The 54,649-nt window shown below is 65.4% G+C and carries 59 protein-coding genes and 2 pseudogenes; 34 read left to right on the forward strand and 27 right to left on the reverse strand.

Annotation, left to right across the window (positions count from 1 at the left end; all coding sequences use genetic code 11):
• The 10 genes and pseudogenes from J8I34_RS05550 to J8I34_RS05595 all read left to right on the forward strand — a co-directional run.
• Positions 1-360: pseudogene (locus J8I34_RS05550) on the forward strand (N-acetyl-gamma-glutamyl-phosphate reductase); the annotation flags it as partial.
• Positions 361-600: 240 nt separating this feature from the next.
• Positions 601-1,530, forward strand: a complete 930-nt coding sequence (locus J8I34_RS05555) for a LysR family transcriptional regulator (protein ID WP_209805530.1) — start codon at positions 601-603, stop codon at positions 1,528-1,530.
• Positions 1,531-1,713: 183 nt separating this feature from the next.
• Positions 1,714-2,067 (forward strand): Zn-ribbon domain-containing OB-fold protein, encoded by a 354-nt coding sequence (locus J8I34_RS05560; protein WP_209805531.1) that lies wholly within the window; start codon positions 1,714-1,716, stop codon positions 2,065-2,067.
• A 36-nt stretch (positions 2,068-2,103) separates the two neighbouring features.
• Entirely contained in the window at positions 2,104-3,249 is a 1,146-nt protein-coding gene (locus tag J8I34_RS05565; protein WP_209805532.1) for a thiolase family protein, read from the forward strand.
• A 1-nt stretch (position 3,250) separates the two neighbouring features.
• Positions 3,251-4,015 (forward strand): SDR family oxidoreductase, encoded by a 765-nt coding sequence (locus J8I34_RS05570; RefSeq protein WP_209805533.1) that lies wholly within the window; start codon positions 3,251-3,253, stop codon positions 4,013-4,015.
• A 9-nt stretch (positions 4,016-4,024) separates the two neighbouring features.
• Positions 4,025-4,828, forward strand: coding sequence for an enoyl-CoA hydratase/isomerase family protein (locus J8I34_RS05575; protein ID WP_029044910.1), 804 nt, complete (start codon positions 4,025-4,027; stop codon positions 4,826-4,828).
• 32 nt (positions 4,829-4,860) lie between these two features.
• The gene (locus J8I34_RS05580; RefSeq protein WP_029044909.1) at positions 4,861-5,844 is read left to right on the forward strand and encodes a tripartite tricarboxylate transporter substrate binding protein; all 984 of its coding nucleotides are present in this window, start codon (positions 4,861-4,863) and stop codon (positions 5,842-5,844) included.
• Positions 5,841-6,293 (forward strand): PaaI family thioesterase, encoded by a 453-nt coding sequence (locus tag J8I34_RS05585; RefSeq protein WP_371748044.1) that lies wholly within the window; start codon positions 5,841-5,843, stop codon positions 6,291-6,293. The genes J8I34_RS05580 and J8I34_RS05585 overlap by 4 nt, the downstream gene beginning before the upstream one ends.
• 1 nt (position 6,294) lies before the next feature.
• Positions 6,295-7,527: a CaiB/BaiF CoA transferase family protein gene (locus J8I34_RS05590; protein ID WP_209805534.1), complete on the forward strand. Its 1,233-nt coding sequence runs from the start codon at positions 6,295-6,297 to the stop codon at positions 7,525-7,527.
• Entirely contained in the window at positions 7,524-8,204 is a 681-nt protein-coding gene (locus J8I34_RS05595; protein ID WP_209805535.1) for a nitroreductase, read from the forward strand. Before J8I34_RS05590 ends, J8I34_RS05595 begins: the two co-directional genes overlap by 4 nt.
• A 6-nt stretch (positions 8,205-8,210) precedes the next feature.
• Here the strand turns inward: J8I34_RS05595 and gcvA are convergent, their stop codons facing one another.
• Entirely contained in the window at positions 8,211-9,107 is an 897-nt protein-coding gene (gene gcvA / locus J8I34_RS05600) for a transcriptional regulator GcvA (protein ID WP_029044905.1), read from the reverse strand.
• A 191-nt stretch (positions 9,108-9,298) separates the two neighbouring features.
• Here gcvA and J8I34_RS05605 point away from each other — a divergent pair, with 191 nt between their 5' ends.
• Both J8I34_RS05605 and fusA read left to right on the forward strand, forming a co-directional pair.
• Positions 9,299-10,204 carry an oxidoreductase gene (locus tag J8I34_RS05605; RefSeq protein WP_209805536.1) on the forward strand — a complete coding sequence of 302 codons (906 nt, stop codon included), beginning with the start codon at positions 9,299-9,301 and terminating at the stop codon, positions 10,202-10,204.
• Positions 10,205-10,408: 204 nt separating this feature from the next.
• Entirely contained in the window at positions 10,409-12,472 is a 2,064-nt protein-coding gene (gene fusA / locus J8I34_RS05610) for an elongation factor G (RefSeq protein WP_209774913.1), read from the forward strand.
• 24 nt (positions 12,473-12,496) lie between these two features.
• On the opposite strand, the gene J8I34_RS05615 is transcribed toward fusA, so the two are convergent.
• The 9 genes from J8I34_RS05615 to paaA form a co-directional block, all read right to left on the reverse strand.
• Positions 12,497-14,161, reverse strand: a complete 1,665-nt coding sequence (locus J8I34_RS05615; protein WP_209805537.1) for a cation acetate symporter — start codon at positions 14,159-14,161, stop codon at positions 12,497-12,499.
• On the reverse strand, positions 14,158-14,466 hold the full coding sequence (locus tag J8I34_RS05620; protein WP_029044901.1) for a DUF485 domain-containing protein: 309 nt from the start codon (positions 14,464-14,466) through the stop codon (positions 14,158-14,160). Before J8I34_RS05620 ends, J8I34_RS05615 begins: the two co-directional genes overlap by 4 nt.
• Before the next feature lie 156 nt (positions 14,467-14,622).
• Entirely contained in the window at positions 14,623-15,972 is a 1,350-nt protein-coding gene (gene paaK / locus J8I34_RS05625; protein WP_029044900.1) for a phenylacetate--CoA ligase PaaK, read from the reverse strand.
• 78 nt (positions 15,973-16,050) lie between these two features.
• A complete protein-coding gene (gene paaN / locus J8I34_RS05630; RefSeq protein WP_209805538.1) occupies positions 16,051-17,715 on the reverse strand; it encodes a phenylacetic acid degradation protein PaaN in 1,665 nt (554 codons plus the stop codon).
• Between the two features lie 56 nt (positions 17,716-17,771).
• Positions 17,772-18,848, reverse strand: a complete 1,077-nt coding sequence (paaE, locus tag J8I34_RS05635; RefSeq protein WP_209805539.1) for a 1,2-phenylacetyl-CoA epoxidase subunit PaaE — start codon at positions 18,846-18,848, stop codon at positions 17,772-17,774.
• Positions 18,849-18,865: 17 nt separating this feature from the next.
• Positions 18,866-19,390, reverse strand: a complete 525-nt coding sequence (paaD, locus tag J8I34_RS05640; protein ID WP_209805540.1) for a 1,2-phenylacetyl-CoA epoxidase subunit PaaD — start codon at positions 19,388-19,390, stop codon at positions 18,866-18,868.
• Between the two features lie 5 nt (positions 19,391-19,395).
• Positions 19,396-20,160 (reverse strand): 1,2-phenylacetyl-CoA epoxidase subunit PaaC, encoded by a 765-nt coding sequence (gene paaC / locus J8I34_RS05645; RefSeq protein WP_209774905.1) that lies wholly within the window; start codon positions 20,158-20,160, stop codon positions 19,396-19,398.
• A 13-nt stretch (positions 20,161-20,173) separates the two neighbouring features.
• Positions 20,174-20,455, reverse strand: a complete 282-nt coding sequence (paaB, locus tag J8I34_RS05650; RefSeq protein ID WP_029044895.1) for a 1,2-phenylacetyl-CoA epoxidase subunit PaaB — start codon at positions 20,453-20,455, stop codon at positions 20,174-20,176.
• A 57-nt stretch (positions 20,456-20,512) separates the two neighbouring features.
• Positions 20,513-21,508: a 1,2-phenylacetyl-CoA epoxidase subunit PaaA gene (gene paaA, locus J8I34_RS05655; protein WP_209774903.1), complete on the reverse strand. Its 996-nt coding sequence runs from the start codon at positions 21,506-21,508 to the stop codon at positions 20,513-20,515.
• 127 nt (positions 21,509-21,635) lie between these two features.
• Between paaA and paaX the strand changes: the two genes are divergently transcribed.
• Complete coding sequence (gene paaX, locus J8I34_RS05660) at positions 21,636-22,559, forward strand: phenylacetic acid degradation operon negative regulatory protein PaaX (RefSeq protein ID WP_209805541.1); 924 nt, start codon at positions 21,636-21,638, stop codon at positions 22,557-22,559.
• A gap of 95 nt (positions 22,560-22,654) precedes the next feature.
• Here the strand turns inward: paaX and boxA are convergent, their stop codons facing one another.
• From boxA to J8I34_RS05680, 4 genes are all read right to left on the reverse strand, one after another.
• Positions 22,655-23,935: a benzoyl-CoA 2,3-epoxidase subunit BoxA gene (gene boxA, locus J8I34_RS05665; RefSeq protein ID WP_029044892.1), complete on the reverse strand. Its 1,281-nt coding sequence runs from the start codon at positions 23,933-23,935 to the stop codon at positions 22,655-22,657.
• A 143-nt stretch (positions 23,936-24,078) separates the two neighbouring features.
• A complete protein-coding gene (boxB, locus tag J8I34_RS05670; RefSeq protein WP_209805542.1) occupies positions 24,079-25,506 on the reverse strand; it encodes a benzoyl-CoA 2,3-epoxidase subunit BoxB in 1,428 nt (475 codons plus the stop codon).
• A 51-nt stretch (positions 25,507-25,557) separates the two neighbouring features.
• Entirely contained in the window at positions 25,558-27,216 is a 1,659-nt protein-coding gene (boxC, locus tag J8I34_RS05675; RefSeq protein ID WP_209805543.1) for a 2,3-epoxybenzoyl-CoA dihydrolase, read from the reverse strand.
• A gap of 226 nt (positions 27,217-27,442) precedes the next feature.
• On the reverse strand, positions 27,443-28,405 hold the full coding sequence (locus tag J8I34_RS05680; RefSeq protein ID WP_209774888.1) for a helix-turn-helix transcriptional regulator: 963 nt from the start codon (positions 28,403-28,405) through the stop codon (positions 27,443-27,445).
• A gap of 99 nt (positions 28,406-28,504) precedes the next feature.
• Between J8I34_RS05680 and J8I34_RS05685 the strand changes: the two genes are divergently transcribed.
• The 4 genes from J8I34_RS05685 to J8I34_RS05700 all read left to right on the forward strand — a co-directional run bounded on the left by J8I34_RS05685 (position 28,505) and on the right by J8I34_RS05700 (position 33,671).
• Positions 28,505-28,969 carry a DUF4863 family protein gene (locus tag J8I34_RS05685; protein WP_209805644.1) on the forward strand — a complete coding sequence of 155 codons (465 nt, stop codon included), beginning with the start codon at positions 28,505-28,507 and terminating at the stop codon, positions 28,967-28,969.
• A 10-nt stretch (positions 28,970-28,979) separates the two neighbouring features.
• The gene (locus J8I34_RS05690) at positions 28,980-30,527 is read left to right on the forward strand and encodes a 3,4-dehydroadipyl-CoA semialdehyde dehydrogenase (protein WP_209805544.1); all 1,548 of its coding nucleotides are present in this window, start codon (positions 28,980-28,982) and stop codon (positions 30,525-30,527) included.
• 136 nt (positions 30,528-30,663) lie between these two features.
• The gene (locus tag J8I34_RS05695) at positions 30,664-32,268 is read left to right on the forward strand and encodes a benzoate-CoA ligase family protein (protein WP_209805545.1); all 1,605 of its coding nucleotides are present in this window, start codon (positions 30,664-30,666) and stop codon (positions 32,266-32,268) included.
• Positions 32,269-32,300: 32 nt separating this feature from the next.
• Entirely contained in the window at positions 32,301-33,671 is a 1,371-nt protein-coding gene (locus J8I34_RS05700) for an MFS transporter (RefSeq protein ID WP_209805546.1), read from the forward strand.
• 122 nt (positions 33,672-33,793) lie between these two features.
• Here the strand turns inward: J8I34_RS05700 and ycaC are convergent, their stop codons facing one another.
• Together ycaC and J8I34_RS05710 are read right to left on the reverse strand one after the other, a co-directional pair.
• Positions 33,794-34,420, reverse strand: coding sequence for an isochorismate family cysteine hydrolase YcaC (gene ycaC / locus J8I34_RS05705; protein WP_209805547.1), 627 nt, complete (start codon positions 34,418-34,420; stop codon positions 33,794-33,796).
• Positions 34,421-34,505: 85 nt separating this feature from the next.
• On the reverse strand, positions 34,506-35,183 hold the full coding sequence (locus tag J8I34_RS05710) for an isochorismatase family protein (RefSeq protein WP_029044883.1): 678 nt from the start codon (positions 35,181-35,183) through the stop codon (positions 34,506-34,508).
• 157 nt (positions 35,184-35,340) lie between these two features.
• On the opposite strand from J8I34_RS05710, the gene J8I34_RS05715 reads away from it, so the two are divergent.
• The 4 genes from J8I34_RS05715 to J8I34_RS05730 all read left to right on the forward strand — a co-directional run bounded on the left by J8I34_RS05715 (position 35,341) and on the right by J8I34_RS05730 (position 37,559).
• Complete coding sequence (locus tag J8I34_RS05715) at positions 35,341-36,249, forward strand: LysR family transcriptional regulator (RefSeq protein WP_209805548.1); 909 nt, start codon at positions 35,341-35,343, stop codon at positions 36,247-36,249.
• 268 nt (positions 36,250-36,517) lie between these two features.
• Positions 36,518-36,928: a hypothetical protein gene (locus J8I34_RS35460; RefSeq protein ID WP_371748045.1), complete on the forward strand. Its 411-nt coding sequence runs from the start codon at positions 36,518-36,520 to the stop codon at positions 36,926-36,928.
• A 72-nt stretch (positions 36,929-37,000) separates the two neighbouring features.
• Complete coding sequence (gene infA, locus J8I34_RS05725; protein ID WP_008646230.1) at positions 37,001-37,222, forward strand: translation initiation factor IF-1; 222 nt, start codon at positions 37,001-37,003, stop codon at positions 37,220-37,222.
• Positions 37,223-37,304: 82 nt separating this feature from the next.
• On the forward strand, positions 37,305-37,559 hold the full coding sequence (locus J8I34_RS05730; protein WP_029044880.1) for a hypothetical protein: 255 nt from the start codon (positions 37,305-37,307) through the stop codon (positions 37,557-37,559).
• A 47-nt stretch (positions 37,560-37,606) separates the two neighbouring features.
• On the opposite strand, the gene J8I34_RS05735 is transcribed toward J8I34_RS05730, so the two are convergent.
• The 3 genes and pseudogenes from J8I34_RS05735 to J8I34_RS05745 form a co-directional block, all read right to left on the reverse strand.
• The gene (locus tag J8I34_RS05735) at positions 37,607-37,981 is read right to left on the reverse strand and encodes a hypothetical protein (RefSeq protein WP_029044879.1); all 375 of its coding nucleotides are present in this window, start codon (positions 37,979-37,981) and stop codon (positions 37,607-37,609) included.
• An 85-nt stretch (positions 37,982-38,066) separates the two neighbouring features.
• Positions 38,067-38,354 (reverse strand): hypothetical protein, encoded by a 288-nt coding sequence (locus tag J8I34_RS05740; RefSeq protein ID WP_029044878.1) that lies wholly within the window; start codon positions 38,352-38,354, stop codon positions 38,067-38,069.
• Positions 38,355-38,720: 366 nt separating this feature from the next.
• Positions 38,721-39,149 (reverse strand): annotated as a pseudogene (locus J8I34_RS05745) (tripartite tricarboxylate transporter substrate-binding protein); the annotation flags it as partial.
• 242 nt (positions 39,150-39,391) lie between these two features.
• Here J8I34_RS05745 and J8I34_RS05750 point away from each other — a divergent pair.
• A complete protein-coding gene (locus J8I34_RS05750) occupies positions 39,392-40,429 on the forward strand; it encodes a tyrosine-type recombinase/integrase (RefSeq protein ID WP_209805549.1) in 1,038 nt (345 codons plus the stop codon).
• Between the two features lie 424 nt (positions 40,430-40,853).
• Entirely contained in the window at positions 40,854-42,671 is a 1,818-nt protein-coding gene (locus tag J8I34_RS05755; protein ID WP_209805550.1) for a DUF7380 domain-containing protein, read from the forward strand.
• A 391-nt stretch (positions 42,672-43,062) separates the two neighbouring features.
• On the opposite strand, the gene J8I34_RS05760 is transcribed toward J8I34_RS05755, so the two are convergent.
• From J8I34_RS05760 to J8I34_RS05795, 8 genes are all read right to left on the reverse strand, one after another.
• Entirely contained in the window at positions 43,063-44,097 is a 1,035-nt protein-coding gene (locus tag J8I34_RS05760; protein ID WP_209805551.1) for a DUF3800 domain-containing protein, read from the reverse strand.
• A gap of 222 nt (positions 44,098-44,319) precedes the next feature.
• Positions 44,320-44,778, reverse strand: coding sequence for a hypothetical protein (locus J8I34_RS05765; RefSeq protein WP_209805552.1), 459 nt, complete (start codon positions 44,776-44,778; stop codon positions 44,320-44,322).
• A gap of 123 nt (positions 44,779-44,901) precedes the next feature.
• Positions 44,902-45,426 (reverse strand): hypothetical protein, encoded by a 525-nt coding sequence (locus J8I34_RS05770; RefSeq protein ID WP_209805553.1) that lies wholly within the window; start codon positions 45,424-45,426, stop codon positions 44,902-44,904.
• Complete coding sequence (locus tag J8I34_RS05775) at positions 45,416-45,607, reverse strand: hypothetical protein (protein ID WP_209805554.1); 192 nt, start codon at positions 45,605-45,607, stop codon at positions 45,416-45,418. Before J8I34_RS05775 ends, J8I34_RS05770 begins: the two co-directional genes overlap by 11 nt.
• A 53-nt stretch (positions 45,608-45,660) precedes the next feature.
• Positions 45,661-46,179, reverse strand: a complete 519-nt coding sequence (locus tag J8I34_RS05780) for a hypothetical protein (RefSeq protein WP_209805555.1) — start codon at positions 46,177-46,179, stop codon at positions 45,661-45,663.
• A gap of 109 nt (positions 46,180-46,288) precedes the next feature.
• Positions 46,289-46,516 (reverse strand): hypothetical protein, encoded by a 228-nt coding sequence (locus tag J8I34_RS05785; protein ID WP_209805556.1) that lies wholly within the window; start codon positions 46,514-46,516, stop codon positions 46,289-46,291.
• 126 nt (positions 46,517-46,642) lie between these two features.
• Positions 46,643-47,821, reverse strand: a complete 1,179-nt coding sequence (locus J8I34_RS05790) for a recombinase RecT (protein ID WP_209805557.1) — start codon at positions 47,819-47,821, stop codon at positions 46,643-46,645.
• The gene (locus J8I34_RS05795; protein WP_209805558.1) at positions 47,818-48,090 is read right to left on the reverse strand and encodes a hypothetical protein; all 273 of its coding nucleotides are present in this window, start codon (positions 48,088-48,090) and stop codon (positions 47,818-47,820) included. Before J8I34_RS05795 ends, J8I34_RS05790 begins: the two co-directional genes overlap by 4 nt.
• Positions 48,091-48,889: 799 nt before the next feature.
• On the opposite strand from J8I34_RS05795, the gene J8I34_RS05800 reads away from it, so the two are divergent.
• The 11 genes from J8I34_RS05800 (at position 48,890) to J8I34_RS05850 (ending at position 53,875) form a co-directional block, all read left to right on the forward strand.
• Positions 48,890-49,858, forward strand: a complete 969-nt coding sequence (locus tag J8I34_RS05800; RefSeq protein WP_209805559.1) for a phage replication initiator YdaU family protein — start codon at positions 48,890-48,892, stop codon at positions 49,856-49,858.
• On the forward strand, positions 49,855-50,346 hold the full coding sequence (locus tag J8I34_RS05805) for a hypothetical protein (protein WP_209805560.1): 492 nt from the start codon (positions 49,855-49,857) through the stop codon (positions 50,344-50,346). The genes J8I34_RS05800 and J8I34_RS05805 overlap by 4 nt, the downstream gene beginning before the upstream one ends.
• Positions 50,347-50,557: 211 nt before the next feature.
• On the forward strand, positions 50,558-50,797 hold the full coding sequence (locus tag J8I34_RS05810; RefSeq protein WP_209805561.1) for a DUF7736 domain-containing protein: 240 nt from the start codon (positions 50,558-50,560) through the stop codon (positions 50,795-50,797).
• A gap of 2 nt (positions 50,798-50,799) precedes the next feature.
• On the forward strand, positions 50,800-51,270 hold the full coding sequence (locus J8I34_RS05815) for a RusA family crossover junction endodeoxyribonuclease (protein WP_209805562.1): 471 nt from the start codon (positions 50,800-50,802) through the stop codon (positions 51,268-51,270).
• Entirely contained in the window at positions 51,267-51,590 is a 324-nt protein-coding gene (locus J8I34_RS05820) for a hypothetical protein (RefSeq protein ID WP_209805563.1), read from the forward strand. The genes J8I34_RS05815 and J8I34_RS05820 overlap by 4 nt, the downstream gene beginning before the upstream one ends.
• Before the next feature lie 2 nt (positions 51,591-51,592).
• Positions 51,593-52,210: a hypothetical protein gene (locus J8I34_RS05825; protein ID WP_209805564.1), complete on the forward strand. Its 618-nt coding sequence runs from the start codon at positions 51,593-51,595 to the stop codon at positions 52,208-52,210.
• 1 nt (position 52,211) lies between these two features.
• Entirely contained in the window at positions 52,212-52,385 is a 174-nt protein-coding gene (locus J8I34_RS05830) for a hypothetical protein (RefSeq protein WP_209805565.1), read from the forward strand.
• A gap of 113 nt (positions 52,386-52,498) precedes the next feature.
• Positions 52,499-52,801 carry a hypothetical protein gene (locus J8I34_RS05835; protein WP_209805566.1) on the forward strand — a complete coding sequence of 101 codons (303 nt, stop codon included), beginning with the start codon at positions 52,499-52,501 and terminating at the stop codon, positions 52,799-52,801.
• A gap of 36 nt (positions 52,802-52,837) precedes the next feature.
• Positions 52,838-53,266, forward strand: coding sequence for an HNH endonuclease signature motif containing protein (locus tag J8I34_RS05840; RefSeq protein WP_245175791.1), 429 nt, complete (start codon positions 52,838-52,840; stop codon positions 53,264-53,266).
• Between the two features lie 4 nt (positions 53,267-53,270).
• Positions 53,271-53,558: a hypothetical protein gene (locus J8I34_RS05845; protein ID WP_209805567.1), complete on the forward strand. Its 288-nt coding sequence runs from the start codon at positions 53,271-53,273 to the stop codon at positions 53,556-53,558.
• On the forward strand, positions 53,555-53,875 hold the full coding sequence (locus J8I34_RS05850) for a hypothetical protein (protein WP_209805568.1): 321 nt from the start codon (positions 53,555-53,557) through the stop codon (positions 53,873-53,875). The genes J8I34_RS05845 and J8I34_RS05850 overlap by 4 nt, the downstream gene beginning before the upstream one ends.
• Positions 53,876-54,649: the final 774 nt, after the last annotated feature.

Below are 54,649 nucleotides of genomic sequence, written 5' to 3' on the forward strand. Positions count from 1 at the left end.
GGGCTCGCGCAGCGTCCCATCTTCGTTCCCGCGTATGGTGCGTTCCGCCAGGGCATCGTGCTGACGGTGCCCCTCGCGTTGCGGCTGCTGGCCCCCGACGTGGATGGCGCCACGCTCCACGAATGCCTCGCCCGCCACTATGCCGGGACGGCCCATGTGCATGTCCTACCGTTGCACGAATCGCGCGATTTAAAGCACCTGGATCCGCAAGTGCTGAACGGTACGAACGACATGCACTTAAGCGTATTTCCTAACATGGAACACGGGCACGTCCTGCTGTCCGCGGTTTTCGACAATCTTGGCAAAGGCGCATCCGGCGCCGCGGTTCAGAACCTGAACCTGATGCTCACGCAGCAATAGTGGCCGATGGCGTGAGCTAAAGGTCGGCCGCACCCATATGCCGACGATTGCTGCCAACTGGTCGTGGCCGTCGAATGTCTCACGCTGGCCGAATTCGGCCGTCTGCTCACAGTCGTCCCCGGAATTCGGCAAGGAACCAATAGCATGCGTTAACGACGGATAGTGGGAAGGGGAGGCACGCGCATAGGTTTGCCGGATCCGCACTATGATGGCGACATCCCCAACCGTCAGTTGCCAATCATGGACAAGGCCCGCGTCCTCACCCTCTTCATCGGCGTGGTGCGCGCCGGCAGTTTCCAACGCGCCGCAGTGGAAGCCGGCGTGACACCGCAGGCCGTCAGCAAAGCGGTGCGCACGCTGGAAGACGACCTCGGCGTGCGCCTGCTGCACCGGACCACGCGCAAGCTCAGCCTCACCACTGAAGGCGCGCGCCTGTTCGAACTGGCCGCGCCGGGCATGCGCCAGCTCGATGAAGCGCTGGACCAGGTGCGCAGCAGCAAGAGCGACGACGACGGCCTGATCCGCCTGACCGCGCCGCCGTCGGTCGGCAGCCGCGTGCTGGTGCCGCTGGTGCGCGCATTCCGCGAGTTGCATCCGGGCATCACCTTCGACGTGGTGCTGAGCGACCTCTTCACCGACCTGGTCGAGTCCCGCATCGATATCGGCTTCCGCGCCGGCACCAGCCCCGGCCAGAACCTGGTGGCGCGCCGGCTGTGCGACCTGCCGCTGGTCATCTGCGCCGCGCCCGATTACCTCGCGCGGCACGGTGAGCCGGCCACGCTGGACGAGCTGCTGCGGCACCAGTGCACTGGCTTCCGCCGCCCCGCGACCGGGCGCATGGTGCCGTGGGAGCTGCAGGTCGACGGCGCGCTGGTCTACCAGGAGGTGCCCGCCGTTGCCAGCTTCAACGACGTGGAGACCGAGGTCGAGGCCGTGCGCGCCGGCATGGGCATCGGCCAGCTGTCCGCCTACATGATCCACGCCGACCTCGTCAGCGGCCGGCTCAAGGCAATCCTGACGGAATTCAGCAGCAGCAATGTCGGCCTGTACATGTACTACCCGCATCGCAACCAGATGCCGGTGCGGGTCCGCCGCTTCATCGACTTCGTGGTGGAAGCGGGCCGCGGCGCGGAGCAATCGCTGTCGCGGCTGGTCGGCCTGGTGGCCTGACCCTTCAGCACGCGCCGGCCACCCCGAGCCCCACGCCGGCTTCCCGTCAACACGCTTCTCCTGACGCCCTGCTCCGGCCATTCGTTTGATTTTTTCTCAAGCGAAGGCGCCGGAAATGTCGTTTGTCGCGCGCGCCGCCAGCGACAACCATTACGCCAAGGCCCACCAACACAGGAGACTGCCGTGTCAGACCAAGCCTATCCGCTCTGGAGTGCGGACCCCCTCCCCCACCTGATCGCCTCGCGCCACCGCGCCACCGGCGAATGGATCTTCCCGGCCGTGCCGGACGATTCGCCGCTCGCCGCCGAGCATGACCCCGTCGCCATCCGCGGCGCCGGCGTGGTCTACAGCTTCACCGTGATCCATCCCGCGCCCAAGACCGGGCAGCCACCGTACGCGCTCGGCTATGTCGACTTCGTCGGCCCGGTGCGGATCTTCGGGCGCCTGCAGGGCAAGGCGCGCCCGGTGATCGGCGACCGCTATGAAGCGCGCCCGGATGCCGAGTTCGGCTATGTCTTCGAGGCCGTCACGGCCTGACCGATCGATGGAACGCAGAAGGAAAGGGAAAGCAACATGCAGGACATCTACATCCATGGCGGCGCGATGACGCCGTTCGGCCGCCACCCCGGCGTGCTGGCGCCGGAACTGGCGCAACAGGCCATCCTCAAGGCGCTGGCCGACGCCGACGTGCCGGCCAGCCGCATCCAGGCGGTGTATTGCGCCAATGTGCTGGGCGGCATGATCCTGGGCCAGCTGATCGTGCGCGACCTGGGGCTGAAGGGCATTCCGGTCTACAACATCGAGAACGCCTGCGCCAGCGGTGCCACCGGCGTGCACCTGGCGCGGCACGCGCTGCTCGCCGGGCAATATGACACCGTGCTGGTGTTCGGCATCGAGCAGCTTACCGCGCTGGGTGGCGGCACCATCCCGCTGCAGCGCAACGACCACAAGACGGACCTCTACGCCAAGGCCGGCATGGTGCTGCCCGCGGTGTATGCGATGCGCGGCACTCGCTTCCTGCACGAGCGCGACGCGTCGCCCGCCGACCTGGCGGAAGTGGCGGTCAAGAACCGCTACAACGGCTCGCTCAACCCGTATGCGCAGCAGCGCAAGGCCACCACCGTGGAAGAAGTGCTCGGCTCGCGCATGATCGCCGACCCGCTGACGCTGCTGCAGTGCTGCCCGTCGCAGGTCGATGGCGCCGCCGCGGTGGTGCTGAGCACGCGCCGTCCGGCGCAGGCGCGTCCGGTCAGGGTGCTGTCGTCGGTGGTGGTGTCCGGCCTGCGCGAAGAGGCCGACGACGACATCCTCGACGCCGAGATCACCGCGCGTGCCGCGCGCCAGGCCTATGAACAGGCCGGACTGGGGCCGCAGGACGTCGACGTGGTCGAGCTGCACGACGCCTTCACCATCGCCGAACTGCTTTACTACGAAGCGCTGGGCCTGGCCGAACCGGGCGAAGCGGTGTCGCTGCTGAAGTCCGGCGCGACCCGGCTGGGCGGCCGCGTGCCGGTCAACCCCAGCGGCGGCCTGCTGGCCAAGGGGCACCCGCTCGGCGCCACCGGCGTGGCGCAGATGGTGGAGATCCTGTGGCACCTGCAAGGGCGCGCCGGCGAGCGCCAGGTCGACAACGCCCGCGTCGGCCTGACGCAATGCACCGGCGGCGGCATCGCGGGCGTGGACCACGCCGCGTCTTCCGTCCACCTGCTGGGAGTCTGAGATGAGTACGCAACGATTCGATCCCACGCATGTGGCCGTGGTCACGGGCGCCGCGCGCGGCATCGGCCTGGGTATCGCCACCCAACTGGCGCGGCAAGGACTGACCGTGGCGCTGCTGGACCGCGATGGCGGTGCGCTGGACGAGGCCGTCGGCACGCTCGCCGCCGCGGGGCTGAATGCCTTCGGCGCCACCGCCGACCTGACCGATTCCGCCGCGGTCAATGACGCCTTTGCGCAAGTCGCGGCACGCGCCGGCCGCGTCGACTACCTGGTCAACAACGCGGGGGCCGTGCGCGACATGCGCTTCCTGAAGATGACCGACGACGACTGGGACCTGGTCATCGATACCAACCTGCGCTCGCAGTTCCTGTGCTGCCGCGCGGCGCTGCCCGGCATGGTCGAGCGCGGCTACGGGCGCGTGGTCAATATCTCGTCGCGGGCCTGGCTGGGTGGCTTCGGACAGGCCAACTACTCGGCGGCCAAGGGTGGCGTGGTCAGCCTGACGCGCTCGCTGGCGATCGAGTTCGCAAGCAAGGGCATCACCGTCAACGCGGTCGCACCCGGCATCGTCGATACGCCGCTGTTCCGCGGCTTTGCGCCGGAGGTGCAGGCGCGGCTGCAGAAGTCGGTGCCGGTGCAGCGTATCGGCACCGCCGACGATATCGCCAATGCGGTCAGCTTCTTCCTCGACCCGCAGTCGTCGTACGTGACCGGCCAGACGCTCTACGTCTGCGGCGGGCGCAGCCTGTCGTCGCCCAGCGTGTAAGGAGGCGCCATGACCATCCAACGCCACATCGAAGGCGCAGTCGCGGTGCTGACCATCGACCGGCCTGACGCGCTCAATGCGCTCGACGTGACCACGCTGCGCGAACTGCGCGCGCACCTGGCCGAGGTGCGCGACCGCGACGACCTGCGCGTCGCGGTGCTGACCGGCGCCGGCACGCGCGCCTTCTGCGCCGGGGCGGACCTGAAGGGCACGCGCACCTCCGCCGCCACCTACCCCGAGGCGCTGTTCCGCGCGCCGGAGCAGGCCGCAGACCTGGGGCTCTATATCCGGCTGATGGACCTGAGCGACCTCGGCCTCGGCAAGCCGCTGGTCGCGGCGGTCAACGGACACTGCCTCGGCGCGGGGCTGGAGATCGCGCTGCAGTGCGACTTGCGGATTGCGTCGACGCAGGCGACATTCGGCCTGCCCGAAGTCGCGGTCGGCTCGATCCCGGCGGTGTCCGGCCTGCACCGGCTGCTCAAGGCCGTGCCCGCGGCGCATGCGATGCAGATGGTGCTGACCGGCGAACGGATCGATGCCGCGCACGCCGCGCGCATCGGCCTGGTCACCGAAACGATGGCGCCCGATGCCTTGCTCGACCGCGCGCTGGCGCTGGCCGCGCGCATCGCCGCCAACGCGCCGCTGGCGGTACAGGCGGTCAAGAAGCTGTCGCGGCAGACCAGCCACCTCAGCGAAGCCGACGCGCAGCAGCTCACCGAACTCTACTGGGGCGTGCTGCGCGACACCGCCGACCGCGTTGAAGGCCGCCAGGCCTTCGCCGAAAAGCGGCAACCCCACTACACGGGCCGCTGACCGGCCCGACAAGAACCACACAGGAGACAACCATGGCAGGAATCCTCCGAATCATGCGCGCGGCAATGGCCGGCGTGCTGTCGGTCACGGCGCTGAGTGCGGCGGCACAGGCGCCCTACCCCACGCAGAAGCCGATCACGCTGGTCGTGCCGTTCGCCCCGGGCGGCGGCAACGACATCCTGGCACGCGCCATCGCTCCCAAGATGGGCCAGTTGCTGGGCCAGACCATCGTGATCGAGAACAAGCCCGGCGCCGGCGGCAACCTGGGCGCCGACTACGTCGCGCATGCCGCGCCGGACGGCTACACGCTGGTGATCGCGTCGAGCCAGATCACGATGAACCCGTTCCTCGGCATGAAGATCCCGTTCCAGGTCGAGCGCGACTTCGAGCCGGTCGGGCGCATCGCGTCGGTGCCGATCATGCTGGTTGCCAATCCCGACCAGCCTTTCCGCACGCTGCAGGAGTTCATCCAGTACACCCGCGCCAACCCGGGCAAGCTCAGCTACAGCAGCCCGGGGCCCGGCACGCCGCAGCACCTGGCGGGCGAGGTCTTCGCCAAACTGAACAAGACCGAGCTGCTGCACGTGCCTTACCGCGGCACCGGCCCGTCGATCACCGACCTGATGGGCGGCCAGGTGCAGATCTCGTTCGCCACCTTTGCTTCGTCGATCCAGTTCGTGCGCGCCGGCAAGCTGCGCGCGCTCGGCATCGCCGGCAAGAAGCGCAGCGCGCTGATGCCCGACCTGCCCACCTTTGCCGAAGCCGGCATCGTCGGCTACGACGCGGAACTCTGGTACAGCCTGCTGGCGCCGGCACGCACGCCCAAGGCCGTGGTCGACAAGGTCAACGCCGCGCTGGTGGCTGCACTGAAGTCGCCCGACGTTGCCGGGCAACTGGCAAAGCAGGGCTTCGAGCCGCAGGCCTCCACGCCGGACGAACTGAAGGCGTATATCGGCAAGGAAATGTCGCGCTGGCAGCGCGTGATCCAGGACAACAATATCAAGGTGGCGCTGTGAACGCGCCCGCTGCTCCCGTCGATCTCGTCGATCTCGTCGATCGCGCCATGCCGCCGCCCGCCGACAACCCGCTGCTGGACTACCTTGGCATCCGCCTGGCCAGCGTCGGCGACGGCCGCTGCGCCTTCGAGCTCGACATCGAGCCGCGCCACCTGAACCGGCAGGGCAGCGTGCAGGGCGGCGTGATCGCCACGCTGCTCGACGCCGCGTGCGGCTACGCCGGCCTGCCGACCGGCCCCGACGGCGCCCTCGGCCACGCGGTGACGGTGATGCTGGCCATCAGCTACCTCAGCAAGGCGAGCGCGGGCCGGCTGCGCGCCACCGCCACGGTGAGCCGCGCCGGCAAGAGCCTGTACTTTGCCTCGGCCGAACTGGCCACCGATGCCGGCGTGCTGGTCGCCACCGCGCAGGGCACCTTCAAACGATCCCGCATCCTTCCGGAGAGCTGACATGCTGCGCGACGCACTGGACGGCCTGACCGTCATCGACTTCACCCAGATCGGCGCCGGGCCTACCTGCACCATGCTGCTGGCCGACATGGGCGCCAGGGTCATCAAGGTAGAGCCGCCTGGCGGCGAACTGGGGCGCGGGCTCGGCCCCGGCTGGCTGGGCGACGACAGCGCGCTGTTCCACGGCTTCAACCGCAACAAGCTGGGCGTGGCACTGGACCTGAAATCCCCCGAGGGACTCGCGGTGGCGCGCCGGCTGGTCTCGGAAGCCGACATCGTGGTGGAAAGCATGCGCCCCGGCGTGATGGAGCGCCTCGGGCTGGGCCATGCCGGGCTGTCGGCGCTGAACCCGTCGCTGGTCTACTGCTCGATCTCCGCCTATGGCCAGGACGGCCCGTATGCCGGCCGTGCCGGCGTCGACGGCATTATCCAGGCCGATTCGGGGCTGATGAGCCTGATCGGCCTGCCCGACGGCGAGCCGTGCAAGGTGCAGGCGCCAGTGGTCGACGTGATGACCGGCTATGTCGCCTGCGTCGGCATCCTCGGCAAGCTGGCGCAACGGGCGCGCGACGGCCAGGGCGGGCATCTCGACGTCAGCCTGCTCAACGCCGCGCTGGCGCTGCAGCAATCGTCGCTCACCAGCTATTGCGCCGACGGGCAGCTGCCGGAACGCGCGGGCAGCGCCGCCCCCTACTCGGCGCCCAACCAGGCCTTCCGCACCGCGGACGGATGGATCATGGTCGCCGCCTACATGCCTGAACGCTGGCGCCGGCTGTGCGACGTGCTGGGCCTGCCGGCGCTCGCCGACGATCCGCGCTTCGCCACTTCGCCGCTGCGCGTGGCCAACCGCGGGGCAATGGTCGAGGCACTGACCAGCGTGTTCGTGACCCGCTCCACCGACGCGTGGCTGGCGGTGCTGCAGGACGCCGACATCCTGTGCGCACGCGTCGCCACCTATGAAGACCTGATGGCGCACCCGCAGGTGGCGGCCAACCGCATGGTGCAGCGCATCCCGCACGAAACGCTGGGGGAGGTCCGCATGCCCGGCTTTCCGATCAACAGCGCGCAGGAAAACGCGCTGCCGGCGCGGCCCGCGCCGGCGTGCGGGCAGCACACGCAGGCGGTGCTCGCGGAGCTTGGCTTCAGCGCGGCACAGATCGCCGCCTTGCAGGCGCGCGGCGCGGTCCATTGTGCCGACGCCGTCGAGGCACCGCTCACGGCAGCCGCATCATGAACCGCGCCGACATCATCGCCGCGCTCCACGCCCGCCGCAGCGCGCGCGGCTTTCTCGATACGCCGGTGCCGCGCGAGACGGTGGCGGCAATCCTGGCCGACGCGGCGCGCAGCCCGAGCGCGTCGAACACGCAGCCATGGCGTGTCCATGCCTGCGCCGGCGCCGTGCGCGACCGGCTCAGCGATGCCCTGCTGGCGCTGCACGACAGCGGCGGCGGCGGCCATTGCGAGGAATACGTCTACTACCCGCCCGCGTGGCGCGAGCCCTACCTTGCACGCCGCCGCACGCTGGGCAAGGCGCTGTACGGCCTGCTCGGCATCCCGCGCGGCGACGCCGCCGGCATGGCGCGGCAGTACGCGCGCAACTACGCGTTCTTCGGCGCGCCGGTGGGGCTGTTCTTCACCATCGAACGCGGGCAGGGACAGGCGGCGTGGCTGGATCTCGGCATGTTCCTGCATGCGGTGATGATGGCGGCGCTGGGGCACGGCGTGGATACCTGCGCGCAGCAGGCGTTCGCGCGCTACCACCGGGTCATCCGCGCGCAGCTTGCCATTCCCGACAGCGAAATCGTGGTGTGCGGCATGTCGCTCGGCTATGCCGATCCCGCCGAGCCGGCCAACCGGCTGCGCTCCACGCGCGAGCCGGTGGAGGCATTTGCCCGCTTCGCCGGATGGTGAGCGGCGCTATCCCTGCGTCTCGCACTGCGCAAGCAGCCACTCGCGGAACACCGCCATGCTGGCGCTTTCCTTGCGGTCGGCGGGTGTCAGCAGGTAGTAGGTGAAATCACCCATGTCGACCGCCTGGCGGAATGGCGCGACCAGTCGCCCTGCCTCCAGGTCGGCCGCGACCAGGAAGCGCTGGGCGATGGCAAAGCCCTGCCCTTCCACCGCCGCCGCGTACGCCATGGCGGAACTCTGGAAGGTCATGCCGCTGCGCGCATCGACCTGCGTGTCGGCGCGCGCCGCCTTCAGCCAGTGCGCCCAGTCGTCCGGACGCGCAATCGAATGCAGCAGCGTCTGGTGCTGCAGGTCGGCAGGCTTCTTCACCTTCGGGCTGCCGGCCGCAACGCCGGGGCTGCAGACCGGCACCAGGATGTTGGACACCAGCCGGTAGGTATTCACGCCGCTCCACTTGCCGTCGCCAAGGCGGATCGCGCCGTCGATGTCTTCCTTGCGGAAATCGACGGGGTCCAGCGACGCGGTCAGCAGCACCTCGATGCCGGGATTGGCCGCATGAAAGCTCGACAGCCTCGGGATCAGCCAGCGCATGGCGAAGGTGGTGTAGGCGCGCACCTTGAGCTGCTTGCGCTTCGCGCGCTTGCTGAGCCGCCGCGTGGCTTCGCGCAGGTCGTCCATGGCCCGGGTCACCGCGCGGTAGTAATCCTCGCCGGTACGGGTCAGGGAGATCTGCCGGTGACCGCGATGCAGCAGCTGCACGCCCAGCCCTTCTTCCAGCGCGCGGATCTGGCGGCTGACGGCGCCCGGCGTCACGTGCAGCTCTTCCGCGGCGGTGGTGATGCTCAGGTGCCGGGCCGCCGCTTCAAAGGCGCGCAGGGCGTTCAGGGGAGGCAGCTTGTCCATGCCGGCGAGTCTGCCACGCGCTTGAGAAATGCTCAATCGAGGTCACGCGCGTTTATTGACAACTTTTGGTTGTCTTTAAATCTAGATTGCACCGCCTAGTGTTGCGGACCGTGCGCGCCTAAATTTGTCTCCGTGGCCCCCGCCATCAGACATCGCAGTCAAACCGAGCATCACGCCAAAGGAGATTCACCATGTCCGCCAACACCACCATCGCTGCCAACACCGCCGCCAACGCCACCAACGCCGCCACTGCCGCCGGCAAGGTCTGGTTCATTACCGGCGCCTCGCGGGGCTTCGGTATGGAACTGACCCGTGCCGCGCTGGCCCGCGGCGACCGTGTCGTCGCCACCGCGCGCCGCCCCGAAACGATCACCGATGCCGTGGGCGCGCACGGCAACCTGCTCGCCGTAGCGCTCGACGTCACCAGCGAGGCGCAGGCGATCGCCGCCGCCGAGGCCGCCGTGGCCCGCTTCGGCCGCATCGACGTGCTGGTCAACAACGCCGGCTACGGCCTGCTGGGCGCGGTGGAGGAAGCGTCGGCGCGCGAAGTCGAGCAGCAGTTCGCCACCAACGTCTTCGGGGTGCTGAACGTGACGCGCGCGGTGCTGCCGCAGATGCGCCGCCAGCGCAGCGGCCATGTCGTCAATATCTCTTCGATCGGCGGCTATGCGGCCTATCCGGGCTGGGGCGTCTACGGCGCCACCAAGTTCGCGGTGGAAGGATTGACCGAAGCGCTCGACGCCGAGCTGGCGCCGCTGGGCGTGCGCGCCACCGTGGTCGAGCCCGGCTTCTTCCGCACCGACTTCCTCGATGCCAGCTCACTGGTCCGCGTCGGCACCGAGATCGCCGAATATGCCGAAACCGTCGGCGCGATGCGCGGCCACATGGCGTCGGCCAACCACCAGCAGCCTGGCGATCCCGCCAAGCTGGCCGCTGCGCTGCTCGCCCTTGCCGACAGCGGCAACCCGCCGGTGCGCCTGCCGCTGGGCTCTGATACGGTGGCCCGCATCGCCGAGAAGAACCGCAAGGTGGAAAGCGAGCTGGCCGCATGGCATGCGTTGGCGGTCTCGACCGATCACGCCGACGGGCGCGCGTGATCCTGCTGCAGCGCAGCAGTCCGCGAATTGCTGCGCTGCAGCCAGGCGGTTAAGCGAGTGCGGTCGGCCGGCGAAGCGCCGCCCGCACCACTTCACGCCCTTGCCCATATCAGGCTTTGTCACGATGCCGACACTGGCATATGTCGTTTCCGGCAAATTTAGCCAATAATGCCCTGACAGCCATTGCCGGACGAGAGAGCCACCATGCACGACAGTCCCGATGCCATCCGCACCGTTGCCCTGCTCGGGCATGCGGGATGCGGCAAGACCTCGCTGGTCGAAGCGCTGCTGCACAAGGGGGGTGCGCTGCATACCCCGGGCAGCGTGGAGCGCGGCAACACGGTCAGCGACAATGATCCTCTTGAGCGCAAGTACAAGCGCTCACTCAGTTCCGCCATCACCCACGTCGACTTCCGCGACACCCGCATCTACCTGCTCGATACACCGGGGTACCCCGATTTCTCCGGCCTTGCGATCAGTGCGCTGGCGGCGGTCGAGACCGCGGCCATCGTCATCAACGCGCAGACCGGGATCGAGATGACCACGCGCCGCGCCATGGCCTGGGCGCAGGCGCGGCAACTGTGCCGGATGATCGTCATCAACGGCATCGACGGCGAGAAGGTCGACCTGCCGGGGCTGCTCACCGAGATCCAGGAGGCGTTCGGCAAGGAGTGCCTGCCCATCAACTTGCCGGCGGGCAACGGCGGCAAGGTGGTGGACTGCTTCTTCAATCCGGCCGGCGAGTCGGATTTTTTATCGGTGGCGTCGGCGCATGAAGCGCTGATCGACCAGGTGATCGAGATCGATCCCGAGCTGATGGAGCTGTATCTGGAGCAAGGCGAGGCCATCACGCCCGAGCAACTGCACGCCCCGTTCGAGCGCGCGCTGCGCGAGGGACACCTGGTGCCGATCTGCTTTACCTCTGCCGCCACCGGGGCGGGCATCGAGGAACTGCTCGATGTCTTCGTGCGGCTGCTGCCCAATCCCACCGAAGGCAACCCGCCGCTGTTCTACCGCGTCACCGGCCAGGACACCGAAGGCACTGAAAAGCGCAAGGCGGTGCGTGCCGAGCCGGTACCGGACAAGCACGTGCTGGCGCATGTGTTCAAGGTGGTGGTCGATCCCTATGTCGGCAAGCTGGCGGTGTTCCGCATCCACCAGGGCACGGTCACGCGCGACAGCCAGCTCTATATCGGCGAGGGCCGCCAGCCGTTCAAGGTGGCGCACCTGCTGTTGCTGCAGGGCAAGGAGACGCAGGAAGTGCCGCGCGCCGGCCCGGGCAATATCTGCGCGGTGGCCAAGGTCGATGAACTGGGTTTCGACGCGGTGCTGCACGACGCCACCGAGGATGGCGACATCCACCTGACGCCGCTGGAGTTTCCCACGCCGATCTACGGCCTGGCGATCGAGCCGGCGCGGCGCGGCAACGAGCAGCGGCTGGCCGAGGTGCTGCACAAGCTCAGCGCCGAAGACCCGTGCCTGCGCGTCGAGCATCCCGCCGGCACCAACGAGACCGTGGTGTTCGGGCTGGGCGAGTTCCACCTGCGCTGCGCGCTGGAGCGCCTGACCGAGCAGTACAAGCTGGAAGTCGCCACGCGGCCGCCGAAGATCGCGTATCGCGAGACCATTGCCGGCAAGGCCGAGGGCCACCACCGCCACAAGAAGCAGACCGGCGGCGCCGGCCAGTTCGGCGAAGTGATGCTGCGCGTGGAGCCGCTGCCGCGCGGCGAGGGCTTCGAGTTCGTCGATGCGGTCAAGGGCGGCGCAATTCCCGGCCAGTTCATTCCGGCGGTGGAGAAAGGCATCCGCCAGGTGCTGGAATGCGGGCCGCTGGCCGGCTTCGCGATGCAGGACGTACGCGTGACCGTGTACGACGGCAAGAGCCATCCCGTCGATTCCAAGGAAGTGGCATTCGCCACTGCGGGGCGCAAGGCGTTTATCGATGCGGTGATGAAGGCGCGCCCCAGCGTGCTGGAGCCGATCGTCGAGATCGAGGTCACGGTGCCGGGCACGGAGATGGGCGACGTCATCGGCGACCTGTCCGCCAAGCGCGGCCAGGTGCATGGCACCCGCACCGGCGCCGGCAACAGCGTGATCGTTGCCGGGCAGGTGCCGCTGTCGGAGCTGAACGACTACCAGTCACGGCTGAACAGCATGACCGGCGGCCACGGCAGCTACACCATCCAGTTCAGCCATTACGACAACGTGCCGCCGGGGCAGCAGGAGAAGATGGCGTCCCGCCACAAGGCGCAGCAGGACACCGACTGAGCGCGCGGCTGGCGCAGTGCTGGCTCAGTGCTGGCTGGCACCGGCCGCGCCGATGCCGGTCATGGCGCGCACGAACTGCGCGCCGTAGCGCTGGCGTTCGGCGCTCGCCTGCGCCGAGCGGTCCAGCACCGACACCAGCCAGGCGGCGGCAAACGCCAGCGTCATCGAGAACAGCGCCGGGTTGGCATACGGGAAGATCGCCTGCTGGTGCTTGAGGATACCGACCCAAACGGTCGGGCCCAGCACCAGCAGCACCACCGCCGACACCAGCCCCGCCAGGCTGCCCGCCACCGCGCCGCGCGTGGTCAGCCCCTTCCAGAACATCGACAGGAACAGAACCGGGAAGTTGACCGACGCGGCGATCGCCAGCACCAGCCCGGACAGGAAGGCAATGTTCTGCTTCTCGAACATCACGCCCAGCACCATTGCCAGCACGCCGATCACCAGCGTGGCGATCTTCGACACGCGGATCTCGTCCTTCTCATTGGCCTGCCCGCGGCGGAACACGTTGGCGTAGAGGTCATGCGACACCGCCGACGCGCCCGACAGCGCCAGCCCCGCCACCACCGCCAGGATGGTCGCGAATGCCACCGCCGAGATAAAGCCGAGGAACAGGTCGCCGCCGATCACGTGGGACAGGTGCACAGCGACCATGTTGCTACCGCCGATCAGCTTGCCCGCCGCGTCGCGATAGGCCGGATCCGCGCCCACCATCACGATCGCGCCGAAGCCCACCACCAGGATCAGCACGTAGAAATAGCCGATGAAGCCGGTGGCGTAGAGCACGGATTTGCGCGCCTCTTTGGCATCCGCCACGGTGAAGAAGCGCATCAGGATGTGCGGCAGGCCGGCGGTGCCGAACATCATGCCGACACCCAGCGAAATCGCATCGATCGGGTTCGACACCAGCCCGCCCGGCGAAAGGATCGCGGTGCCCTTGTCATGCACCTTGGCCGCGCTGGCGAACATCGCTTCCGGGCTGAAGCCGAAATAGGCCAGCACCATCACCGCCATGAAGGTCACGCCGCCGAGCAGCAGCAACGCCTTGATGATCTGCACCCAGGTGGTGGCGAGCATGCCGCCGAACATCACGTACAGCACCATCAGCGCGCCGACGATGACCACCGCCGATTCGTAGCTGGTGCCGAACAGCAGCTCGATCAGCTTGCCCGCGCCGACCATCTGCGCGACCAGGTACATGATGACCACGGTCAGCGTGCCGCACGCGGCGGTGATGCGCACCGGCTTCTGCGCGAGCCGGTACGAGACCACGTCGGCAAAGGTGTAGCGGCCGAGATTGCGCAGGCGTTCGGCGACGATGAACAGGATGATCGGCCATCCGGCCACCACGCCGAGCGCGTAGATCAGCCCGTCGTAGCCCTTGTCGAACATCATGGCCGAGATGCCGAGGAACGACGCAGCCGACACCATGTCGCCGGCAATCGCCAGGCCGTTCTGGAAGCCGGTGAGACCGCCGCCGGCCGCATAGAAGTCCGACGCCGAACGGGTGCGCCGCGCGGCCCAGCGGGTGATGCCGAGCGTGAACAGGACGAACAGCAGGAACATCACGATGGCGCTCCAGTTCAGCGGCCGCTGCGCGGCTTCGCCCTGGATCGCGGGGGCCGCCGTGGCGGCGGTGGCTGCCAGCCCGCACAGGGCGGCACCGAGGAAACGGTGTACCGGCTTCATGCTTGGCACTCCTTGCGCACGCGTTCGTTGAGCGGGTCCAGGTCGCGGTTGGCGCGGTGGACGTAGATCGCGGTCAGCAGCACGGCGGCGACGATCACCGCCACGCCGACGGGGATGCCAACCGTCATGACGCCTCCGGCAACCGGCGTGCCGAGCGTGGCGGGCGAGAAAGCCAGCAGCAGGATGAAGCCGAAGTAGACCGCCAGCATGATCAGCGTCAGCGACCAGCCCAGGCGCGTGCGTCCGTGGATCAGGCGGATAAAGTCGGGGTGGTTCTGGATGGATTCGAGTTGTCGCGCGTCCATGGCTGTCTCCTTTGGCGCAGGGGTGGCGTGGCGGCTCTGGGTGGCTGCCATCAGTTGGATTTCGTTCGTTATGTCTTGAATGCCGCCGGTTTGCTCCCCTCTCCCGCAAGCGGGAGAGGGGAGCCTTTGCCAGGGGTGTGGGTGAAAAGCAACGCCTCAGATCGCGCCCACCGGCTGTTCGTGCGTGACCTTCGGCCGCATGTCCAGCACGCGCCGTGCCTTGCCAACCGTGGTGCGCTCGATCCCCTCGGCCGCCACCACCTGCACCCGCGTGGTCACGCCGACATAGGTCTTGATCTGGTCCTTCAGATCCCGCTCCAGCGCCGCCCGGTCATCCGCCGACAGCGACGAAGACCGCTCCGGCCGGGCCTCGACCCGCACCTCCAGCTTGTCGAGATGCCCGTCGCGCGTCACCACCAGCTGGTACTGCGGCGCCAGCGCCGGCGCCTTCAGGATCAGTTCCTCGATCTGCGACGGGAACACGTTGACGCCACGGATGATCAGCATGTCATCCGACCGTCCGGTGATCTTGCCGATGCGGCGCATCGAACGCGAAGTCGGCGGCAGCAGCCGCGTCAGGTCACGCGTGCGATAGCGGATCACGGGCAGCGCTTCCTTGGTCAGCGAGGTGAACACCAGTTCGCCCTCCGCGCCATCGGGCAACACCTCGCCGGTCACCGGGTCGATGATCTCGGCATAGAAATGGTCTTCCCAGATCACCGGGCCATCCTTGCTCTCGATGCATTCGCACGCCACGCCCGGCCCCATCACCTCGGACAGGCCATAGATATCCACCGCGTCGATGCCCGCGCGCGCCTCGATCTCCGCGCGCATCGCGTCGGTCCACGGCTCGGCGCCGAAGATGCCGACCTTCAGCGAGCTTTCCGACGGGTCCATGCCCTGCCGCTCCATCTCTTCGATCAGGTTCAGCATGTACGACGGCGTCACCATGATGATGTTGGGCTGGAACTCGCGGATCAGCTGTACCTGTTTCTCGGTCTGTCCGCCCGACATCGGGATCACCGTGCAGCCCGCCTTCTCGGCGCCGTAGTGCGCGCCCAGCCCGCCGGTGAACAGCCCGTAGCCATAGCTGACATGGACCAGGTCGCCGGCGCGCCCGCCCGCGGCGCGGATCGAGCGCGCCACCACGCTTGCCCAGGTATCGATATCCTTCGCGGTATAGCCGACCACGGTCGGCTTGCCCGTGGTGCCGCTCGACGCATGCACGCGCGCCACCTGCTCGCGCGGCACCGCGAACATGCCGAACGGATAGTTGTCGCGCAGGTCCTGCTTGGTCAGGAACGGGAACTTCGACAGGTCCGACAGCGACTTCAGGTCGTCCGGATGCACCCCAGCCGCCTGGAACGCCTTGCGGTAATGCGGCACGTTGTCGTAGGCATGGCGCACGCTCCATTTGAGCCGTTGCAGCTGCAGCGCCTGCAGTTCGTCGCGGCTGGCGCGCTCGATCGGCTCCAGCTCGTTAGGGTTGGGGTTGCGTTGCACCATTGTCTACTCCATCTCGTTATGATGGCGCCGCGTGCGAGGGGGGGCCGGCGCCGGGGTACTGCAGGCCTTGCGATCAGATCAGATATGCGAGCGGCTCTGGATCACGCGGAAGCGGTTGGCGACGAAGGCCGCATCGGACAGCGATGCATTGGCCGCGGGGTTGGCACCCGTGGCGTGGAAATCGCTGAACGCGGCGGACTGGTTGACGAACACGCCGCCGGTCAGGTTGAGCGACAGCGCCACGCCCGCGTCTTCCGCGGCGTCGCGGATGCCTTCGGTCACGCCGGCATCGGTGGTGTAGGCCGACAGCGTCAGCGCGCCGTGCGTCTTCGCGCCGCGGTGCGCCAGTTCGATGCTGTGCGCGGTGCTGTCGGTCGCCACGATGAAGGAGATCGGGCCAAACAGTTCCTGCATGATCTTCGCTTCGTCCGTGGCATCGACCTTCAGCACCAGCGGCGTGCGGATGCGCGCGTCCGGGAATTCGGGATGCGCCAGCACGCGGCTGTCGGCAACGATCTCGCCCAGCGCACGCGACGATTCGATCCGTTCCACCACGCCGTCGTTCTGGATCGCACCGATCAGTTCCACCGCCTTGGCCGGATCAGCCGTCAGCTTGTTGACGGCTTCGCCGATCGCCGCAGCAACCTGGTCGAAGCTGACGCGCCCTTCCGGCGTATCGATGCCGTCCTTCGGCACGTAGATGTTCTGCGGCGCCGTGCACATCTGGCCCGAGTACAGCGACAGCGAGAAGGCGATATTGCGCACCATGCCCTTGAAGTCGCTGGTGGAGTCAATGACGATCTGGTTGACGCCGGCCTTCTCGGTGTACACCTGCGCCTGGTGCGCGTTGCGCTCCAGCCAGTCGCCGTTGGCGGTGCTGCCGGTGAAGTCGATCAGGCGCACTTCGGGGCGCAGCGCCAGCTTCGATGCCATGCGCTCGCTCGGGTCGTTGGCCACCAGCGTGACGATATTCGGGTCGAAGCCGGCTTCTTCCAGCACTTCACGCGCCACCTCGACGGTGATCGCCAGCGGCAGGATCGCGCCCGGATGCGGCTTGACCACCACCGCATTGCCGGTCGCCAGGCTGGCGAACAGGCCCGGATAGCCGTTCCACGTCGGGAAGGTGCAGCAGCCAATCACCAGGCCCACGCCGCGCGGCACCACGGTGTAGCGCTTTTCCATGCGCAGCGGTTCGTTCTTGCCTTGCGGCTTTTCCCACGTGGCCTGCTTCGGGATGCGGCGCAGTTCGTCCCAGGCGTAGGCCACGGCTTCCAGGCCGCGGTCCTGCGCGTGGGGGCCGCCGGCCTGGAAGGCCATCATGAAGGCCTGGCCGGTGGTGTGCATGACGGCGTAGGCAATCTCGAAGCTGCGGCGGTTCAGGCGCTGCAGGATTTCCAGCGACACGCCGACCCATGCTTCCGGGCCGGCCTTGCGCCAGGCAGGCATGCCCCTGGCAACGCCGGCAAAGAGCTGGTCGAGGTCAGGCCTGGGATAGGTGACGCCCAGTTCCGGGCCGTACGGCGAGACTTCCTTGCCGGCCTGGCCGACGGTGCCCGGCTGCGATAGCGCGAACGGCTGGTTCAGGCGCGCCTCGAAGGCAGCCTTGCCGTCGGCGTTGGCGGTTTCGCCATAGGCCTTGGGGCTCGGCATTTCAACGAACGGGCTCCAGTAGCCGCGCGTGGCGATGGCTTGGGTGGCTTGTTCCAGCAGCGCCTGGTGGCGTTCGAAAAACGGATGGGACACGGCTTGCTCCGGGGGGCGAAATTGAATGTGGGTATTTGGGATGGCAGGAGAACGCCTCAGGTTTCCTGGTCGAAATCGATCACCAGCTTGTTGCTGACAGCGTAGCTCTGGCAGCTCAGGATGAAGCCGCGCGCGACCTCGTAGTCTTCCAGCGCGAAGTTGACGTCCATGTCGACCTCGCCTTCGATGCGCTTGCAGCGGCAGGTCGAGCAGACCCCGCCCTTGCATGAGTACGGCAGCTCGATGCCCTGCGCCAGCGCGGCGTCGAGCACCGTTTCCTTGTTCTTCTCCAGCGTGAAGGAACGGGTGCGGCCGTCCTGGATCACGGTCACTTCGCACTGCTGCTGGCCGACCTGCTTGTGCGCATGCGCGGCGGGCCGCGCCGACGGAATGCTGGTGGCAAACAGCTCGCGCTTGATGCGGGTCTTGTCGACGCCGTTGTCGATCAGCGCCTGCGTGACCTCCTCCATCATCGAGTGCGGGCCGCAGATAAAGGCGACGTCGATGTCCTGCGGACTGACCCAGTGCTCCAGCAGCGCGTTGACCTTGTCGCCGTCGATGCGGCCGTTGAACAGGTCGATTTCGAGCTGCTCGCGGCTGAGCACGAACACCAGGTTGAAGCGCTGCAGGTAGGTATCCTTCAGGTCTTCCAGCTCTTCCTTGAACAGCACCGACGACGACGCGCGGTTGCCGTAGAACAGCGTGAAGCGGCTCTCCGGCTCCGCCTGCAAGGTGGTCTTGATGATCGACAGCATCGGCGTGATGCCGCTGCCGGCGGCGAAGGCAACGTAGTGCTTCGCGTGCGTGGCGGACAGCGGCACGTGGAAATGGCCGGATGGCGGCATCACTTCCAGCTTCATGCCCGGCTGCAGTTGCTCGTTGGCCCAGTTGGAGAACAACCCGCCGTCGACGCGCTTGATCGCCACGCGCAGCTGCGCGTCCTGCACCGCCGAGCAGATCGAGTACGAGCGGCGCACATCCTCGCCATCGATGCCGGTGCGCAGCGTCAGGTGCTGGCCCTGCACGTAGCGGTAGGCATCGGCCAGCTCGTCCGGCACGGCGAAGGTCACGGCGACCGCGTCGCGGGTCTCGCGCGTGACCGAGGCCACCGTCAGTTCATGGAATTTGCTCATCTCCCCACCTTTCCTTCTCAGTGAGCCTTGAAGTAGTCGAACGGCTCTTTGCAGTCGCCGCAGCGGTACAGCGCCTTGCACGCGGTCGAGCCGAACTGGCTGACCAGCCGCGTATGGCGCGAGCCGCAGTGCGGGCAGGCCACCACCAGCGCCGCCGATCCCCTGCCTGCCTTGCGGCTGATCCCGCTGATATCGATCACCTGCTGCGCCGGCGGCGCGATGCCGTAGCCGGCGAGGCTGGCCTTGCCGCGCGGGGTCATCCAGTCGGTGGTCCAGGCCGGCGCCAGCCGGGTCTGCACGCGGACCTTGTCCACGCCCTGCGCGGCGAGCGCGCTTTCAATACCCTCGCGGATCACGGTCATGGCCGGGCAGCCGGAATAGGTCGGCGTGATGGTGACGACGCAGGCGTCGCCTTCCCACGCCACGTCGCGCACGATGCCGAGGTCCACCACGGAAATCACGGGGATTTCGGGGTCGGGCACCGTGTCGAGCCAGGTCCAGACCTGTTCCACGGCGGCACGGTCCAGCGCTTGCGCGGTCATGATGCTCACCACTGCGCGCCGGGATAGGCGCGCTGCAGGAACTGCATCTCGGCCAGCAGGTAGCCAAGGTGTTCGGTATGACGGCCGTGGCGGCCGCCGCTCTGCGCCCATTGTGCGCCGGGCACGCGCAGCGTGGCTTCTTCCAGCACTTCGCCGACATGGCGCTGCCAGGGTTCGGCCAGCGTGGCGGGATCGGGAACCACGCCGTCGCGCGCCAGCTCGGCTTCGGCCGCATCGGCTTCAAACAGTTCGCCGGTGAACATCCACAGGTCGTCGAACGCATCCTGCATGCGGCGGCGGCTTTCCTCGGTGCCATCGCCCAGCCGCACCACGAGGTCGGCGCTGCGGCGCACGTGGTAGGTCACTTCCTTGAGCGACTTGGCGGCGATTTCAGCAATGCGCGCATCGGTGGAGCGCTGCAGCGCTTCGAGCTGGAAGTAGTGCCACGTATCGAACAGGAACTGGCGCGCCAGCGTATCGGCATAGCTGCCGTTGGGCTGTTCCACCAGCAGCAGGTTGCGGAACTGGTGCGCATCGCGCAGGAATGCCAGCTGGTCGGCGGTGCGCCCGGCGCCTTCCACTTCGGCAGCATAGCCGAGCCACAGGCGGGTCTGGCCGATCAGGTCGAGCGCGACGTTGGTGAGCGCGATGTCCTCTTCCAGCGCCGGGCCGCGGCCGCACCATTCCGACAGGCGCTGGCCGAGCACCAGCGTGGAATCGCCGAGGCGCAGCAGATACTCGTGAAGATGAGCGAGCTTGTGGTTGTCCATGGTCCTGGCCGTCTCAGATGTGCTTGACCGCTTCCGGCATCGGGAAGAACGTCGGGTGGCGGTAGACCTTGCTGTTGGCGGGCTCGAACAGCGGGCCCTTGTCGCCGGGGCTGCTGGCCATCACGTCGCTGGCCTTCACCACCCAGACGCTGACGCCTTCATTGCGGCGCGTGTAGACGTCGCGGGCGTTGTTGATCGCCATTTCGCCGTCCGGCGCGTGCAGGCTGCCCACGTGCTTGTGGGCCAGGCCGTGCTGGCTGCGGATAAAGATCTCCCAAAGCGGCCACTCTTTCATGGCAACCTCCTGTGTAAAACGATTCGATGTGGGGAGCGGCGCGCTGCGCCGCATGGGTCAGGCGGCGGCTTGCCGAGCCTGCCGGTCTTGCATATCGGCGTGCACCACCAGCGCGTCGCGGAACCATGCGCCGTCGTCCCAGGCCTTCACGCGGGTGCGCAGCCGGTCGCGGTTGCACGGGCCGTTGCCCTGGATCACGTTGTAGAACTCGGCCCAGTCGATCTCGCCGAAGTCATAGTGGCCGCGTTCCTCGTTCCACTTGAGTTCGGGATCGGGAATGGTCAGGCCCAGGTACTCGGCCTGCGGCACGGTCTGGTCGACCATCTTCTGGCGCAGCTCGTCGTTGGAGAACAGCTTGATGCGCCACTGCATCGACTGCGCGCTGTTCGGCGAATCGCCGTCGGACGGGCCGAACATCATCAGCGCGGGCCACCACCAGCGGTTGAGCGCGTCCTGCGCCATCTGCTTCTGCTCGGGCGTGCCGTTGCACAGCTTCAGCAGGATGTCGTAGCCCTGGCGCTGGTGGAACGACTCTTCCTTGCACACGCGCACCATGGCGCGCGCATACGGGCCGTACGAGCAGCGGCACAGCGGCACCTGGTTGATGATGGCCGAGCCATCGACCAGCCAGCCGATCATGCCGATGTCAGCCCAGGACAGCGTGGGGTAGTTGAAGATGCTGGAATACTTGGCCTTGCCCGAATGCAGGTCGCCCAGCATCTGGTCGCGCGACACGCCCAGCGTTTCCGCCGCGCTGTACAGGTAGAGGCCGTGGCCGGCTTCGTCCTGGATCTTGGCCAGCAGCACGGCCTTGCGCTCCAGCGTGGGCGCGCGGGTCACCCAGTTGCCTTCCGGCAGCTGGCCAACGATTTCCGAATGCGCATGCTGCGAGATCTGGCGGACCAGGGTCTTGCGGTAAGCCTCGGGCATCCAGTCCTTGGCCTCGATCTTGATCCCTTCGTCCACGCGGGACTGGAACGCGTGCTCCTGCGGGTCCATCTCTTCCATCGCGCGGAGCCTTGTTGCTCCTGTCTCCACCAGCTGTGCGTACATGCATGCTCCGCTTCTTTGAGGTCTTGATTTGCGCTTGATCTGGGTCAATCGCGTCAGTTGCAATGCATGGTAGTGATACAATTTGATTCAAGCAACGGATGAATGTGTATCACTTTCAGGCCCGCAAATGGCGACTTCTGCTGACTCGGAACAACCCTCTCCGCGCATTGCCCGGCTGGCGCGCGGCCTGAAGCTGGGCGCCAATGCCATGCTGTCGACATTGTTCGGCGACGTGGTGGCGCCGCGCCCGCAGTCGATCTGGCTGGGGAGCCTGATCCACCTCGCGGCACCGTTCGGCATCAACGACCGGCTGGTGCGCACGGCCACGTTCCGGCTGACCGCGGACGACTGGCTGAGCGCCACCAGGATCGGACGGCGCAGCTACTACGGACTGTCGGAAGCCGGACTGCAACGCGTGCTGCACGCCGGCAAGCGCATTTACGCGGGCGAGGCGCCCGACTGGGACGGCCGCTGGACCCTGGTGATGGTGCGCGGTGACGTACGCGCCACGGTCCGGCAGAAGCTGAAGCGGGAACTGCTGTGGGAAGGGTTCGGCGCGATCGCGCCCGGCGTGATGGCGCACCCGAATGCCGACCTGGCCTCGCTGCGCGAGATCCTCCACGCGGCGCATGCGCAGGAATATGTGGCGGTGATGGAAGCACGCAGCCTGGAGGCGTTCTCGATCCGGCCGCTACAGGCGCTGATGCACCAGACGTTCAAGCTGGGCGATGTGGCGCAGGCGTGGCAGGCGCTGCTGCGGCGCTTTTCACCGCTGGCGGACGAAGCGGCGCATCTGCCACCGGTCGATGCCTATTTTGTGCGGACGCTGCTGGTGCATGAATACCGGCGCGTGCTGCTGCGCGATCCCAATTTGCCCGAGGCACTGCTGCCGCAGGACTGGCCGGGGCGCACGGCGCGGGAGATGTGCAGCGGGATGTATGGTTCGCTGCTGGCGGCGAGCGAGGATTACCTGCAGCGCACGGTGGAGGTGGCGGAGGGGAAATTGATGGATGCGGGGAAGGTGTTGCGCAGGCGGTTTACGCATGGCTGAGCCGTTTCGCCTCGCGCCTGTTTGCACCCCTCTCCCGCGGGCGGGAGAGGGGTGCCTTCGCGAGAGGCGGTGGTACCAGCTGCGCCCATCACCCCTCAATACGTCTCCAGATGCAGCCGCCCGTTTCGCTTCAACCCTTCTGCCAGCGTCTCCCAATGCAGCCCAGCCTGCTGTGCCACCTCGCGCAGCGCCAGCACCACGCCCTCTTCCATGCTCTTGAGCCCGCAGACATAGAAGTACGTATCCGGTGAAGCCAGCAGCGCCGCCAGGTCCGCTGCGCGTTCGCGCATCAGGTCCTGCACATAGCGCTTGGGCTGGCCGGGCGTGCGCGAGAACGCCAGGTTGATGTCGATGAAGTCCTTGGGCAGCTTTTGCAGCGGGCCGAAGTACGGCAGTTCCTCCTGCGTGCGCGCGCCGAAGAACAGCATCAGCTTGCCGCCATCGAACTTGCCGGCCTTGCGCAGGCGGCGGCGCCATTCCGTCATCGCCCGCATCGGCGCGCTGCCGGTGCCCGTGCAGATCATCACGATGTTCGAGCGCGGATGGTTGGGCATCAGGAAGCTGGCGCCGAACGGGCCGATCACCTCCACCTTGTCGCCCACCTTCAGGTCGCACATGTAGTTCGAGCCAACGCCGCGCACGGGGTTGCCGTCGTGGTCCTGCAGCACGCGCTTGATCGTCAGCGACAGGTTGTTGTAGCCCGGCCGCTCGCCGTTGCGTGCGCTGGCGATGGAATACTGGCGCGCGTGGTGCGGGCGGCCGCTGGCGTCGGTGCCCGGCGGCACGATGCCGATGGACTGGCCTTCGAGCACCGGGAAGGGCGTCGTGCCGAAATCCAGCACGATGTGGTGCGTGTCGTATTCGCGGCCGACCTCAGTCACGCGCACGTTGCCGGTCACCGTGGCGGTGATGGTCTTCTGCGCGGACTTGGCGCCATAGAGGTTCGTGTAGGCATGCGCGGCGGACCACGGCGGCACGGTGGCGCCATAGCGGGCGCTGCTGAATGCTTCCTCGACGGTACCGGACAGCAGCGACGCGGCTGGAGGTTCCGGCGCGGCGGTCTGCAGGTCGGCGCCTGGCGCCAGGTCGGCCAGTTGCTCGGGCGACAGCTCTTCCGGCAGCGCGTCCCAGGTGAGCTGTTCTTCGATGCTGTATGCGCGCAGTTTCGGCATGGCGCGCCAGTTGTCGATCGATCCCGTCGGACACGGGGAAATGCAGGCCATGCACAGGTTGCACTTGTCGGCATCGACCACGTAGTTGCGCGAGTCATGCGTGATCGCGCCCACCGGGCAGGTGGCTTCGCAGGTGTTGCAGCGGATGCAGATCTCGGGATCGATCAGGTGCTGCTTGATGACTTGAATTTCGGCCATGTCCATGGCGGTCTCCACAGGATGAGGGGCGTCCGGGGTGAGGGTCGTTGATGCCATGGCGCTTCGTTGATGCGCCGGCCCTCTCCCCCGGCCCCTCTCCCGCATGCGGGAGAGGGGAGCAAACAGGGAGGGATGGTTAAGACCTTGGCTCAGTTGAAGCGCACGTACTCGAAATCCACCGGCTGGCGGTTGATGCCCATGACCGGCGGCGCGATCCAGTTGGCGAACTTGCCCGGCTCGACCACGCGGCCCATCAGGCTGGCGACAAAGGCGCGGTCGCCTTCGGTGGGCAGCCACTGGTCGCGGAAATCGCGCCATTCGGCGTCGGAAACCACGCGGCCGTCGGGCGATACCTTCACGCCGGCGAGCGCGCCGATATTGCGGTGGAAGGCCTTGTGCGGCACCTTCAGGCGGAACGGGATCCCGGCCTTCTCGATCACCTTGTTCCAGCGCTCGACGCCGGCCATGCTGTCCTTGATGTAGTCATCGCGCAGCACTTCGTTGAGCGCGTTGAGCATCGGCACTTCCTTCTCGGTCAGCTGGCCGTTCTGCGCCTGCAGGATGCGGTAGGTCTGGCCCTTGAGCACGTGGTCGTCCATGCGCTTGCCTTCTTCGTAGCGGCCCTTCAGGCCGGTGCTGTAGAAGGTGGCGGCGTTGCTCGACTCATCCGCGCCGAACAGGTCGATGGTGACGCTGTAGTGGAAGTTCAGGTAGCGCTGGATGGTCGGCAGGTCGATCACGCCGGCGGCACGCAGCTTCGCCGGGTCGTCTGTCTTCAGCTCGTTCATCACCTGGCAGGTGCGCTGGATCACACGCGACACGCCGCTCTCGCCGACGAACATGTGGTGCGCTTCCTCGGTCAGCATGAATTTGGTGGTCCGTGCCAGCGGGTCGAAGGCGCTCTCGGCCAGCGCGCACAGCTGGAACTTGCCGTCGCGATCGGTGAAGTAGGTGAACATGAAGAACGACAGCCAGTCAGGGGTCTGCTCGTTGAACGCCTGCAGGATGCGCGGGTTGTCCTGCTGCCCGCTGCGGCGCTCCAGCAGCGCTTCGCCTTCTTCGCGGCCGTCGCGGCCGAAGTACTTGTGCAGCAGGTACACCATGGCCCACAGGTGGCGGCCCTCTTCCACGTTCACCTGGAACAGGTTGCGCAGGTCGTACATGCTGGGCGCGGTCAGGCCCAGGTGGCGCTGCTGCTCCACCGATGCCGGCTCGGTATCGCCCTGCGTCACGATGATGCGACGCAGGTTGGCGCGATATTCCCCGGGAATGTCCTGCCACGCGTCCTCGCCCTTGTGGTCGCCGAAGTGGATCTTGCGGTTGGCCTCGGCGGGGTTCAGGAAGATGCCCCAGCGGTAGTCCGGCATCTTGACGTGGCCGAAGTGGGCCCAGCCCTGCGGGTCGACGCTGATCGCGGTGCGCAGGTAGATGTCATGGGTATGCGAGCCTTCCGGGCCCATGTCGTTCCACCAGCTCAGGTAGTTGGGCTGCCATTGCTCGAGCGCGCGCTGCAGGGTGCGGTCTTCGCTCAGGTTGACGTTGTTGGGGATCTTGTCGCTGTAGTTGATGCCGGACATGGTGTCTCCTTCGGGACGATTCGGTTGTCGTTCGTTGCGTTGCGGTGCGGATCAGACGCGGTTCCAGTCGAAGGCGGCCTTGTCGCCCTTGCCGTAGACCTTGAGCGCACCCTTGTCGCCGACCGCGTTGGGACGCTGGAAGATCCAGTTCTGCCACGCGGTCAGGCGGCCGAAGATGCGGGTGAACATGTTTTCCTGGCCGTTGAAGCGCAGGTTGGCTTCCATGCCGGTGAGCGCATCGGGCGACATCGCCACGCGCTCTTCCAGCGCGATGCGGACTTCGTCGGTCCAGTCGATATCGTCGGGATTGGCGGTGACCAGGCCCAGCGCGTAGGCGGCATCCGCGTCGAGCGGCTGGCCGGCTCTGGCGCGCACGGCATCGAGCGCGGGCTGTTCGTCGTAGAAGCGGCGGCCGAGGCGGCTCTGGCCGGTCGCCATCGGGTACAGGCCGAAGTTGACTTCCGCCACGGTGATCCTTGGCGCGCGCGCCTCGTCGTCGGGCAGCGCCAGGTGGTAGCTGCGGTCGCAGGCCAGCGCCAGTTCCAGGAAGGTGCCGGCAAAGCAGGAGTCCGGCTCGATCAGCGCGAACAGGCTGCGCGACGACACGTCCAGGCGGCTCAGCGTGCGGCGCAGCAGGCCGATGGTTTCGCGCACGAACCAGTGGTCCTTGTGCGCGAGCAGCGTGGCGTCGGTGGCCAGCACCGCGGCGGCGTCGCCGCTGGTCTTGATCAGCCAGGTGCCGATATCCAGCTCATTGGTGCGCATCGACAGGATCGCGTCTTCCAGTTCGCGCGCCAGTTGCAGCGGGTACCAGTTGGCGCCGGCCTGCACGATTTCATCAAGGTTCTGCGGCTGCGTGCCCGTCGGCGCCTTCACCGTGAAGGTAGCGGTGCGGCCGGCACGGTCGATTTCCACGGTCACGTGCGTATAGCGCAGCGCATCGGCTTCGATGGTGCGCCCGATCGGCGCGAGCGCGACGCCCTGCGCATCGGCCGGGCGGTCGCTCTGCGCGGCCAGCGCCAGCGCGCGCTCCTGCACCTTCTGCGCGAACACCGCCGGCTTGGCGATATCGTCGACCAGCCGCCAGTCCTTGGCACGCTGGCCGCGCACGCCTTCAGTGGTGGTGCAGAAGATGTCGGCAAGGTCATGGCGCACATGGCGCTTGTCGGTCACGCGGGTCAGGCCGCCGGTGCCCGGCAGCACGCCCAGCAGCGGCACTTCCGGCAGGCTCACCGCCGACGAGCGGTCGTCCACCAGCAGGATTTCGTCGCAGGCCAGCGCCAGTTCATAGCCGCCGCCGGCGCAGGCGCCGTTGACCGCGGCCAGGAACTTCAGGCCGCTGTGCTGCGAGGAATCCTCGATGCCGTTGCGGGTCTCGTTGGTGAACTTGCAGAAGTTGACCTTCCAGGCGTGGCTGCTGACGCCCAGCATGAAGATGTTGGCGCCCGAGCAGAACACCTTGTCCTTGCCGCTGGTAACCACCACGGTGCGCACTTCGGGGTGTTCGAAGCGGATGCGGTTGAGTGCATCGTTCAGCTCGATATCGACGCCAAGGTCGTAGCTGTTCAGCTTGAGCTTGTAGCCGGGACGCAGGCCGGCGTTCTCGTCGATATCCACCGCCAGCGTGGCGACAGGGCCTTCGAACTTCAGCTTCAGGTGCTTGTACTGCGCGGGGGTGGTCTGGTATTCGACGCGGGGGGCGGTGGTCACGGCGGTCTCTCCTCGATTGAACTGCACCATAGTGCATGAGCGGGAATCTGTTGAAACGCACTATAGTTCATCAACAGAAATTCTTGCAAGCACTATTGTGCAGATTTTTGAGGATATGGCGAACGCGCCGCCTTTTCAGTTCATATAGCGGCTTTCGCGCCGCCCGGCCAACAAAAACGGCGGCACCGAAGTGCCGCCGCTGACAGGAGACCCGGACCAGCCCGGCTCAGCCTGGCATCTGCAACGCCGTGCGCACCAGCTCGCGCAGCGCCGCGAAGGTTGGCTCCAGCGGCTGCGCACTGGTATTCAGCGAGAACTCCGCCTTGGAATAGAACGCGGCGCGGCCGGCCAGGATATGGCGCAGGTCTTCCATCGCCTCCTTGCTGGCCGCCATCGGACGGAAGTCGCCCTGTGCCCGCACCCGCTCCATATGGTCTTCGGCATCGGCCTGCAGCCAGACCGTGGTGCAGTGGGCCAGCAGCAGGTTGAAGGTGGCCGGGTCGGAAACCAGGCCGCCAGGCGTGGCGATGACGGCTTCCGGATAGATCTGGATGGCCTCTTCCACCGCCCGGCGTTCGTAGCGGCGGTAGGCGTTCATGCCGTACAGCCCCTGGATCTCGGCAATGCTGCAGCCGGCGAACTTCTCGATTTCGCGGCTCAGCTCGACGAACGGGAAATCCAGGTCCTCGGCCAGCATGCCGCCGAGCGTGGTCTTGCCGGCGCCGCGCAGGCCGATCAGCGCCACGCGCGGGCTGCGCGCCGCCTGCACGGCATTCTCGCCGCCGGTGCCGAGCATCTCGCCCACGGCGATGCGCACGCGCCGCAACGTGGCTTCGTCGCGGTGCTCCAGCAGTTCGCGCAGCAGGATCCATTCCGGCGAAGACGTGGTCACGTCGCCCAGCAGCCCGGCCAGCGAACACTGCAGCGCGTCGGCAATGTGCTGCAGCACCAGGATCGACGCGTTGCCGCTGCCATATTCCAGGTTGGCCAGGTGCCGCTCCGACACCCCGGCGGCCTGCGCCGCGGCCTTGCGCGTCAGGCCGCGGCGCGCGCGCAGGTCGCGCACGCGCTCGCCCAACGCGACCAGGAAGGGGTTCTTCTCCGCGCCGTTGGCAACGGCCACGCCTGAATCATCTTGCAGGCGCGCATCCCGGGTTAACCCAGATTCATGCAATATAGTGCTTGACATGATTTCTCGGAGGTTCTACTTTTCATACATGCACAATAATGCATGAAGCCTTCGATAGCAATGGCTGAATCAGACGGAGCCCCCTGGATGTCTTCCACCCTGTCCCCCAAGCAGTTCCGCGAGCAGATTGCGCAACTTACTGCGCAGCTTGCCGGCCGGCCGCTCGATGCCGCACTGGACGCCTGGCTCAATGCCGAGCACGGCACCGGCAGCGCCACCTACCAACAACTGAAGGCGAGCTGCGAGGCCGGCGTGGCCGAAGGATGGCTGTGCGACCGTGAGGGCGGCGGCATCCGCTATGGCCGCATCTTCAAGCCCGCCGACGACCTGCACGGCTTCTCCGTCGACGTGGTCGACATGCAGGACATTGCCGGTCCACACCATACGCATCCCAACGGCGAGATCGACCTGATCATGCCGCTGGATGGCGACGCGCAATTCGACGGCCGCCCGGCAGGCTGGCTGGTATGCCCGGCGGGCAGCGCGCACCGCCCCACCGTCAGCAACGGCCGTGCGCTGGTGCTCTACCTGCTGCCGGAAGGCCGCATCGACTTCACGCGCTGAGAGATCTCCAATGACTGAATTGCTTTCCAACTATCTCGGCAGCAAGTGGCAGGCCGGCAGCGGTGCCGGCACGGCGCTGTTCGATCCGGTGCTCGGCGATGAACTGGTGCGTGTGGACGCCACCGGGCTGGACTTGCCGGCCGGTTTTGCCTTTGCCCGCGAACAGGGCGGTGCCGCGTTGCGCGCACTGACCTACCGCCAGCGTGCCGCGCTGCTGGCCGATGTCGTCAAGGTGCTGCAGGCCAACCGCGACGCCTATTACGAGATCGCGACCGCCAACAGCGGCACGGTGAAGAATGATTCCGCAGTCGATATCGATGGCGGAATCTTCACGTTGGGCACGTATGCAAAGCTGGGCGACACGCTCGGCGACCGGCATTACCTGCTCGATGGCGAGGCCGCGCGCCTTGGCAAAGATCCGCTGTTCCAGTCGCAGCACGTGCTGGTGCCCACGCGCGGCGTGGCGCTGTTTATCAATGCCTTCAACTTTCCAGGCTGGGGCCTGTGGGAGAAGGCTGCACCCGCGCTGCTGGCGGGCGTGCCGGTGATCGTCAAACCCGCCACCGCCACGGCGTGGCTGACCCAGCGCATGGTGCGCGACGTGGTCGAGGCCGGCGTGCTGCCGACGGGCGCGCTGTCGGTCATCTGCGGCAGCTCGGCAGGATTGCTCGACCAGTTGCAGCCGTTCGACGTGGTGTCGTTCACCGGCTCGGCCGATACCGCGGCGGTGATCCGCTCGCATCCGGCCATCGCGGAACGTTCGGTGCGCGTGAATATCGAGGCGGACAGCATCAACAGCGCGGTGCTGCTGCCGCAGGCGGGGCCGGACACCGCCGCGTTCGACCTGCTGGTGAAGGAGGTGGTGCGCGAGATGACGGTCAAGTCCGGGCAGAAATGCACGGCGATCCGCCGCGTGTTCGTGCCCGAGGCGCTCTACGGGCAGGCCGCCGAAGCGATCGGCGCGCGGCTGTCGAAAGTCACCGTCGGCAATCCGCGCAACGACGCGGTGCGCATGGGCGCGCTGGTCAGCCGCGCACAGTTCGATGCGGTCACCGAAGGGCTTGCGGCATTGCGCCAGCATGCGCAGGTGCTGCACGACGGCACGCGGCAGCCGCTGGTCGACGCCGATCCGGCCGTGGCCTGCTGCATCGGGCCGACGCTGCTCGGCGCCAGCGATGCCGATGCGGCCGCGGCGGTGCACGACACCGAGGTGTTCGGCCCGGTCGCCACGCTGCTGCCCTATCGCGATACCACGCATGCACTCGCGCTGGTGCGCCGCGGCCAGGGTTCGCTGGTGGCCTCGCTCTATGGCAGCGATGCCGCGGCGCTCGGCGCCGCGGCGGTCGAACTGGCCGGCAGTCACGGCCGCGTGCATGTGATCTCGCCCGACGTCGCACAGCTGCACACCGGCCACGGCAACGTGATGCCGCAATCGCTGCATGGCGGCCCCGGCCGCGCCGGCGGCGGCGAGGAGCTGGGCGGCCTGCGCGCGCTGCATTTCTACCATCGCCGCAGCGCGCTTCAGGCCAGCACCGGGGTACTCGGCACGCTGGCCTGACCACCGGTTCACACGCCTTCACCGCTCCTTCACCGCTCCTTCACCGCTCCTTCACCGCTCCTTCACCGCTCCTTCACCGCGCCGCCCTCGCATGGCGGCGCGCAGCACACCGTACACCAGTAACGGGGAGACAAGCATGACCGCCACCACCGCAGACGTCCCGGTGCAGCCGCCGGGCGCGTCCTTCAACTTTGCCGCGCACCTGCTGGCGTGCAATGCCGGGCGCCCGGACAGGACCGCTTATATCGATGACGATGGCCGGCTCACCTACGGGGAGCTGGCGCAGCAGGTGCGGCGCATGGCCGCGGCACTGCTCGGCGCCGGCGTGCGCCGCGAGGAACGCGTGCTGCTGCTGATGCACGACTGCACCGACTGGCCGGTGAGCTTCCTGGGCGCGATGTACGCCGGCATCGTGCCGGTGGCGGTCAACACGCTGCTGACCGCCGATGACTACGTCTACATGCTGCAGCACAGCCGCGCGCAGGCGGTGCTGGTCTCGGCGGCGCTGCTGCCAGTGCTGCAGGATGCGCTCGCGCGGCCCGGGCACGAGGTGGACAAGGTATTTGTCTCGCGCGCGCAAGGCCCGTTGCCTGAAGGCATGGCGTCGCTCGACACCGTGCTCGCCGCGCAAACCCCGCTGGCGGTGCCGGCCGCGACCCGTTGCGACGATCCGGGCTTCTGGCTGTATTCCTCAGGCTCCACCGGACGGCCCAAGGGCGTGGTGCACAGCCACGGCAACCCATACTGGACCGCCGCGCTCTACGCCGGTCCGGTGCTGGGCCTGCGCGAGAACGACACCTGCTTCTCCGCGGCCAAGCTGTACTTCGCCTACGGGCTCGGCAATGGCCTGAGCTTTCCGTTGAGCGTCGGCGCAACGGTGGTGCTGATGGCCGAGCGGCCCACGCCCGAGGCCACCTTCCGCCGCTGGCTGGAACACAAGCCCACGGTGTTCTTCGGCGCGCCCACGGGATACGCCGGCATGCTCGCCAATCCCGCACTGCCCGCGCGCGCGGACGTGGCGCTGCGGCTGTGCTCATCGGCAGGCGAAGCGCTGCCCGCCGACATCGGCCAGCGCTTCACCGCGCATTTCGGCTGCGAAATCATCGACGGCATCGGCTCCACCGAGATGTTGCATATCTTCCTGTCCAACCGCCCGGGGCAGGTGCGTTACGGCACCACCGGGTGGCCGGTGCCGGGCTACGCCATCGAGCTGCGCGACGAATCCGGCCAGCCGGTGCCAGACGGCGAGATCGGCGACCTCTATATCCAGGGCCCCAGCGCCGCGATGATGTACTGGGCCGACCGCGAGAAATCGCGCGAGACCTTCCGCGGCGGCTGGACCAAGAGCGGCGACAAGTACGTCCGCAACGCCGACGGCACCTACAGCTACGCCGGACGCAGCGACGACATGCTCAAGGTCAGCGGCATCTACGTCTCGCCATTCGAGGTCGAGGCCACGCTGGTGCAGCACCCCGCCGTGCTGGAGGCGGCAGTGGTCGGCGTGCCGGATCATGACGGGCTGGTCAAGACCAAGGCCTTCGTGGTGCTGAAGTCTGGCGCGCAGCTGGGCGACGCCGAGCTGAAGGCCTTCGTCAAGGAGCGGCTGGCCGCATACAAGTATCCGCGTGCGATTGAATTCGTCGACACGCTGCCCAAGACCGCCACGGGCAAGATCCAGCGCTTCGTGCTGCGCGAGCGCGAACTGAAGGCCGCCGCAGAGCGCGCCGTAGCAATGGCGTAAGCACACGCCATCCCACCATACCGGAGACAACCATGCGTCAGATCGATGTCCACCAGCTGGCCGACGAGGCCCGCTTCAACCGCTTCCATGCGCAGATTCTGTTCTGGTGCGCGCTGATCATCATCTTCGACGGCTATGACCTCGCGGTCGCCGGCATCGCGCTGCCGGCGATCATGAAGCAGATGGGCGTTACCGCCACCAGCGCTGGCTTCATGGTCAGCTCGGCCCTGTTCGGCATGATGTTCGGCGCGATCTTCCTCGGCACCGTGGCCGACCGCATCGGCCGCCGGCGCGCCATCGCCATCTGCATCGGGCTGTTCAGCGTGTTCACCGCCGCCGCGGGCTTTGCCAGCGATCCGGTCACGTTCAGCGTCACGCGCTTCCTGGCGGGGCTGGGCATCGGTGGCGTGATGCCCAACGTGGTGGCGCAGATGACAGAGTACTCGCCGCGCAAGCTGCGCGGCACGCTGGTGACGCTGATGTTCAGCGGCTACTCGGTCGGCGGCATGCTGGCCGCGCTGCTGGGCAAGGGCCTGATCGAGAGCTACGGCTGGCAGTCGGTGTTCCTGGCCGCCGGGCTGCCGGTGCTGCTGGTCCCGCTGGTGCTGCGCGCGCTGCCGGAATCGATGCCCTACCTGATCCGCACCGGGCAGACCGCCACGCTGCAGGCCGTGGTATCGCGGCTGGTGCCGTCGCACCGACCGCAGCCGGGCGACGCCTTCATCCTGCCCGCCGACGAGAGGGACGGCAAGACGGCCGGCGGCGCCCCGATCCGCCGCCTGTTCCAGGACGGCCGTGGCTTCAGCACGGCAATGTTCTGGGTCGCGTTCTTCATGTGCCTGTTCATGGTGTACGCGCTCAGCTCGTGGCTGACCAAGCTCATGGCCGCCGCCGGCTACAGCCTGGGTTCCGCGCTGACCTTCGTACTGGTGCTGAACTTCGGCGCGATGATCGGCGCCGTCGGCGGCGGCTGGCTGGCCGACCGCCTGCCGATCAAGCATGTGCTGATCGGCATGTACGCGCTGGCCGCGATCTCGATCACGCTGCTGGGCTACCCGATGCCGACCGCCGCGCTGTTCGTGGTGGTGGGGCTGGCCGGTGCCTCGACCATCGGCACGCAGATCGTCACTTATGCCTACGCCGGCCAGTTCTACCCGATGGCGGTGCGCGGCACCGGCATCGGCTGGGCCTCGGGCATAGGCCGCAGCGGCGCGATCCTGGCGCCAATCGTGATCGGCGTGCTGGTGGGGATGTCGCTGCCGCTGCAGCAGAACTTCATGGCGATGGCGATCCCGGCGGTGATCGCGGCGCTGGCGGTGTCGCTGATCAACCACCGCCGGTCGGCCTCGGCGCATGACGAGGTTGAGCGAGCGGCTGTGGGCGCCGCGGTGAAGCAGGCTTGAGCTTGACCTCGCTCGTCGGCATGGCCACGGCCGGCCCTCTCCCCCTGCCCCTCTCCCGCAAGCGGGGGGAGGGGCGCAACCCGAGGAGTGCAAACCGCCGGCACGCCTGCCGGCATTGCCGATTATTTCCCGCCCTTCACCGTCGTATATGCGGTGATCAGGTTGCGGTAATCCGGGATATGGTTCGAGAACAGCGCTCCCAGCCCTTCGATATCGTTGCGCCAGTCGCGGTGCAGCTCGCATGCCACGCCGAACCACGTCATCAGTTGCGCGCCGGCCTCTGACATGCGGCGCCACGCGGAATCGCGCGTGATCTCGTTGAAGGTGCCGGAAGCATCGGTCACGACAAAGACCTCGAAGCCTTCCTCGATCGCCGACAGCGCAGGGAATGCCACGCAGACTTCGGTGACCACGCCCGCGATCAGCAACTGCTTCTTGCCGGTGGCGCGCACCGCCGCAACAAAGTCTTCGTTATCCCAGGCATTGATCTGGCCCGGCCGCGGGATGAACGGCGCGTCGGGGAACATCTGCTTCAGCTCGGGTACGAGCGGACCGTTGGGGCCGTCTTCGAAGCTGGTGGTCAGGATGGTCGGCAGCTTGAAATACTTGGCCAGGTCGGCCAGTGCCAGCACGTTGTTCTTGAACTTGTCGGGTTCGATATCCCGGACCAGCGACAGCAGGCCGGCCTGGTGATCGACCATCAGGACGGCTGCCTGGCTCTTGTCCAGGCGCTTGTAGGCCTTGCTCATGGCGTGCTCCTGTGAAAACGGGCACGGCCGGAGGATTACTCACCGGTCGTTCCCGTGGATAAAAACCTTGCCTGTGCAGATAACGTCAGCGTTGGGAGTCCAGCACCTCGTGCTTCTTCTCGACGTCCTGCGCCTTCATGTAGCTCTCGATCAGCAACTGGTAGGCGGGGAAAATCCTGGTATAGACCTCGGCCCATTGCTGCGCGTCCGGGCGGTTCCAGCTCTGCTGCAGCTCGGAGGCGACCGCGGCCGTGTCCATCGGCACCACGCCGGCCTGGACGATGCGCGCGAGCGTGATTTCCTGCGCCATCTTTGAGTAGGTGCCGGAGGCATCGACCACCGCGAACACCTTGTAGCCATCGGCGACCGCGCTGATCGAAGGGAACGCCATGCAGACGCTGGTGATGGTGCCGGCGATGATCAGCGTCTTCTTGCCGGTTTCCTTCACCGCGGCAACGAAGTCGGGGTTGTCCCACGCGTTGATCTCACCCTTGCGCGCGACATATCTGGCATGCGGGGCGTTCTCGTGGATCTCGGGGATCAGCGGGCCGTTGGGACCCTGCGGCACCGAGGCCGTGGTGATCACGGGCAGCTTGCACAGCGTTGCCATCCTGGCCAGCGCGGCGGCGCGCAGGCGCAGTTCGGGCATCGGCATGTCGCCCACGGTCTGGAACAGGCCGCTCTGGTGGTCGATCAGCAGCATGGCCGTATCGGCGGGATCGATTGCGGGGCGCTTGCCGTTGAAATTGGCGGGGGTGGTCATCTCCCTTTCTCCTTGCACAGTGGACTTGAATACGGTGGCCGTAGCGCCGACGCCGTGGAACCAACCGTGTGGCAAAAGCATAGGTCTTGGCAGATGGCCCCGGTAGGCTCGAAAATCTGCCCTCAGCGTCCTACTGGCAGGACGACAGGAGCCGCCGTTGCGTCCAGACCTCAACGACCTGTATTACTTCGCGCAGGTAGTCGACCACCAGGGCTTCGCGCCGGCGGGGCGCGTGCTCGGCATCCCCAAGTCCAAGCTGAGCCGGCGCGTGGCCATGCTGGAAGAACGGCTGGGCGTGCGCCTTATCCAGCGCTCGACGCGACGCTTTTCCGTCACTGAACTCGGCCAGACCTACTACGCGCACTGCAAGGCGATGCTGGTCGAAGCGGAGGCCGCCGAGAGCGTGATCGAGCGCACCCGCGCCGAACCCAGCGGCCTGGTGCGCATGACTTGCCCCGTGGCGCTGCTGCATACCCGCGTGGGCGAAATGATTTCGGATTTCATGGCCGCCAACCCGAAGGTCACGGTGCACCTGGAAGCCACCAACCGCCGCGTGGACGTGGTCGCCGAAGGCATGGACCTGGCTATCCGAGTGCGCGTGCCGCCGCTGGAAGACAGCGACCTGGTGATGCGCGTGCTGGCCGAGCGTGCGTGGTGCATCGTGGCCAGCCCCAGGCTGGTGGAGGGCCTGCCCCGGCTGTCGACGCCGGCCGACCTGAACCCGCTGCCGACGCTGGACCTGGGCCCGCCGCGTCCCACGCATGTGTGGGCGCTGCACGGCCCCGAAGGCGCCAGCGCCGAACTGCACCACAAGCCCCGGCTGGTCACCGACGACATGATCATGCTGCGCGCCGCCGCGGTGGCCGGCGCCGGCCTGGTGCAACTGCCGGTGATGATGGTCAGCGACGAACTGCGCGACGGCCGCCTGGTGAGGGTGCTGGCCGGCTGGTCGATCAAGGGCGGCGTGATCCACGCGGTGTTCCCGTCGCGGCGGGGACTGCTTCCGTCAGTGCGGGAGCTGATCAATTTCCTGTCGCAGCGCTTCGCGCAGATCAGCGAAACCTGAGCGCCTGATGCGGCCTCCACGGGGTGGCCTTGCCCGCACGCAGGCAGGCCCGGCGCAGAAGTGGTATCATTCGCTTTCTTACGCATGGATCGGGCCACGCCCGACGCCAGTGCGCCCGCCGCAAGACAATCCCACAAGAAGCATATCGGCGGCGGCCCGGGCTTGATCCCGGAGTTCCCTGGGCGGCATCGCCCATCACCCTACCCGACCGGCGGCACGTCCGCTCCGCAACCACTGCGCCCCTTGTAGCGCACCGGTTTGCGCAGGCATGGTCCACTTCCCGCCAGATTCCCCGCTTGCGCCGAACGCGAGCCCCGACGCTGGCCTACAGCAACGGCGAACGGTCGCCATCCCGCGCTACCTGCATCGCACCGATGCATCGCGCCGCCCGCGGCCGCGCCTCATGAACAGGCACACATTGAAGCAAAGCAACCACAACCATCATCAACGCCAGGGCAGCAGCCACATCCACAACCCTTATACCGTTTCGGTCTACCCGATCCAGCAGGAACCCGGCCTCTGGTTCGCGACCTACATGATCGCCGAATACCGCAACGGGGCGGAGCGCATCGTCGCCAACGTGGCCATGCGCCACGACACGCACCATTCGGAAGCCAGCGCGCGCCGGTCAGCCCGCTGTGCCGGCGAGCGCGCCGCGGCGCGGCTGTGCCTGCAGTAACGCCTATTCCCCGGCCGCAGGGCCGTCACAACAGCGTGCGCCGTGCCGGCGCCGCTTACGCAAGGAGCCTCCTTGGCTAAAGAAGAACTGGTGGAATTTGGCGGCAAGGTATCGGAAGTGCTGCCGGACAACCGTTTCCGCGTGATTTTGGAAAACGGGTTCGAGGTCTGGGCTTATTCGTCCGGCCGCCTGAAGAAAAACCGCATCCGCGTGCTGGCGGGCGACCGCGTCACGCTGGAAATGTCGCCATACGACCTGACCAAGGGACGTATCAACTATCGACACAAGTCGTAGCCGGGATGCTTCGCCACGACATGCGCCACAGCGGCCCATGTCGTTCCCCAATGATCCATCTCACCGCAAAGGAGAACCGACCATGTCGACCATCGAAGAATGGGAATCGCTGCACCTGACGCCGGACGGCTGGCAGGCAGGCACCTACCGGCATACCCCGTGGCAGGAGGTACGGATCGAGCCGCCGGCAGCCGGCGTGCTGACCGTAAGGCGCCACGTCACGGCCACCTATTGCGGCCCGTCGCGCGCCGTTGAAGACCGTACCCCGGAAATCACCGATATGGCACTGATCGAAGCACTGCTGGAGCGCCACGGCGCCCCGGTGTTCAAGATCTGACCGAAGCAGTCCTGCCGCGTGCCGGCACCAACGGCCTGGGCGCCGCCTCAGCCCACCACGCGCACATGCGGCCGTCCCGTCCGGACGCCGCTGCCGACCGGCCTCAGTTCGCCGTCCCACGGCGCTGCGCCGAGGTCCAGCACATAGTCGCCCTCGCGCGCCTTGTCATGCAGATGATCGCGCACCACCTGGCCGATGGCCAGGCGGCACAGCGCTTCGCCGCTGGCGGCAAGCTGGCCCTCCAACGTATCGGCTTCGGCCAGCACGGCGAATGCGCGCCGCCCGGCCCCGACAAAGCTGGTGAAGAGCACGCCGGTGGGCCGCTGCGCATCGACGAAGCAGACCGCGACGTGGTAGGTGATGCCCTTGCCCTCGCCGGGCAACGTGCACAGAAAACCGGATGATCCCGAACGCATGTCCATGAACGAGTTTCCTGGCGGCTGACGGATGCTGCAGCGCCCGCTGGCGCCAGGCGGCATCGTGCCGCGTTGATGGGGAGGAGTATTCCTATTGCGCCATGACCAGCGACACCCCCGGCACCGTGCCGTTGATGATGTCCTCGGCATAGCGCAGTGCGCCGCGGCGCGCGCCGCCAACGTTGTCCCAGGGAGTGGCATCCAGGCGGAACGTGCGTGCCTGCGCGCTTTCAGGCGATTCCCCGGCCAGGCAGATCACCACGGCGGCATCGAACGAGCGGTCGGGCCGGGGCTCCGGCCACACCCGCGCAACCGCATGCTTGTACACCAGGGGATAGAGGTCATATCCCTTGTAGGTTGCAGCTGGATAAACATCCATGACGGCCTCCGCGGTTGGTGGTGTTGCCCTCACTCTACGCCAGTTGCGGCGCCAGCAGTGGCTTTATTTCTGTCCTGTCGGACTTCTCCACCGACGACACTCCGGGCGAAAGGCCAGTCGTAGCGCGACCCAGCGCTGGCGCGGCGCGGCGCGGCCTGAGCCTGCCGGAAGGCGCTACGGTCGACCATGTCGGGCAGATCCGGCGAGGGACGCCGTGAAGGTCGACTGCCACGCGCTGCTCGACCCGCTGCAAGAATGCAGCGGCGGGTTGGAAGGACTGGAACGGGCGCTGCCGCACGAAGCGGTCGAGCGCTCGAATGGCAACCTCTGCGCTGCAGCCCGGCTGCTGGGCCTGACGCGCGCAGATCAGTCGGCGCGGATCCCGCGCTGGCGGATCAGCGCACCCCACTTCTCCGTTTCCTTGGCCAGATGGTCGCGCAATACAGCCGGCGAGCTTCCGATCGGCTCGGCGCCAATCTGCGTCAGGCGCTTTTGCACCGCAGGCTTTCGCAGGGCCTCGAGCATTGCTCCGTTCAGCTTGTCAATCACTGGCTGCGGCGTCTTCGCCGGCACGAAGGCGGCGAACCAGGGCGACAGTTCGTAGCCCGGCAGCCCGGCCTCGGCCACAGTGGGAACATTGGGGAGCGCGCTGGAGCGCCTGGCAGTGGTGACGGCTATCGGTGTCAGCTTGCCGGATTCAATCTGGGGCTTGGCCGACGTGATGCTGTCGAACATATAGTCCACCTGTCCGCCCAGAAGGTCGGACATGGCCGGTCCGCTGCCCTTGTAGGGAAGAACGGCAACAAAAGCCTTGGTAGCGTTTGGTATGGGTTTGGTATGGATTTGCTTGCCTGGCGCGGGTTTACGGGCGATTTCGGTCGCGCTCGCTTTCGCATCCGCGACCAAACCAGGCGCAAATTGCACCATGAATTATGGTAATTTCGCGACTGGCATCGCGATTCGGGGTGCCGCCAATCCGCACGTGCCGTCCAGCCAGATAGGGCATGTGCCGCTCCAACCTAGATCGAGAGGTTCTGATGGCTTCCATCAAGCTTTACAACGGCCTGTACCGGGCGTCCATTTCCAAAACCGTGAACGGCGAAATTGTACGCCGCGCTCGCGCGTTCCCCACTGAGCGCGAGGCGCGGCAATGGGCCGAGGAGATCGAGCGCCAGCTCATGCTCGGCCGCGATGTCTCCTCGACCGTGCGCGATGTGGTCACGCGCTACACCAAGGAGATCTCGCCGAAGAAGAAGTCCGGCGCGGGTGAAGTCCACCGCCTGAACTATTTCCTCAAGACCTTCAGGCAGGCCGACCAGCCGATTCGCGAAATCGAACCCGAGCACATCAAGGCCTGGCGCGATCGCCGCCTCCAGGAAGTCGCACCGGCAAGCGTGCGCCGCGAGCTGAACAGCATCGGCAACGTTTTCACCTACGCCGTGAAGGAATGGCACCTGATCCAGACCAGTCCGATGGCGCGCATGAAGAAGCCGAAGGATGGGCCGGCGCGCACGCGGCTGTTCGAGGACGGCGAGGCCGAGGCGATCTTCGAGCACCTGAACTACTCGCGCGATGGCCGCCTGTCGGCGCCGGAGCATTTCGTTGGCGCGATGCTCGATCTGTCGCTGTGGACGGCAATGCGGCGCGGCGAGCTGATCAAGATGGAATGGAGCGAGGTGTCGCTTGCCAAGCGCGTAGTCTTGCTGCCGGATACGAAGAACGGCTCGCCGCGCATGGTGCCGCTCTCGCGCGAGGCGCTCACCATCATGCAGAACCTGCACAAGCAGCGCGACAAGGGTGCCACCCATGTCTTTCCGCTGACAACGAACCAGGTCACGCGAATCTTCGCGCAGGTGCGCGACGACCTGGAGCTGGAGGAAGACGTGATCTTCCACAACGCGCGCCGCACCGCGACCACTCGCTTCGCACGCAAGATGGACATTCAAACCCTGGCGAAGATCACCGGCCACAAAACGCTGGAGACGCTGCTGAACGTCTACTATCAACCGACGCCGGCCGACCTGGTGGCGGCGCTCGATGGGGAGGACCGCTACCGACTTGCGGAAGCCGCATAAAAACGATGGGCGCCACCGGCGCCCATTTTTTCGTTTCATCAGCGAGCTGCGGGGTGGGACAGAGTGTCCCAGGGTGCCCCACTTCCGCCGGCCGCAGTCGACCCTTAGCAGCCTGTCGGTCTCTAGCGGCCCTTCGTGGGGACGGGGTCAACCTCCTTCCCCTTGCAGGGCAAAATATACCGGTTATCAAGCTTCCACAGTCCCAATGCTCGCGCGGATTGCCAGGCGGCGGTTATAGGGAACGGGAACGGAACAGGCTTGGTCGGCTGTGGTAGCGATACAACGGACTGCGGTTTGTCTAGGCAGGTCCAGCATCCGATACTGTCTGGGGACGCGCGTTGCCGCAGATTGCTTTCCTCTATCAATCCAGAAGGTGCGGGGGAACGCTTGCCGTAGAACCCCTTCGCCGAACATGAAGAACAAGATGTCGAACGAAGAGCCTTTAGACAAAGCCGACCTCGCAGACTCCGCTTGGGAGGGGTTGTTCCATGAAGCAGGCCATGTCAATGGCACACCTCGGTGGCAAGCGCTGAGCGTCGCAAGCAAAGCGGCGGAGGACGAGGGGCGACACAAGGCAGCGATCGTATTGCGTCTGCTAGGTGACGCTTGTTCAATGATGTTGAGGCCATCCGCGAATGCAGAGCCGTTTGGTCCTGTACTCGTGATTGACAACCATCGCTCACCAGCGCTTTCAGATTTCTCCGAAAGAGACTTAGATTTTTTTGAGTTGATCGCACCTGATTTGCCGGACGCCTGGCTCCAGGCTAGGTTGGCGGACGTCGTTTGGTCGCGCCGTCGGAAACCAGACTTCGCTCTTATTGCGATAGATGCGTACAGCAAACTCCCAATTGATTTGGAGAGCTGGGTAAGCGGTAGTCAGGAGTGCTACGAACGCGCGTTGCGCCTCTGCATCTCATTACGGAAATCAGGGGCCGAACGATTGACTAGGATTTTGGCCTCACTCAGCGGCTCGATTACTAAGAGCGAATACGCGGAAGATTTCCTTGCCTGTCAAATCGCCTCTACGCTACGACGATGTAAAGTCGGGAGGGACCATGCAGAGGAAATAGCGCAAGCGTTGAAGGACCATGGTGAGGCCGACCTTAAACCTGCCGCACACTACCGTGCGCGCGGATACTTTGAGGAAGCAGCAGCTTGGGCACGGCTTGCAAATTTGTCGTTGCTGCACACAGAGATGTTAGCGCGCATCGGTGAAACTTTGGTCTCGGAAGGCGATCAACGCCTCGCCGGCGCGCACCCAAGCGCAATGGCTGCCGCCCACTTCTACGAACGAGCTATTCAAGCCTACCGCGAAATTCCGAAGAAGGCTCGTGACAAATTTCATGTCACATCCCGCATAGATGCACTCCACAAGAAGGTTGCGGAGGCTGGTGCAGCGGCCCTAGATGAGATGGGTACGATTAGTGGCCCGCCTATCGACATTGCGAAATGGATTCAGGAGGCGGAGCAGTCCGTTACCGGCAAGCATCCAGAAGAAGCACTCGCGCAGCTATGCAGGCTCGCGCCAATTGCCAAATCCGGTGAACTGAGAGAGCAAGCAGAAAAGATGCTCCGAGAATCCCCTATGCAAGCAATAGTCGGGGCTACTTACTACAGCCAAGACGGCCGTGTCATAGCGAAGCAATCTCCTCTTTCATTCGATGGCGGGCCAGAAGAGGAGGCCGCCATTTTCGAAAAAATGATGTGGCTGCATCGGATGAATATCGAGTTGCATCTTCAAAGTGCCATTCTTCCAGCTTTGGCTGTAATTAGAGCGGAGCATCCCCTCACTTGGGCAGACTTCGCATTCGTTGTTCGCCAATCTGGTCTAGTTTCTCGAGACTATGTAGGCGCTTTTTCAAAGATGCTTCTTGCAGGGTTCGAGGGTGATTTTTTAACATCTACATATATAGCGGCTCCTCAAATGGAGAGTTTTGTACGATTTCACTTAAAGGCTGCAGGCGGACAGACGACAGTTATAAATCAAGATGGCATTGAGACTGAGGTTGGACTTAGTACCTTAGTCTCAATGCCTGAAATGACAAAGGTTTTTCCGGCTGATTTGATATTCGAAGTTCGCGCACTCTTCTGTGAGGCTACTGGTCCCAATCTGCGCAACGAGATTGCACATGGTCTCTTGCCGGATGAGAGTTGCGCCTCATATGGGGCTATTTACGCTTGGTGGCTGATGCTTCGCCTTGTCTTCATACCTTTTTGGAACAAGGCGCGTCCACCTCAATAGCTCACCGGCTGACTTCCGTAAAACCAAAAAGGCCGCTCCTGGCCGACAGCAGTCAAATGCGCCCCCGGTCAGTGCTTCCCACAAGTACGGAACTGTGGGGAAGCGGGTTTCGCGCTCCTAGCGCGCAGCCCGTATGGTCTCAAGGTAAGCGCGCGGCAGTCGCACTAATTCCATAATTTCTAGTCTCACAGAAAAGCACGTAGTCTCACGAATTCCGGTTCCGTACACTACTGTGAGGAATCGTAATTCTCGAGACTGCGTTCTCCGAAAAATCAATGACTTCGCATCCAATGCGGTCCGCGCTCGTTCGGATGAGAACCGGAAATAGCGAGACTGACCTAAATTGATGCGCGAATTCGTTGGACAGCCGACGCTCCTGCTTACTGGCGCGCTATGAAAAGTTCTTTGCGAAGTAGTCGATGAACTTGGAGGCTTGTGTGCCCTTGTGGTCCCGCTTCACTTCCTCAAAATCTGTGGTGGGTAGCAAGTGAATGATCTGATCGTCCTTATAGAGCCTGAGCACCTCCATAGAGTTCGAGCGGGGATCCCTCAGAGTCTTCGCTGCCTCTATTGCTGCACCGATCATGACATCACATAGCTGCACCGCGGGGCTATTTTTGGAGTCAACCTGTACTACCTCCTTAAGCTTGAGCGGGAACTTCAAAGCTGCAATTTCAGACGCGCGAAACTCGATATTGACATCGTGCGCGATGAGTTTGGAGATCATTTCTCCATAGCGCAGTAGGTTCTTTGAGCGATCGTGTTCGATTCGATAATCGGCTGAAGTCATTACTTCGAGCCGTGTGATCAGTGACTGTAAAACGACGAAAGCGGCGTCCGTGGACACCTCTTTATGTCGGATGGCGTCCAGGCAGTCGGGGTGGGCGTGAACTAACGGCCCTAGGGCTTCCGGTATTCTGTCCCATCGTGTCCGTCTTGCGGCAGAGACGAGATCACGCATTGCTTCTGCCGTCTTGGATTTCATTGCCCGCTGAAACGCCGCGAGCAACGCTGCGAACTCGATCTGTCCCAAGAGTTCGTGGCCAGCGAAATAGAGCATGGACGCCATTGAAAGATTGCCGCCATCCTCATATAGATCGAAACCTTTGTCGTAATAAAACGGCTCGACAGCGTAGTCGACGAACATGAGCAGGAGCAGGTACCGCTTATCGCAGACGTATGTGATGGCCTTAGTCGATGAGAGGATATCGCGTTGCAATGCGAGAAGCCGCGGCCGGTTGCTTTCTCGGCGCGCAAGAGAAGAGTACTTCAACTCCGGGGCCTGAAGCTTCGGAAAATGCTCCTTGATCAGCCGTGCTGCCTCGTCATCGTTAATGGAAATTGCGGTCGCGCCTTGGTAGGGCTGCGGAGGATCGAGCAGGTCGAAGCCTGTGTATCCGCTCTCGTCGATTGAAAATTTCTCCATGTCGTTCTTAGTAGTAGGACTGCATCGCCCATTCCTTGAGATCTACGACGGCCATGATGCCACATCCTCTGACGAAGCAACTTGTGGTGGCGCGAGCCGTCGAGGGGCGATGCAAATCTCGAGGTGAATGGCCGCTCGAACGTCAAAATCCTGGCGAGTGCGAACGACCCTTCATGGCCGTCATCGGCCTTCCCCGGAAATCGGCGATGAACCTCTTTTGCCTCAGATTGGCTTCGTGCGCCGACCTCCTGGTCCGCGTGGCCTTGGTGCTTCGTGACTGAGCACCCAATCGATGACGCGTTGCGCGCGCCAGTACGAGACTCCAACTGTTCCCCCTCGGCCGTTTGGCAACCGGAAGGATTCGGGGAACCCTTCGGTGGCTATGATGCCGCGCGCCTGGCGCGGTGTAATTTTCAGGTACCGGGCGATCTCCCCAACCGTCCAGACTTCATCCTCGATCGGTGGTGCCGGTGGCAGGTAGTAGCCGCCTCCTAGGGGGACTTCCTCCTCCGGTGGCAAGACGTCCGGCTCCTGCGCGTGGACAACCGGCACAGGCAATGCTGGTGCCGGCTCCGGCTCCGGCTCCGGCTCCGGCTCCGGCTTCGGTTCAGGAGGGGGCTGGGCGGCTGTCGATGTTATCGGCTTGATCGGGACGATCTTGTCGTCGCTCTTGCGTTTCATGGGTTTGGCAGACCTCGCAAATAGCGCTTCGGATCGCTTCGCGCAGGCCGGCAAAGGTGAAGACGTTTGCGTGGCCGAATGGCAAGCCGCAGCGCCGGCATACTCCTGCGTGCATGTATCTCCCTACTGGCTGATCTGCGCCGCCAGGCGGCGCGTCTGCTCGCTCGGGCTGTACGCCACGGCGGGCTTGGTATCAAAGCGCGCCAGGCACCGCCATGCGAGTCCGTACTTGGCCGCGATGCTTGTCAGGGCGCGGCGCCAGTCCGGCACGTGTACCGTGTCGTGACAGGATTGGATATCGGCGAGCAGCGGCTGGTGTCGCTGCAGGAACGCGCGAAACTCCGGCACGATGATCGCGTGGTCGTCGTGCGCCAAAATCTCGCTGACCGTCATCGACTCGATGCGCTCGGTGTACCAGGCTTCTGGCACTACCGCCCCAACGCCGCAGGCCATCCCGCCAGCGCGGTACCGGCATGACAGGTCATCGACGCTGACGGCCGGCGCCCCCTGTCGCATCATGTGCGTGGCGCAGGCATCGAAGACGTTCTGCGCCGTCATCGCCTGGATCTCATGGGGCAACGGGTAGGTGCTGCCCAGGGCGATGATGTCTGACGGTCGGTCCAGCGGCCGATAAGAATCATTGTCCATGCTTTCCTCCTCGCGCGCTTTCCTCGCGTCTGACTCTCACTTCGATTGCCTGCGCCAGCGTGCGCAGGCTGTACATGCTGCCGGCGAGCCGGCCATCGGGGAGCAGGACAAACCCGCAATCCTCCGCCATCCTGGACAGCTCGATCCCGCGCAGCAGATCGCCGTTGCTGGTGGTGGTCATCGTTGTCTCCTCTACCGCCTTGCCGCGCTACATATCGAGGTCGTGTGACATGGCTATTCGTCCTGTTCCGGCTGGCCGGAATCGTCATCGTCCCGATCCTGATACTCGCTGGTGATCTTGAATTCTTTGTGGATCATCAGGTCGAGCCAGCCGGTGTTCGCTTCGGAAGGCTGGACGGCGACCATCATCACGACCTTGACAGTGCCCCCCTCCTGCGGCGCGATCGCGAACTTCGAGAACTTCGCCTCGGGAAAGACCAGGTCATCGGTCTTGCGGTTCGAGACGTGGATGCGCAGGATTCCCTCCAGCTCATCGTTGGCCTTGTAGCCGCCGACGTTCGGATGCTTCAGGTCGGTGAGGTGGTCGAGGTCGGTGTCGGGCAGCGCTTGCTGCGGACTGCCACTGACCTTGTACAAGCTCGAGCGCAGGTCCGGTGAGACCTGGTCGAGCACAGTGTTTGGCAGGGTTGCCTCGAGCTTGAGGTCTTTCATCAAGACCTCGGTGTCGCCGTGGAATTCCATCCTGGCGTTGACGCTCGAGAGCTTGACGCGGGTTTGCTTAAAGGTGATCACGGGGGTTCCTCCTGGTCATCATCCAACGTTGTGTGCTCCTGGCTAAAAGTGAAAGGCGCCCAGGTACCTGGGGATGGGATGGTCGCACCGGGCGCAGAAATTGGTACGGCTATGCGCTTCTTGGGTCGTGCAGTCGTCCCTCATTGCGCGCAAGGAACTCTTGCATGGCCGCGATCATGTCCTGCCGGCTGCAGTTGCTGATGTAATTCACGCGGCCGGGATCTTCGCAGTCGAACACCAGCAAGGCGAAGCCGCTGGGCTGCAGCTGATCAGCCAGGACGCTCGCCAGCACGTTCATCATCTCGATGTACCGCGCATCGATGGGTTCGTCGGGCATGGTGTGCTCCTGGTGTACGTGGTGCCATCGGAGGCCGCCGCCGGCCATGCGTACCGCCAAGAATCGCCAGGCCGGACGGCTCATGGGGCGATCCGGCGACGGCCTCGGATGGCATCTCGCGCGTGGTCATTCGTGCTTGGCCTGCAGCTCGCGGTAGATCTCGACCAGCTCCTCGCGGTGCTGCGGGTTCTCGACGCTGCCGATCAGGTCAGCGGCGGTGTCGAGATCATCGACTGTGCGCGCGTTCTGCAGCTGGTCGCGTACCTGGGCGTAGGTCGGCGGCTCCAGCTCGCCGCCATCGCCTGGTGCCGGCGTCGCCGGTTCGCTGCTGGACGGTTCCGCGCTCGCCGGTTCGCTGCCTGGTGCCGGCTGGCCTTTCAGCTCGGCCAGGCGCGCGGCATAGGCGGCGCGGGCCTTCTCTTTGTCGATGCCTTCCGGCAGCAGCGCGGCGAGCTGCAGCGCGTGCTCCATCTCGTTGCGCGAGCTGGCCTTGCTGAACGCCGTCAGGACTTCCGTCAACGGCGGCGGCGGCGCGGTTCCTTCGATGCGGGCCTTGACCGGCGCTAGGGCCGTGTCGAGCCGCTCCTGCGGCGTCATCTCGGCACCGTGCGCGCTGATCACTTCGGCAGCGCCCATGTCGCGCGCATCACGGTGGTCGCCGCCGACCTGGACGCCGGCCAGAACGAACGGTGCGCGCTGGCGTGCCCACTGGGTGGCGCCCTGGTAGATCATTTGCGCATAGGGATTCGTCACCCACAGGGGCGAGTTCCGGTTGCGCACGGCGATCGTCTCCAGGTAGACGTCAATGGTGTAGGACTTCAGGTTCGTCGCCAGCGTGCCGGTGACGCGGATGCCGAGTCCCTGTTCCAGCTCGGGAGGCCAGCCGCGTTGGAGCTTCTCGCCACCCCCTTTTCCTTGGCCGGCACTCTCCGGCTGAAAGCCATGCAGCACCGACCAATCGCCGATCGGCTCGAAGTCGAGCGGATCCGTGGTGGCGCCGGTGGTGTAGCAGGCCGCCGCGATCGCCTTGCCTTCATACCCGAGCCGGCCGGTTTTCTCATTGCAGTACGCCATCTGCGCGAGGGCGTTCGGGGACATATTCCAAGTGATCGCCTGCTCCGCGATCGCGGTGCAGGTGCCTTCGTTCCCCTCGAAGGCGCGCGGGACGACACCGCGCGAGGTCGCCATCATCCGGCCGTACTCCAGCGCCAGGCGCATTTTCTCGATCGGGTTCACTTGGTACCGCGTGATCTGCGCCGTGGGCAGATCCTGGGCCGGCACGGCCGGCAGCTGCTCCTCGCTCATGCTTCGCTCCTGGTGGTGTCGCGCACGCCGAGCATGCGCGTGATGTGTGGAAGCAGATCCAGCGCATAGGTGGTCGGGTTTGCCTCTAGCAGCTGCAGGATCTGACGCACCTGGTCGGTCTGGACCTGCAGCTCGACGCGGCGCATCGCCAGGTAGATCGTGCGCACTTCATCGGCCGTGCTGGCGCGGCGCAGGGAGTCCCAGGCGATGATCCCCTCACGGATCATCGCTTGATCGGGCATCGGCGGTTCGATATCGATCGCGCTCATGGATGGTTCCTGTCGTTTGCTGCGGCGTACTCCTCGGCCGTGGCCGTCTCGATGCGGTAAGCATCGCGCGGATCCTCCGCGCTGAATTCCGGTACCAGCTCCGTTCTTGCGATCGAGCGCGGCTTCGCGCGCCGTGTCCGCGTCCCCTGGCGATAAACCAGATCTCGGTGCCGTCCGACATCGGCAAAAAGAACTCCCGCACGCCGCCCAGTTCGGCGCGTTCTGTCGTGAAGCGCATCGGAGATCTCCCCTGGACACCGTGTCGCAGAAACTTCTCGATCCGGACGTGGTGGAACTGAAGCCTAGGTTAACGGGCCGTAATTGAAAAGGTACAAGACCTGTAAAATTTTTTTGCAGCAGATGCAAACCTAAGCCAATTCGCAAACCAATACCAAAGGCATACCAAACCCATACCAAATCGCACCAAGGCTCCCTGAAACCCTTTATTTATGCGGCTTTCGAGACTTTGCCGAGGTTCGATGTCTGGTCTATGGTGAAGGCCTGGCACGCAGTTTTCCGATGCATGCTTGGGGGCCAAGTCCTACATAGGGACTGGCTTTTGTGCCTTGCGGAAGTCTTCGTAAAAAAAAATGGCGCGCTCATCCGGATCGGCTTCTATGCCTTGCGTCATGCGGGTTACGGGGTTTTACCGTCTTGTCGGACGACTTATGAAAATCCCGCATTGTCTGCATTGTCCGGAAGCAGAAATTACCGATGGGTTTGCGCGTTGCAGCACGACGCCGCTCGCTGCGATCGCGAGGGTCCGCTGCCGTGAGGCGGCGTGATGTCGGAGGGCGCCGTGGCCTGGGCCTATTCCTTGTCGCCGTCTCGGGCGCTCTTTGGTTCGACACACGCGCTGCTGGTTGCGTTCTCTCATCATGCCGACGCCGTGACCGGCGAGGTCTGTCTCTCGCACGCCGACCTCGCGCGCCTATGCCGCGTCGACATGCGCACGGCTAAGGACGGTGTGCGCCGCCTCGAGGACGCTGGCCTGCTGCTCGATACCGGCCGTGCGCATCGCCTGGTGCCCATCTATAGGGTGCCGTGGGAACCGCTTCGCGACTTGTTTTCCGGCCTCGCCGAGCCAGAGGTGCAACCCGGTAATGCCGAATTGGCATGTGATGAAAACAGCGCCAACCCCCCTCAATTTTGCAATCCGACGTCATCACCGCATTTCGCCAACCCCCCTCAATTTTGTAGGGGGTCGCCTCCAAAAAATGACGAAGCCAGCACCAACCCCCCTCATTTTTGTAGGGGGTCGGCTCCCCTTAAGGGGGGGTTAGGGGGGGATTCGGGGTTGAGAGAGCTTGCAGACCGAGAAAGCCAGAACCAACTACCTACGCGCGAGGGACCGAAAAAAAAGCGCGCGGCGAAAAAAACGGAGGTGCAGGTGCAACCCGAATGGCTCCCCCTCGATGCATGGCAGGCGTTCCGCGAGATGCGCGCTAAGGGCAAGCATCCGCTCACGCCGTATGCCGAGCGGCTCGCCTTGCGCGAACTCGGCCGGCTCCGCGACGCAGGCCAGGATCCGCGTGCCGTGCTCGAGAAGGCCGTTCTGTACGGATGGCGTGGCCTGTTCCCGGTTGATGGAAACGGCGATTGCCAGGCGGCCTCGAGCGCCAACGGTCGCACCAGCGTGCCGCGCTCCGGCTTGATGGCGGGAATCCGCGAGCGGCGTCTGCAGCGCGAGAACGCCATCGATGTTGACGTGACGGACGTGGTGCCAGCCGCTGGTGCTGTCGTGCAGCAACTGAGGGGCCGGCCATGACCGAATCGCAACCGTGGCCGTACAACGCGCTCTCGGAGGCGCAGATCGACGCGGTGTTCGACCTGATGTTCGCGACCTATGGCGATCGCTTCGTGCGCAAGTGGGCAGAGGCCGCGGATCCGGAGTTCCTGCGTCGCACCTGGGCCGTGGCGCTGCACAGGGTGCCGGTGCAGCTCGGCATGGAGCGCTTGTCCACCTATCCGCATCCGCCCGACCTGCCGGAGTTCATCCGCTTATGCGCGCCGGATCGCGTCGAGCCGGCGCATCGCCAGGCCATGCTCGATCTGCCAGCGGCGATGAACCGCGAGCACCAGCGCGCCAACCTGGCGCGGCTCAAGGGAGAAATGGCGAAGCTCGACCAGGCGCGTGGTGGCATCGCCTGGGCTTATGCCGTGCGCGAGCGCGTGAAGGCTAGCCGCGCCGTGTCGCCTGCTGTAGCGGCGATGGCCGAGGCGGCCATCGCGCAATTCGAGGGAGACCAATCATGAGCACTCACTGCTGTCCATGGCCTGGCTGCAAGCAGCGCGTTCCGACACGCATGTGGGGCTGTCGCCGGCACTGGTTCATGTTGCCTGGCGCGCTGCGGCGACGGCTGTGGGCCAACTACCAACCTGGGCAGGAAAGGACCGGGCGAGTCTCGCGCGGGTACATCGCGGCCTACCGCGAAGTGCAACGCTGGATTGTCGACCAGGGGCGCGTATGACGACGCTCGAACTCGGAAATGCGGTGATGGAACTCGAGCCACTCTCGCTGCCGCAGGCCATCGTGATCTCGGCCTATACCGGCGTGCTCTGCTGCCCGATGGGCGAACTGCACCGCGCGATTGAACTAGCGCTCGGCCGCACGGTGTTCGCCTACGAGCTGCAGGAGTGTGGCGACGAAATCAGACGCGCATTCCAGTCGGCGTTCTATGCGCTGTGCGTCGAGGGCGAGGAGTAGCGATGGACGCGCAGGCCGGCTTCGAGATCGTGCTTCCCTATCCCCCTTCGACCAACGAGTTGTGGGAGCCGGACGTGGTGCGTTCGCATGCAGGCCGACCGATCGGCGCCATGCGCCTGACGGCTAAGGCGCGGAAATACAAGACCGATGTGGGCTGGCTGCTGAAGAAGGCCGGCGTCCGGAAGCCGATCACAGGCCGCGTCGCGATCGAGGGCACGCTGCATCCGAAGCTCCCACTCGACGCGCGGGAACGCATGCGCAAGTTCGGCGACGCTTGGGAGGATTCGGTGCGTTGCATCGATATCGACAATGCGCGGAAGGTCGTATTCGATGCGCTGAAGGGCATCGCATTCGTGGACGATCGCTTCGTCTGGGATGACCATTTCCGACGCGGAGAACCGCTCGCCACGCCTTGTTTGCGGATCCGAATCCGCGCGATTCCGTATCACATACCGCAGATGGAGTTGCTATGAGCAAGTCCCGCCAACCCACCGAGAACCGTCTGCGCAGCGTCGAGCGCGTGCTGCGCCACCGGGCACATGAACGTCTAAGCGTGGCGAACATCGCTAGTGCGCTGGACCTGGATCCGCGCGCCATCGGGGCGGCGCTCGAGGTGCTCCTAGCGCGCGGACGCATCGTTGCATCTGATGCGGGACGCTATCCGACCTACGCCATCAAACCGTCGACCGATACGACCGTGGCACAGGTTCGCGTGGTGGTCTATCGCGGCGAGCTGCGGCACTACGATTCCCTCATGCGAGCCTTCGCGGCGCGCTGCCTAGCGGGACGCTGATCATGATCGATCGCGGCGATTGGATTTTTCGCGATACCGGCGTGGCGCTGTTCGTGTCGTTCCGCATGGAGTACCTGCAGGTGCGTGAAGAAAACCAGTTTCTCAAGATGCTGGTGCGCGTGATGGAGGAGCTGGATGAGCTGACGCCGCGTCAGGCGGCGTGGCTCGAGCAGCTGCGTGGCGAGCCTTCCGAGAACGTGAATTTCGGCGGCCTCTCGCAGCTCGAGGTGCGCGGGCAATGCGAGCTGATCCGCGACGCCGCCTACCACCGCCTGCCGCAGCATCTGTATGGCGTGGTGTGCGCGCGCTTCGGCCTATCGGGGCGCAAGGCCTATGGCATCGAGAATGTCGCATCCGCTTTGCGCTGGAGTGCGCCGATCCGCGACGTTCGTGTGCTGCGTGACCTGGTCGTGCGCCACTACCTGGAGACGAGCGAGCGCGATGGGTTCTCGCTGCGCGCGATCGGCAAGCGGTACGGAATCCCGAAGTCCACCCTCGGGGATGGCGCGCTGTGGCTCGCAGCGAAAACTCGCTCGTTGGAGCTGGAGGCGATTCGGCGGCTGGACGTCCTATTCGTGCCACACGGCGTCTCTGCCGAGTGGGAGCGCGCGGAGGCCTGACATGGGCGAGCATTTCTTCGACGCCGACGACGGCCTATTCCATTGCGAGGTCTTCCGCTACATCGCGCGGTTCGAGTGCTTCCAGGCCATCGATCCGGAGACCGACGAGTTCTGCGGTGCTGTTTGTCCGGAGTGCGGATCGCAACAAATCTACCCGCACTACGAGGAGGCCTGATCGTGCTCGAACCGTGCGCGCTCTGCGACTACTACTTCGACCAGGAGCTGTGCGGACGCTATGGCTGTCCGAACTGCCACGCTGCCAGGCCGACAATCCCGAGGAGTCTACCGATGAACCTTACTGCGGCCGAGCGCGACGTATTGGCCGAACGTCGCCGCCATCTCGACGTCGAGGGCCTTTCGCCAAAACGCGACGACGCATACGTTCGCGGCGAACTCGCGTTCGCTGCTGCCGCCTATGCGATGCCCACCAGCTGCCATGCCGAGACATGGCCGTACTGGTGGCCGTGGTCGCCGCAGTGGTGGAAGCCGCAAGGTGGATATCGCCGCAACCTGGTGAAAGCCGGAGCGCTGATCCTTGCCGAGATCGAGCGGCTCGATCGGGCTGCGTCAGGCGAGAAGCAAGCTGGCTAAAACCCGCCAGCATTGTTTTCCAACCGGACAACGCCTATGCTTTTTAGTCAGAATGCAGAAGTGTCCACCGAAAGGCCGACGCTCCTGCAGCCTGGCAAAAACCACAGCCGCCGCTCTCTGGCGGCTGTTTGTTTTTGGGAGACTGCCGTGGGCAAATATGCTGCGATGTACGCATGCGCTGCCTGGCGAAAACTCCGGCGCGCGCACCTGGATCGCCATCCGTATTGCGAGATGTGCGCTGATCTTGGAGACGTGGTGCCAGGTACCGTGGTCGACCACCGGACGCCGCACCGAGGCAACTGGACGCTGTTCCTGGACGACCGCAATCTGCAGACGCTCTGCTCGACGCACCATGACGCGGTGAAGCAGGCGTTCGAGAAGTCGGGCCTGTTGCGTGGTGCTGATGCCGATGGCATGCCGTTGGATCCCGCGCATCCGTGGTACCGCAAGATGCAGCAGCTCTGACGCTATGCGCCGTCGCTCGCTGTCGAATCGCCTGGTGCGCTGGCCGCTGGTCGTGCTCGGGCACTTCCGACTCTGTCGCCGCACTGGTATGCCGTTCGCTGATTCGCTTGGCCTGGCCATGAGCCTGGCCTGTCTGACGCTGGAGGAGAACATGATCGCGCTCCTGTTCCTGGTCACAGCACTTGTGCTGTTCGTGCTGGCCGCGCTTGGCGTGGCGAGTGGTCGCTTCAGTCTGATGGCCGCAGGCCTGGCCTGCCTGGTCGCCTCGCAGCTGGCAGTGAGACTGCCATGAACGGCAGAGCGGCGGCTTCGCTCATCGATCGGTTGTTTCACGCGAAGCCAGGCGACGACCTGGACGATCTGGTGCAGTCTGTCTCGCTGCTGCGGCTCGAGCCTGGTGATGTCCTGGTCGTGACCGCGCATGGGCCGCTGTCGCAAGACGTGCGTGACCGGATCCGCGATGCGTTCCGTGGCCTGGTGCCTGGTCATCCCATCGCGGTGATCGACTCGGGCCTGCGCCTGTGCGTGGTGCGCGAACGTGAGCACACGGCGTCCCATGCGCCCCCTCCGAACGGTAGTGATGCCGAATGCATCCGGGGGGAGGGGTGAAACTTGGGATGTATGGGGCTGTAACCCGGCTGGAAGGTTTATTTTTCGCGGCGCAACAAATCGCCAGGGGGTCACTGCTCCGTCAAAAAGGTGCATGAAAATGCGATGCGATCGCGGTAGTCAAATTTTCGCTCCACGGGAAGCTAGCAATTGCGCTACTTCTTCGGTGTGGCGTCGATTGCGTTCACGAAGATGCGTCTAGTGAGCCCGCTACGGTTTGCATACGGAAAACACATTCTCGCTTTATATCGCCCGCCTTCTGTACGTTCGTTCTGCACGGTTCCAGAACCGAATGTCACGCCACCGCAATCTTGATTGCTCTTGCAACGCCAATGAGGAGCCGTATCACACTGATCGGTGTTTGCGGGCGATAGGTTGACGCAAGACGCATGCGTGGCAGTCTTGAGCGCCGACGTGTCGATGTCAAAACAGGCTTGACCCGAGCCGCCATTTCCGACCTCCAGTACAATGCCGGTCCCCCGTGGGGACGGAGGCGATTCGCACGCAATTGATTTCTGTGGGCCGTAGCAATCGACCGGACGCGCACTCTGTGCGACCGCTGGCGTAGCAATGACAAGCGCGATGATTAAGATAGAAAGTTTGATTATTTTCATTAACGGGGCCCGTCATAGTTGAAGTGTTGCAAAGTAATTGCCTCGAACCTTCGACGCCCCTGCTAACACTTTGGACATCTTCGAATCTGGACCGTAATGCCCCCCGTGTCCCCGACAACGGGGTCGCGTCGGTGTCCGTTAGCGGCGTAAATCCACATCT

This window comes from Cupriavidus phytohabitans (assembly GCF_017815025.1).
In the GTDB taxonomy this organism is placed as follows: Bacteria; Pseudomonadota; Gammaproteobacteria; order Burkholderiales; family Burkholderiaceae; genus Cupriavidus.

Bases quoted from the DNA above. Each gene is read 5' to 3' on its own strand.
- J8I34_RS05770 (WP_209805553.1), bottom strand. From the start codon at position 45,426: ATGGACAATGATTCTTATCGGCCGCTGGACCGACCGTCAGACATCATC.
- J8I34_RS05740 (WP_029044878.1), bottom strand. From the start codon at position 38,354: ATGGATGTTTATCCAGCTGCAACCTACAAGGGATATGACCTCTATCCC.
- J8I34_RS35460 (WP_371748045.1), top strand. From the start codon at position 36,518: ATGGTCCACTTCCCGCCAGATTCCCCGCTTGCGCCGAACGCGAGCCCC.
- J8I34_RS05815 (WP_209805562.1), top strand. From the start codon at position 50,800: ATGGACGCGCAGGCCGGCTTCGAGATCGTGCTTCCCTATCCCCCTTCG.
- J8I34_RS05785 (WP_209805556.1), bottom strand. From the start codon at position 46,516: ATGCCCGACGAACCCATCGATGCGCGGTACATCGAGATGATGAACGTG.
- J8I34_RS05580 (WP_029044909.1), top strand. From the start codon at position 4,861: ATGGCAGGAATCCTCCGAATCATGCGCGCGGCAATGGCCGGCGTGCTG.
- J8I34_RS05835 (WP_209805566.1), top strand. From the start codon at position 52,499: ATGAACCTTACTGCGGCCGAGCGCGACGTATTGGCCGAACGTCGCCGC.
- J8I34_RS05850 (WP_209805568.1), top strand. From the start codon at position 53,555: ATGAACGGCAGAGCGGCGGCTTCGCTCATCGATCGGTTGTTTCACGCG.
- boxA (WP_029044892.1), bottom strand. From the start codon at position 23,935: ATGGACATGGCCGAAATTCAAGTCATCAAGCAGCACCTGATCGATCCC.
- J8I34_RS05680 (WP_209774888.1), bottom strand. From the start codon at position 28,405: ATGTCAAGCACTATATTGCATGAATCTGGGTTAACCCGGGATGCGCGC.
- J8I34_RS05595 (WP_209805535.1), top strand. From the start codon at position 7,524: ATGAACCGCGCCGACATCATCGCCGCGCTCCACGCCCGCCGCAGCGCG.
- paaC (WP_209774905.1), bottom strand. From the start codon at position 20,160: ATGGACAACCACAAGCTCGCTCATCTTCACGAGTATCTGCTGCGCCTC.
- J8I34_RS05735 (WP_029044879.1), bottom strand. From the start codon at position 37,981: ATGGACATGCGTTCGGGATCATCCGGTTTTCTGTGCACGTTGCCCGGC.
- paaA (WP_209774903.1), bottom strand. From the start codon at position 21,508: ATGTACGCACAGCTGGTGGAGACAGGAGCAACAAGGCTCCGCGCGATG.
- J8I34_RS05570 (WP_209805533.1), top strand. From the start codon at position 3,251: ATGAGTACGCAACGATTCGATCCCACGCATGTGGCCGTGGTCACGGGC.
- J8I34_RS05750 (WP_209805549.1), top strand. From the start codon at position 39,392: ATGGCTTCCATCAAGCTTTACAACGGCCTGTACCGGGCGTCCATTTCC.
- J8I34_RS05810 (WP_209805561.1), top strand. From the start codon at position 50,558: ATGACGACGCTCGAACTCGGAAATGCGGTGATGGAACTCGAGCCACTC.
- J8I34_RS05755 (WP_209805550.1), top strand. From the start codon at position 40,854: ATGTCGAACGAAGAGCCTTTAGACAAAGCCGACCTCGCAGACTCCGCT.
- J8I34_RS05730 (WP_029044880.1), top strand. From the start codon at position 37,305: ATGTCGACCATCGAAGAATGGGAATCGCTGCACCTGACGCCGGACGGC.
- J8I34_RS05695 (WP_209805545.1), top strand. From the start codon at position 30,664: ATGACCGCCACCACCGCAGACGTCCCGGTGCAGCCGCCGGGCGCGTCC.
- J8I34_RS05555 (WP_209805530.1), top strand. From the start codon at position 601: ATGGACAAGGCCCGCGTCCTCACCCTCTTCATCGGCGTGGTGCGCGCC.
- J8I34_RS05760 (WP_209805551.1), bottom strand. From the start codon at position 44,097: ATGGAGAAATTTTCAATCGACGAGAGCGGATACACAGGCTTCGACCTG.
- J8I34_RS05845 (WP_209805567.1), top strand. From the start codon at position 53,271: ATGCGCCGTCGCTCGCTGTCGAATCGCCTGGTGCGCTGGCCGCTGGTC.
- J8I34_RS05700 (WP_209805546.1), top strand. From the start codon at position 32,301: ATGCGTCAGATCGATGTCCACCAGCTGGCCGACGAGGCCCGCTTCAAC.
- J8I34_RS05825 (WP_209805564.1), top strand. From the start codon at position 51,593: ATGATCGATCGCGGCGATTGGATTTTTCGCGATACCGGCGTGGCGCTG.
- J8I34_RS05830 (WP_209805565.1), top strand. From the start codon at position 52,212: ATGGGCGAGCATTTCTTCGACGCCGACGACGGCCTATTCCATTGCGAG.
- J8I34_RS05820 (WP_209805563.1), top strand. From the start codon at position 51,267: ATGAGCAAGTCCCGCCAACCCACCGAGAACCGTCTGCGCAGCGTCGAG.
- paaK (WP_029044900.1), bottom strand. From the start codon at position 15,972: ATGGTGCAACGCAACCCCAACCCTAACGAGCTGGAGCCGATCGAGCGC.
- paaE (WP_209805539.1), bottom strand. From the start codon at position 18,848: ATGAGCAAATTCCATGAACTGACGGTGGCCTCGGTCACGCGCGAGACC.
- boxB (WP_209805542.1), bottom strand. From the start codon at position 25,506: ATGTCCGGCATCAACTACAGCGACAAGATCCCCAACAACGTCAACCTG.
- ycaC (WP_209805547.1), bottom strand. From the start codon at position 34,420: ATGAGCAAGGCCTACAAGCGCCTGGACAAGAGCCAGGCAGCCGTCCTG.
- J8I34_RS05605 (WP_209805536.1), top strand. From the start codon at position 9,299: ATGTCCGCCAACACCACCATCGCTGCCAACACCGCCGCCAACGCCACC.
- paaB (WP_029044895.1), bottom strand. From the start codon at position 20,455: ATGAAAGAGTGGCCGCTTTGGGAGATCTTTATCCGCAGCCAGCACGGC.
- J8I34_RS05805 (WP_209805560.1), top strand. From the start codon at position 49,855: ATGACCGAATCGCAACCGTGGCCGTACAACGCGCTCTCGGAGGCGCAG.
- J8I34_RS05765 (WP_209805552.1), bottom strand. From the start codon at position 44,778: ATGAAACGCAAGAGCGACGACAAGATCGTCCCGATCAAGCCGATAACA.
- J8I34_RS05795 (WP_209805558.1), bottom strand. From the start codon at position 48,090: ATGAGCGCGATCGATATCGAACCGCCGATGCCCGATCAAGCGATGATC.
- J8I34_RS05775 (WP_209805554.1), bottom strand. From the start codon at position 45,607: ATGACCACCACCAGCAACGGCGATCTGCTGCGCGGGATCGAGCTGTCC.
- J8I34_RS05590 (WP_209805534.1), top strand. From the start codon at position 6,295: ATGCTGCGCGACGCACTGGACGGCCTGACCGTCATCGACTTCACCCAG.
- J8I34_RS05790 (WP_209805557.1), bottom strand. From the start codon at position 47,821: ATGAGCGAGGAGCAGCTGCCGGCCGTGCCGGCCCAGGATCTGCCCACG.
- J8I34_RS05710 (WP_029044883.1), bottom strand. From the start codon at position 35,183: ATGACCACCCCCGCCAATTTCAACGGCAAGCGCCCCGCAATCGATCCC.
- J8I34_RS05840 (WP_245175791.1), top strand. From the start codon at position 52,838: ATGCTTTTTAGTCAGAATGCAGAAGTGTCCACCGAAAGGCCGACGCTC.
- fusA (WP_209774913.1), top strand. From the start codon at position 10,409: ATGCACGACAGTCCCGATGCCATCCGCACCGTTGCCCTGCTCGGGCAT.
- J8I34_RS05690 (WP_209805544.1), top strand. From the start codon at position 28,980: ATGACTGAATTGCTTTCCAACTATCTCGGCAGCAAGTGGCAGGCCGGC.
- paaX (WP_209805541.1), top strand. From the start codon at position 21,636: ATGGCGACTTCTGCTGACTCGGAACAACCCTCTCCGCGCATTGCCCGG.
- J8I34_RS05575 (WP_029044910.1), top strand. From the start codon at position 4,025: ATGACCATCCAACGCCACATCGAAGGCGCAGTCGCGGTGCTGACCATC.
- J8I34_RS05615 (WP_209805537.1), bottom strand. From the start codon at position 14,161: ATGAAGCCGGTACACCGTTTCCTCGGTGCCGCCCTGTGCGGGCTGGCA.
- J8I34_RS05565 (WP_209805532.1), top strand. From the start codon at position 2,104: ATGCAGGACATCTACATCCATGGCGGCGCGATGACGCCGTTCGGCCGC.
- paaD (WP_209805540.1), bottom strand. From the start codon at position 19,390: ATGACCGCGCAAGCGCTGGACCGTGCCGCCGTGGAACAGGTCTGGACC.
- gcvA (WP_029044905.1), bottom strand. From the start codon at position 9,107: ATGGACAAGCTGCCTCCCCTGAACGCCCTGCGCGCCTTTGAAGCGGCG.
- J8I34_RS05620 (WP_029044901.1), bottom strand. From the start codon at position 14,466: ATGGACGCGCGACAACTCGAATCCATCCAGAACCACCCCGACTTTATC.